General features: G+C 58.5%; 54 protein-coding genes (2 of these 54 cut by a window edge). 30 read left to right on the forward strand and 24 right to left on the reverse strand.

The genetic code is table 11. The annotated features are described in order from the left end of the window. The 7 genes from AC2D8V_RS17315 to AC2D8V_RS17345 form a co-directional block, all read left to right on the forward strand. Window positions 1–850, forward strand: the 3' portion of a protein-coding gene (locus AC2D8V_RS17315; RefSeq protein WP_484734846.1) for an RsmB/NOP family class I SAM-dependent RNA methyltransferase. 422 nt of this gene lie to the left of the window's left edge; only the last 850 of its 1272 coding nucleotides appear in the window; the start codon falls outside the window, past its left edge; its stop codon occupies window positions 848–850. 102 nt (window positions 851–952) lie between these two features. Further along, window positions 953–2698, forward strand: a complete 1746-nt coding sequence (locus AC2D8V_RS17320; RefSeq protein ID WP_484734847.1) for a heparinase II/III family protein — start codon at window positions 953–955, stop codon at window positions 2696–2698. A gap of 19 nt (window positions 2699–2717) precedes the next feature. Continuing rightward, window positions 2718–4304 carry a bifunctional phosphoribosylaminoimidazolecarboxamide formyltransferase/IMP cyclohydrolase gene (gene purH, locus AC2D8V_RS17325; RefSeq protein WP_484734848.1) on the forward strand — a complete coding sequence of 529 codons (1587 nt, stop codon included), beginning with the start codon at window positions 2718–2720 and terminating at the stop codon, window positions 4302–4304. A 13-nt stretch (window positions 4305–4317) separates the two neighbouring features. After that, window positions 4318–4803: a signal peptidase II gene (gene lspA, locus AC2D8V_RS17330; RefSeq protein ID WP_484734849.1), complete on the forward strand. Its 486-nt coding sequence runs from the start codon at window positions 4318–4320 to the stop codon at window positions 4801–4803. A 51-nt stretch (window positions 4804–4854) separates the two neighbouring features. Continuing rightward, complete coding sequence (locus AC2D8V_RS17335; protein WP_484734850.1) at window positions 4855–5355, forward strand: DUF3035 domain-containing protein; 501 nt, start codon at window positions 4855–4857, stop codon at window positions 5353–5355. Between the two features lie 111 nt (window positions 5356–5466). Then, window positions 5467–6801 carry a M16 family metallopeptidase gene (locus AC2D8V_RS17340; RefSeq protein ID WP_484734851.1) on the forward strand — a complete coding sequence of 445 codons (1335 nt, stop codon included), beginning with the start codon at window positions 5467–5469 and terminating at the stop codon, window positions 6799–6801. Further along, entirely contained in the window at window positions 6798–8117 is a 1320-nt protein-coding gene (locus AC2D8V_RS17345; RefSeq protein ID WP_484734852.1) for a M16 family metallopeptidase, read from the forward strand. Before AC2D8V_RS17340 ends, AC2D8V_RS17345 begins: the two co-directional genes overlap by 4 nt. 91 nt (window positions 8118–8208) lie before the next feature. Here the strand turns inward: AC2D8V_RS17345 and AC2D8V_RS17350 are convergent, their stop codons facing one another. Together AC2D8V_RS17350 and deoC are read right to left on the reverse strand one after the other, a co-directional pair. Further along, entirely contained in the window at window positions 8209–10557 is a 2349-nt protein-coding gene (locus AC2D8V_RS17350) for an aldehyde dehydrogenase family protein (protein WP_484734853.1), read from the reverse strand. Window positions 10558–10587: 30 nt separating this feature from the next. Beyond that, entirely contained in the window at window positions 10588–11595 is a 1008-nt protein-coding gene (gene deoC, locus AC2D8V_RS17355) for a deoxyribose-phosphate aldolase (protein ID WP_484734854.1), read from the reverse strand. A gap of 240 nt (window positions 11596–11835) precedes the next feature. On the opposite strand from deoC, the gene AC2D8V_RS17360 reads away from it, so the two are divergent. Genes AC2D8V_RS17360 through AC2D8V_RS17375 form a run of 4 tightly spaced genes read left to right on the forward strand, consistent with a single transcriptional unit; the run spans window position 11836 to window position 15766 of the window. Beyond that, window positions 11836–12825 (forward strand): metal ABC transporter solute-binding protein, Zn/Mn family, encoded by a 990-nt coding sequence (locus AC2D8V_RS17360; protein ID WP_484734855.1) that lies wholly within the window; start codon window positions 11836–11838, stop codon window positions 12823–12825. 1 nt (window position 12826) lies between these two features. Continuing rightward, window positions 12827–13633: a metal ABC transporter ATP-binding protein gene (locus AC2D8V_RS17365; protein WP_484734856.1), complete on the forward strand. Its 807-nt coding sequence runs from the start codon at window positions 12827–12829 to the stop codon at window positions 13631–13633. 1 nt (window position 13634) lies between these two features. After that, entirely contained in the window at window positions 13635–14840 is a 1206-nt protein-coding gene (locus tag AC2D8V_RS17370; RefSeq protein ID WP_484734857.1) for a metal ABC transporter permease, read from the forward strand. Continuing rightward, window positions 14837–15766, forward strand: a complete 930-nt coding sequence (locus tag AC2D8V_RS17375; RefSeq protein WP_484734858.1) for a metal ABC transporter permease — start codon at window positions 14837–14839, stop codon at window positions 15764–15766. Before AC2D8V_RS17370 ends, AC2D8V_RS17375 begins: the two co-directional genes overlap by 4 nt. Here the strand turns inward: AC2D8V_RS17375 and uraH are convergent. Beyond that, entirely contained in the window at window positions 15763–16122 is a 360-nt protein-coding gene (gene uraH / locus AC2D8V_RS17380) for a hydroxyisourate hydrolase (protein ID WP_484734859.1), read from the reverse strand. The genes AC2D8V_RS17375 and uraH overlap by 4 nt on opposite strands. A gap of 108 nt (window positions 16123–16230) precedes the next feature. On the opposite strand from uraH, the gene puuE reads away from it, so the two are divergent. From puuE to AC2D8V_RS17415, 7 genes are all read left to right on the forward strand, one after another. Continuing rightward, complete coding sequence (puuE, locus tag AC2D8V_RS17385; RefSeq protein ID WP_484734860.1) at window positions 16231–17643, forward strand: allantoinase PuuE; 1413 nt, start codon at window positions 16231–16233, stop codon at window positions 17641–17643. Then, a complete protein-coding gene (locus AC2D8V_RS17390) occupies window positions 17640–18449 on the forward strand; it encodes a bifunctional allantoicase/(S)-ureidoglycine aminohydrolase (RefSeq protein ID WP_484734861.1) in 810 nt (269 codons plus the stop codon). Before puuE ends, AC2D8V_RS17390 begins: the two co-directional genes overlap by 4 nt. Beyond that, entirely contained in the window at window positions 18446–18934 is a 489-nt protein-coding gene (locus AC2D8V_RS17395; protein ID WP_484734862.1) for an ureidoglycolate lyase, read from the forward strand. The genes AC2D8V_RS17390 and AC2D8V_RS17395 overlap by 4 nt, the downstream gene beginning before the upstream one ends. Window positions 18935–18973: 39 nt before the next feature. Further along, window positions 18974–20293: a uracil-xanthine permease family protein gene (locus AC2D8V_RS17400; protein ID WP_484734863.1), complete on the forward strand. Its 1320-nt coding sequence runs from the start codon at window positions 18974–18976 to the stop codon at window positions 20291–20293. A 96-nt stretch (window positions 20294–20389) separates the two neighbouring features. Next, entirely contained in the window at window positions 20390–21613 is a 1224-nt protein-coding gene (locus tag AC2D8V_RS17405; protein WP_484734864.1) for a urate hydroxylase PuuD, read from the forward strand. 63 nt (window positions 21614–21676) lie between these two features. Further along, window positions 21677–23527 carry a DNA mismatch repair endonuclease MutL gene (mutL, locus tag AC2D8V_RS17410; protein ID WP_484734865.1) on the forward strand — a complete coding sequence of 617 codons (1851 nt, stop codon included), beginning with the start codon at window positions 21677–21679 and terminating at the stop codon, window positions 23525–23527. Next, window positions 23524–24747: a DNA recombination protein RmuC gene (locus AC2D8V_RS17415; protein ID WP_484734866.1), complete on the forward strand. Its 1224-nt coding sequence runs from the start codon at window positions 23524–23526 to the stop codon at window positions 24745–24747. The genes mutL and AC2D8V_RS17415 overlap by 4 nt, the downstream gene beginning before the upstream one ends. A 4-nt stretch (window positions 24748–24751) precedes the next feature. Here AC2D8V_RS17415 and uxuA read toward each other — a convergent pair whose 3' ends face one another. The 14 genes from uxuA to AC2D8V_RS17485 all read right to left on the reverse strand — a co-directional run bounded on the left by uxuA (window position 24752) and on the right by AC2D8V_RS17485 (window position 39698). Continuing rightward, a complete protein-coding gene (gene uxuA / locus AC2D8V_RS17420; protein WP_484734867.1) occupies window positions 24752–25936 on the reverse strand; it encodes a mannonate dehydratase in 1185 nt (394 codons plus the stop codon). Continuing rightward, window positions 25933–26988, reverse strand: coding sequence for a Gfo/Idh/MocA family protein (locus AC2D8V_RS17425; RefSeq protein ID WP_484734868.1), 1056 nt, complete (start codon window positions 26986–26988; stop codon window positions 25933–25935). The genes uxuA and AC2D8V_RS17425 overlap by 4 nt, the downstream gene beginning before the upstream one ends. After that, a complete protein-coding gene (locus AC2D8V_RS17430) occupies window positions 26985–27992 on the reverse strand; it encodes a Gfo/Idh/MocA family protein (RefSeq protein WP_484734869.1) in 1008 nt (335 codons plus the stop codon). The genes AC2D8V_RS17425 and AC2D8V_RS17430 overlap by 4 nt, the downstream gene beginning before the upstream one ends. Further along, window positions 27989–29020, reverse strand: a complete 1032-nt coding sequence (locus AC2D8V_RS17435) for a Gfo/Idh/MocA family protein (RefSeq protein ID WP_484734870.1) — start codon at window positions 29018–29020, stop codon at window positions 27989–27991. Before AC2D8V_RS17435 ends, AC2D8V_RS17430 begins: the two co-directional genes overlap by 4 nt. Continuing rightward, window positions 29020–29901 carry a sugar kinase gene (locus tag AC2D8V_RS17440; RefSeq protein WP_484734871.1) on the reverse strand — a complete coding sequence of 294 codons (882 nt, stop codon included), beginning with the start codon at window positions 29899–29901 and terminating at the stop codon, window positions 29020–29022. Before AC2D8V_RS17440 ends, AC2D8V_RS17435 begins: the two co-directional genes overlap by 1 nt. Beyond that, a complete protein-coding gene (locus AC2D8V_RS17445; protein WP_484734872.1) occupies window positions 29898–30782 on the reverse strand; it encodes a DMT family transporter in 885 nt (294 codons plus the stop codon). The genes AC2D8V_RS17440 and AC2D8V_RS17445 overlap by 4 nt, the downstream gene beginning before the upstream one ends. Further along, on the reverse strand, window positions 30783–31670 hold the full coding sequence (locus tag AC2D8V_RS17450) for an NAD(P)-dependent oxidoreductase (RefSeq protein WP_484734873.1): 888 nt from the start codon (window positions 31668–31670) through the stop codon (window positions 30783–30785). A gap of 11 nt (window positions 31671–31681) precedes the next feature. Then, a complete protein-coding gene (locus AC2D8V_RS17455) occupies window positions 31682–32569 on the reverse strand; it encodes a phytanoyl-CoA dioxygenase family protein (protein WP_484734874.1) in 888 nt (295 codons plus the stop codon). Then, window positions 32547–33569 (reverse strand): Gfo/Idh/MocA family protein, encoded by a 1023-nt coding sequence (locus AC2D8V_RS17460; RefSeq protein WP_484734875.1) that lies wholly within the window; start codon window positions 33567–33569, stop codon window positions 32547–32549. Before AC2D8V_RS17460 ends, AC2D8V_RS17455 begins: the two co-directional genes overlap by 23 nt. Beyond that, window positions 33566–35074, reverse strand: a complete 1509-nt coding sequence (locus AC2D8V_RS17465) for a UxaA family hydrolase (RefSeq protein ID WP_484734876.1) — start codon at window positions 35072–35074, stop codon at window positions 33566–33568. The genes AC2D8V_RS17460 and AC2D8V_RS17465 overlap by 4 nt, the downstream gene beginning before the upstream one ends. Window positions 35075–35084: 10 nt before the next feature. Then, a complete protein-coding gene (locus AC2D8V_RS17470; protein ID WP_484734877.1) occupies window positions 35085–36032 on the reverse strand; it encodes a phytanoyl-CoA dioxygenase family protein in 948 nt (315 codons plus the stop codon). An 18-nt stretch (window positions 36033–36050) separates the two neighbouring features. Then, a complete protein-coding gene (locus AC2D8V_RS17475; RefSeq protein WP_484734878.1) occupies window positions 36051–37673 on the reverse strand; it encodes a TRAP transporter large permease in 1623 nt (540 codons plus the stop codon). Further along, a complete protein-coding gene (locus AC2D8V_RS17480) occupies window positions 37673–38578 on the reverse strand; it encodes a TRAP transporter small permease subunit (RefSeq protein ID WP_484734879.1) in 906 nt (301 codons plus the stop codon). The genes AC2D8V_RS17475 and AC2D8V_RS17480 overlap by 1 nt, the downstream gene beginning before the upstream one ends. Window positions 38579–38675: 97 nt before the next feature. Continuing rightward, window positions 38676–39698: a TRAP transporter substrate-binding protein gene (locus AC2D8V_RS17485; protein ID WP_484734880.1), complete on the reverse strand. Its 1023-nt coding sequence runs from the start codon at window positions 39696–39698 to the stop codon at window positions 38676–38678. 190 nt (window positions 39699–39888) lie between these two features. Here AC2D8V_RS17485 and AC2D8V_RS17490 point away from each other — a divergent pair, with 190 nt between their 5' ends. Further along, window positions 39889–40569 carry a GntR family transcriptional regulator gene (locus AC2D8V_RS17490; protein ID WP_484734881.1) on the forward strand — a complete coding sequence of 227 codons (681 nt, stop codon included), beginning with the start codon at window positions 39889–39891 and terminating at the stop codon, window positions 40567–40569. On the opposite strand, the gene denD is transcribed toward AC2D8V_RS17490, so the two are convergent. Both denD and AC2D8V_RS17500 read right to left on the reverse strand, forming a co-directional pair. After that, window positions 40533–41513, reverse strand: coding sequence for a D-erythronate dehydrogenase (gene denD, locus AC2D8V_RS17495; protein WP_484734882.1), 981 nt, complete (start codon window positions 41511–41513; stop codon window positions 40533–40535). The genes AC2D8V_RS17490 and denD overlap by 37 nt on opposite strands. A 1-nt stretch (window position 41514) precedes the next feature. Further along, window positions 41515–42441: an NAD(P)-dependent oxidoreductase gene (locus AC2D8V_RS17500; protein WP_484734883.1), complete on the reverse strand. Its 927-nt coding sequence runs from the start codon at window positions 42439–42441 to the stop codon at window positions 41515–41517. A 154-nt stretch (window positions 42442–42595) separates the two neighbouring features. Between AC2D8V_RS17500 and AC2D8V_RS17505 the strand changes: the two genes are divergently transcribed. Genes AC2D8V_RS17505 through AC2D8V_RS17525 form a run of 5 tightly spaced genes read left to right on the forward strand, consistent with a single transcriptional unit; the run spans window position 42596 to window position 48102 of the window. After that, window positions 42596–43357, forward strand: a complete 762-nt coding sequence (locus tag AC2D8V_RS17505; protein WP_484734884.1) for an SDR family oxidoreductase — start codon at window positions 42596–42598, stop codon at window positions 43355–43357. A 45-nt stretch (window positions 43358–43402) separates the two neighbouring features. After that, window positions 43403–45193 carry an IlvD/Edd family dehydratase gene (locus AC2D8V_RS17510; protein ID WP_484734885.1) on the forward strand — a complete coding sequence of 597 codons (1791 nt, stop codon included), beginning with the start codon at window positions 43403–43405 and terminating at the stop codon, window positions 45191–45193. Window positions 45194–45228: 35 nt separating this feature from the next. Beyond that, window positions 45229–46077: a fumarylacetoacetate hydrolase family protein gene (locus tag AC2D8V_RS17515; protein WP_484734886.1), complete on the forward strand. Its 849-nt coding sequence runs from the start codon at window positions 45229–45231 to the stop codon at window positions 46075–46077. Then, entirely contained in the window at window positions 46077–47006 is a 930-nt protein-coding gene (locus tag AC2D8V_RS17520) for a 2-hydroxyacid dehydrogenase (RefSeq protein ID WP_484734887.1), read from the forward strand. Before AC2D8V_RS17515 ends, AC2D8V_RS17520 begins: the two co-directional genes overlap by 1 nt. Window position 47007: 1 nt before the next feature. Next, entirely contained in the window at window positions 47008–48102 is a 1095-nt protein-coding gene (locus AC2D8V_RS17525; protein ID WP_484734888.1) for a mandelate racemase/muconate lactonizing enzyme family protein, read from the forward strand. Between the two features lie 4 nt (window positions 48103–48106). Here the strand turns inward: AC2D8V_RS17525 and AC2D8V_RS17530 are convergent, their stop codons facing one another. Next, window positions 48107–48760, reverse strand: a complete 654-nt coding sequence (locus AC2D8V_RS17530; RefSeq protein WP_484734889.1) for a ChrR family anti-sigma-E factor — start codon at window positions 48758–48760, stop codon at window positions 48107–48109. Window positions 48761–48767: 7 nt separating this feature from the next. Next, window positions 48768–49316 carry a sigma-70 family RNA polymerase sigma factor gene (locus AC2D8V_RS17535; RefSeq protein WP_484734890.1) on the reverse strand — a complete coding sequence of 183 codons (549 nt, stop codon included), beginning with the start codon at window positions 49314–49316 and terminating at the stop codon, window positions 48768–48770. Between the two features lie 230 nt (window positions 49317–49546). On the opposite strand from AC2D8V_RS17535, the gene AC2D8V_RS17540 reads away from it, so the two are divergent. From AC2D8V_RS17540 to AC2D8V_RS17560, 5 genes are read left to right on the forward strand one after another with little or no spacing between them, the layout of a single operon-like run. Then, window positions 49547–50875 carry an NAD(P)/FAD-dependent oxidoreductase gene (locus AC2D8V_RS17540; RefSeq protein WP_484734891.1) on the forward strand — a complete coding sequence of 443 codons (1329 nt, stop codon included), beginning with the start codon at window positions 49547–49549 and terminating at the stop codon, window positions 50873–50875. Then, window positions 50872–51633, forward strand: a complete 762-nt coding sequence (locus AC2D8V_RS17545; RefSeq protein ID WP_484734892.1) for a DUF1365 domain-containing protein — start codon at window positions 50872–50874, stop codon at window positions 51631–51633. Before AC2D8V_RS17540 ends, AC2D8V_RS17545 begins: the two co-directional genes overlap by 4 nt. Beyond that, on the forward strand, window positions 51633–52862 hold the full coding sequence (locus AC2D8V_RS17550; protein ID WP_484734893.1) for an MFS transporter: 1230 nt from the start codon (window positions 51633–51635) through the stop codon (window positions 52860–52862). The genes AC2D8V_RS17545 and AC2D8V_RS17550 overlap by 1 nt, the downstream gene beginning before the upstream one ends. Window positions 52863–52865: 3 nt before the next feature. Next, window positions 52866–53426 carry a DUF3833 domain-containing protein gene (locus tag AC2D8V_RS17555; RefSeq protein ID WP_484734894.1) on the forward strand — a complete coding sequence of 187 codons (561 nt, stop codon included), beginning with the start codon at window positions 52866–52868 and terminating at the stop codon, window positions 53424–53426. Further along, window positions 53426–54157, forward strand: a complete 732-nt coding sequence (locus tag AC2D8V_RS17560) for an SDR family NAD(P)-dependent oxidoreductase (RefSeq protein WP_484734895.1) — start codon at window positions 53426–53428, stop codon at window positions 54155–54157. Before AC2D8V_RS17555 ends, AC2D8V_RS17560 begins: the two co-directional genes overlap by 1 nt. 14 nt (window positions 54158–54171) lie before the next feature. On the opposite strand, the gene AC2D8V_RS17565 is transcribed toward AC2D8V_RS17560, so the two are convergent. From AC2D8V_RS17565 to AC2D8V_RS17575, 3 genes are read right to left on the reverse strand one after another with little or no spacing between them, the layout of a single operon-like run. Beyond that, window positions 54172–55224 (reverse strand): saccharopine dehydrogenase, encoded by a 1053-nt coding sequence (locus AC2D8V_RS17565; RefSeq protein WP_484734896.1) that lies wholly within the window; start codon window positions 55222–55224, stop codon window positions 54172–54174. After that, the gene (locus tag AC2D8V_RS17570; protein WP_484734897.1) at window positions 55221–55841 is read right to left on the reverse strand and encodes a glutathione S-transferase family protein; all 621 of its coding nucleotides are present in this window, start codon (window positions 55839–55841) and stop codon (window positions 55221–55223) included. The genes AC2D8V_RS17565 and AC2D8V_RS17570 overlap by 4 nt, the downstream gene beginning before the upstream one ends. Window positions 55842–55854: 13 nt before the next feature. Further along, entirely contained in the window at window positions 55855–56508 is a 654-nt protein-coding gene (locus AC2D8V_RS17575; RefSeq protein WP_484734898.1) for a histidine phosphatase family protein, read from the reverse strand. A 231-nt stretch (window positions 56509–56739) separates the two neighbouring features. Here AC2D8V_RS17575 and fdhF point away from each other — a divergent pair, with 231 nt between their 5' ends. Next, window positions 56740–57301, forward strand: partial view of a formate dehydrogenase subunit alpha gene (gene fdhF, locus AC2D8V_RS17580; protein ID WP_484734899.1) — the beginning only. It continues 2204 nt past the right edge of the window; only the first 562 of its 2766 coding nucleotides appear in the window; it begins with the start codon at window positions 56740–56742; its stop codon lies beyond the right edge, outside the window.

Genomic DNA, 57301 nt, shown 5'->3' on the forward strand with positions numbered 1-57301 from the left:
CAAGTGGCTGCGATCACCGCTGGTGCAGGCGTGGGGCGCGCAAGGGGTCGCGGCAATGGAACTCGCGCATTTTGCGGGGGCGCCTCTCGACCTGACGGCGCGCGACGACCCAGAGCGGGTGGCCCAGATAACAGGGGGGGTCGTGTTGCCTACCGGGTCGGTGCGCGTTTTGGATGCGGGGCAGGTATCGGCGATGCCGGGATATGAGACCGGGGCGTGGTGGGTACAGGATGCGGCGGCTGCTTTGCCCGTACGGCTTTTGGCGCCGCGACGCGGGGAGGCCGTGCTTGATCTTTGCGCGGCGCCGGGCGGCAAGACCCTGCAGTTGGCGGCAGCGGGAGCGCATGTCACGGCAGTGGACGATTCGGAGGCCCGCATGGGTCGGGTACGTGAAAACCTGCACCGTGTCGGTTTGGCGGCAGAGCTCAACGTGGCGGATGTGCGCGCGGTGACCGGCCAGTTCGATGCTGTTTTGCTGGATGCGCCCTGTTCGGCCACGGGGACGATCCGCCGCCATCCCGATCTGCCCTTTGCCAAGGACGGGTCGGAGTTTTCGGGCCTGATCGATTTGCAGGCACAGATGCTGGATCACGCCTGGGCGCAGTTGAAACCGGGTGGGCGGATGGTTTTCTGCACCTGTTCACTGTTGCCGGACGAAGGTGAAGTACAAATCGAAGAGGCTTTGGCGCGCCATGGTGATATGCAGGTCGACCGCACAGCGTGTGATCGTCCGGGTGTCGACCCGGCATGGCACAGCGAGGAAGGCGGTTTGCGGCTGCGTCCCGATTTCTGGGCCGATCACGGCGGGCTTGACGGTTTTTACATGGCTTGCCTGCGAAAGGCCGTGTGAACCGCGCGCGGCAGTCTTGCGCAAAACATCGGTGACTCGAGTCGGTTCGTTGGTTATCATGCCGTGAAAGCGCCGCCAGAGCGCGCCCAGGCAGAGAACAACATGTCCCACAGCTCCAGTCTTGCTGCCCAAAAGGTGCATTTACTGAACCGCTGGCACGCCGTGCGTGCGGGGCGGATGAGTGCGCGGGCAGTCGGGTTTGTCTCTTCGCCCGAGCCGCGGACCATTGGCAGTTTCGCCAAGGGTCGACAGTTGCTTGCGGGCAATTTCCTGTTTGCAGGTCACCTGCTGGAACAAAAGGGCGCGATGATCTGGGAATTGCCGCCGCCCAACGGGGATTTTGAGCAGGAAATACACGGGTTTTCATGGCTCGACGATCTGGCGTCGGTGGGGGATATGGCGGCGCGTGACGCGGCGCAGGCGTGGCTTTGGGGGTGGATCGAGCGCTACGGACGCGGGCGCGGGCCCGGCTGGACGCCTGATCTGACCGGCCGACGGCTGATCCGCTGGATCAACCACGCAATTTTTCTGCTGCGCGGCTGCGACAAGGAACAGAGCGACGTATTTTATCGCAGCCTGTATCGGCAGACGCATTTTCTGGCGCGCCGCTGGCAGGGGGCTGCGGGCGGCCTGCCGCGATTCGAGGCGCTTACCGGGCTGATCTATGCCGGTTTGTCGCTGGAGGGGATGCAGGAAATGGCGATGCCAGCGGTAAAGGCGCTGGCCAAGGAGTGCACAACGCAGATCGACCAGCAGGGTGGTCTGCCGACGCGCAACCCTGAAGATCTGCTCGAAGTCTTTACGCTGCTGACTTGGGCCGCAGCAGCCCTGTCAGAAGGCGGCTACACACCACCCGCCCAGCACATTGATGCGATCGACCGGATCGCGCCGACACTGCGCACTTTGCGCCACTCGGACGGGGGGCTGGCGCGGTTTCACGGCGGTGGGCGCGGGATTGAGGGCTGGCTGGATCACGCGCTGGCGCAGGCGCGGGTCAAGACGCGGCAACCCGACGGATTGTCGATGGGCTTTGCCCGCCTGTCCGCCGGACGCACCAGCGTCATCATCGACGCTTCGGTGCCGCCGTCCGGTCGGGCGTCCTTTAACGCACATGCGTCAACGCTGGCGTTCGAGGTTACCTCGGGCCGTCGGCCGCTGATCGTGAACTGCGGCTCTGGCCGGTCGTTCGGCCCGGACTGGCGGCGCGCAGGGCGCGCGACGCCTTCGCATTCCACCCTGTCACTGGATGGCTATTCGAGTGCACGGCTTGGACCTGTGGACCGCAGCACCGGACGCGAGCAGTTGATAGAAGGGCCCACACATGTGCCCATCGAGATCGCCCACGCCACGGACGGCTTTCAGTTTCAGGGCGGTCACGACGGATTTGTGCCCACCCACGGGCTGACCCACGCGCGGACCCTTGAGATGACATTCGACGGGCGCGGCATCGCGGGCGAGGACATGTTGCTGGCCATGGATGATGCACAAAAGCGCCGCTTTGACCGCGCCGTAGACGCAACCAAGCTTGCGGGAATTTCCTTTGACATCAGGTTTCATCTGCACCCCGAGGTCGATGCGACCATCGATCTGGGGGGTGCTGCGATTTCCATGGCGCTCAAGAGCGGTGAAATCTGGGTTTTTCGCCATGATGGCGGGCAAAACCTGCGACTTGAGCCTTCGGTGTACCTTGAAACCGGCAGATTGAAGCCGCGCGCAGGAAATCAGATTGTCCTTTCCGGTCGGGCTATGTCATACGCCACGCGTATCCGCTGGTCTCTTTCCAAGGCGCAGGACACTGCGATCGGTGTAAGGGATCTGAGCCAGGATGCACTGTTGCTCACTGAATAGCCTGCCAAAGGACAAAATGATGACCGATCTCGCCCCGCTGCGCCGCGCGCTTCTTTCCGTTTCAGACAAGACCGGGCTGGTTGATTTCGGCAAGGCGCTGGCCGCGCGTGGCATTGAACTGTTGTCGACGGGGGGAACAGCGCGTGCGTTGCGCGATGCCGGTCTTGAGGTCAGGGACGTCTCGGACGTGACGGGCTTTCCCGAAATGATGGACGGGCGCGTCAAGACGCTGCATCCGGTTGTCCATGGCGGGTTGCTGGCCTTGCGCGATAACGATGACCATGTGGCCGCGATGGCAGAGCACGGCATCGGCCCCATCGACATGGTTGTGGTGAACCTCTACCCGTTTGAGGAAACCGTCGCCAAGGGCGCGGCCTATGATGAAGTGATCGAAAACATCGATATTGGTGGGCCGGCAATGATACGCTCTGCGGCCAAGAACCACGGGTTTGTCACGGTGGTCACGGATGTCGAGGATTACGACGCAGTGCTTGGCGAGCTTGAAGCCAACGCTGGAAAGACCAGCTATGCCTTGCGCCAGCGGCTTGCCCAGACGGCCTATGCCCGAACGGCGGCCTATGACACTGCGGTCAGCACCTGGATGGCCTCTGCCGTTGGCGGCACACCACGCCGCCGCAGCTTTGCCGGCAGTTTGGCGCAGAGCCTGCGTTATGGCGAGAACCCGCACCAGCAAGCGGCCTTTTACACCGACGGGTCGGCGCGGCCCGGCGTGGCCACTGCCCGGCAGCATCAGGGCAAGGAACTGAGCTACAACAACATAAACGATACGGACGCGGCGTTCGAGTTGGTCAGCGAATTTGACCCAGCGCAGGGACCAGCCTGCGCGATCATCAAACACGCCAACCCGTGCGGCGTGGCGCGGGGCGACACGTTGAAAGAGGCCTATGCGCGCGCGTTCGATTGCGATCGCACATCGGCTTTTGGCGGTATTATTGCGCTTAACCAGCCGCTAGATGCGGCCACAGCCGAAGAGATCACCGGCATTTTCACCGAAGTGGTCATCGCACCGGGTGCCGATGACGGCGCACGCGCTGTTTTTGCAAAAAAGAAGAACCTGCGGCTGCTGACCACCGATGGGCTTGCTGACCCCGCAGCGGCAGCGCTGGCGGTGCGTCAGGTATCGGGGGGGTATCTGGTGCAGGACAAGGATGTGGGGCGCGTGTCGCTTGACGACCTGAAGGTCGTCACCAAGCGCGCGCCGTCGGAACAGGAGATGTCCGATATGCTGTTTGCCTGGACCGTGGCGAAGCATGTCAAATCCAATGCGATCATTTACGTCAAGGATGGCGCTACGGTCGGCGTGGGTGCGGGGCAGATGAGCCGTGTTGACAGTACCCGGATTGCCGCGCGCAAGGCGCAGGACATGGCAGAGGCAATGGAACTGCCTGCGCCGCTGACGCAAGGCTCTGTTGTTGCTTCGGATGCCTTCTTTCCTTTTGCAGACGGCTTGATCACGGCGGCCGAGGCGGGTGCGACGGCGCTTATCCAACCCGGTGGCTCAATGCGTGATGACGAGGTGATTGCGGCGGCTGACGCGGCAGGGCTGGCGATGGTCTTTACCGGCATGCGCCATTTCCGGCATTAAGGAGCGCTGGCTGATGCGTTGGCTCACTTGGGCAGCCCTTATCTCTTTCGTGATTGATCAGGCTTCGAAATACATGGTGATCCATGTGATGGAGCTGTGGCGGCTGCGCGCCATTGATGTGCTGCCGCCGCTGCTGAATTTTCGCTATGGCGAAAACCGTGGCATCAATTTCGGTCTCTTCGATGGCGGCTCTGAGGCCAGCCGGTGGATTTTGGTCGCCGTGGCGCTGGTTATTTCCGTGGGCGTACTGATCTGGGCATCACGCACGGCTATGAGCCGGTCGGCCCATGTCGCGGCGGGGCTGCTTGTCGGCGGCGCGATTGCGAACGTGCTTGACCGACTTGTGTATGGATACGTGCTTGATTTCCTCAATGTTTCCTGTTGCGGCATCGAAAACCCTTTCGTGTTCAACCTTGCGGATGTCTTTATCTTTGCAGGCGCAATCGGGCTGGTGTTTCTTGCACCCGACGGCAAGGCGTCAGCGAAAAAAGGACAGTGACATTACCCCGCGCTCTGGCGTATGAACAAGGCAGTCTTGAGGAGAGGTAGGATGCGCAGGGTATCGGTTGTCATAGTGGTCGCGCTGGTGGTCAGCGGATGCACCAACCAGGGTTTGCGGCAACTGCAATCCAATTCTGAAGGCCCGGACGAGTTTCTCGTAGACCCCAAGCTGGAGCTGGAGATTCCCGAGGATATGGCCGCTTTGCCGCCGCCGACACCGGGTCAGGCCAACCGCACAGATCCAGACACCTACGGCGACTTTATCACAGCACTTGGGGGCAGCGCCGGCAGTGCTACCGCTGCCATCCCGTCCAGCGACGGTGCGCTGGTTACTGCCGCGAGTCGGTTTGGCGTCACGCAGGATATCCGTGCCACGCTGGCAGCAGAGGACGCGGATTTCCGCCGTGGCCAACAGCGGTTTACCCAGTTCAAGATCTTTCCCGAAGATGTCTACAACCGCGCCTACAGGCGGCAGGCGCTTGATGCGCAAGCCGAGGCGGAAGCATGGCGTCGGGCGGGGGCGGATACCCCGAGCTTTCCGCCGCGCTGATACCGCCACAGTGCCGCAGCCGCTCACATTCCTGACAGCATGACTTGAACCGCGCCGGATGCAGCGTACCTTGCGAGGCAAGAACCGGACACGTTTGTAAAGGAACACCTGATGCTTCGAGGTTTGGCTACCGCCGCCCTTCTGGCGGTTTTTCCCGCAGTGTCGCACGCCTATGACGAGGCAGTGACGACCTTTGAACTGGACAATGGCATGCAGGTCGTTGTGGTCGAAGACCACCGCGCGCCGGTTGTCCAGCATATGGTTTGGTATCGGGCGGGATCCGCGGATGAACCGGTGGGCTCTTCCGGTGTCGCGCATTTTCTCGAACACCTTCTGTTCAAGGCGACAGATACGCTTGAAGACGGGGAGTTGTCCGCGACAGTGGCGCGCAACGGCGGGCGCGACAATGCGTTCACCTCCTATGACTACACGGCCTATTTTCAGCGCGTCGCGGCGGACCGTCTGGAGCTTATGATGAAGATGGAGGCGGACAGGATGCGCAATATCCGCCTGACCGAGGAGAACATCAGGACCGAAAGGGATGTTATTCTTGAAGAGCGCAATCAGCGGACGGACAACAGCCCCGGCGCGCTGTTTGGCGAGCAGATCATGGCCGCGCAGTTCCTGAATCACCGCTACGGGGTGCCGATCATCGGTTGGCGGCACGAGATGGAAACGCTGGACATGCAAGATGCGCTGTCGTTTTACGATATCTACTATTCGCCCAACAACGCCATTCTGGTGGTGAGCGGAGACGTGACACCGGAAGAGGTGCGCACACTGGCCGAGAAGTATTACGGCGTCATCCCTGCGAACCTGGATTTGCCAGAGCGCATCCGGTCTCAGGAGCCGCCGCAAACAGCGGAGCGGCGTCTGACGTTTCGGGATGCGCGTGTGGCCCAGCCGTTCGTGCGCCGCTCTTACCTCGCGCCGGAGCGTGACCCCGGTAATCAGGAGGACGCAGCCGCGCTGATCTTTCTACGCGAAATCCTTGGCGGCGGCACCACGTCTTTTCTGGCGGAAGAGTTGCAGTTCGACAGCAAGATCGCGACATATGTCGCGTCCTTCTACCGCGGTGTGTCGCTGGATGACACGACGTTCAACCTGATCGTCGTGCCGCAAGAAGGGGTGAGCCTGCAGGAGGCTGAAGACGCGATGGATGCTGCCTTGGCCAAGTTTATGGAAACAGGCGTTGATCCTGATCAGGTGGCGCGCATCAAGTTCAGACTGCGCGCGCAGCAGGTCTATGCCCGCGATGATGTCGACAGCATTGGAAACAGGTACGGCCAGGGGCTGACCACCGGACTAACGGTGGAAGACATTCAGGCGTGGCCCGATGTGCTTCAGGCTGTAACAGAAGAGGACATAATGCGCGTAGCGCGGGACGTTTTGGACCGCCGGTCGTCGGTGACGGGCTGGCTGATGCGTGAGGAGGTAACCCAATGATCAGAGCCTTTGTCGCGGTTCTCACCGCATTATTTCTGACGCTGCCGGCAGCCGCCGCGGTGGACATCAAAGAGGTTAAAACGCCCGGTGGTCTGACCGCCTGGCTGGTGGAAGACCATTCCATTCCGTTCATGGCGCTGGAGATCAGGTTTCGCGGTGGTGCGTCACTGGATGCGCCGGGAAAACGTGGCGCGATCAATCTGATGACCGGATTGCTTGAAGAAGGTGCCGGTGATCTGGATGCGCGCGCCTTTGCACGCGAAGTCGAAGGGTTGGCTGCGTCGATATCCTTTGATGTCGGGGATGACGCGCTGTCGATCTCGGCGCGCTTTTTGACCGAGAACCGGTCCGAAGCGGCGGCGCTGCTGCGCGCGGCCATCAATGCGCCGCGCTTCGATCAAGACGCGATTGATCGGGTGCGCGGGCAGGTGCTGACCGGGATTTCTTCTGATGCAAAGAATCCCGATGAGTTGGCCAGCCGCGCATTGGATCAGATTGCCTTTCCGGATCACCCCTATGCCACGTCGTTGAAAGGCACTGCGGAGAGTGTGGCGGGGCTGACCCGCGATGATCTGATCGACGCGCACCGGTCCGTGCTGGCGCGGGATCGTATTTATATCGGTGCGGTCGGTGATATCACGCCGGATGATCTGGCGGTGTTGCTTGATGATTTGCTGGGAGCCCTGCCGGCCGAAGGCGCGCCGATGCCGCCGCCTGCCGAGGTGGATATCCCCGGCGGTGTGACCGTGATTCCGTTTGAAACGCCGCAATCGGTTGCTCGGTTCGTTCAGCGCGGTATCAAGCAGGACGACCCGGATTATTTCAGTGCAGTCGTCCTTAATCACGCGCTGGGCGGCGGGTCTTTTGAGAGCCGTCTGATGGATGAGGTACGCCGCAAGCGCGGCCTGACGTATGGTGTCTATTCGTATCTGGCGCCGCGCGATCTGGGCGAAGTCTATGTGGGATCAGTGAGTTCTTCAAACGACCGCATTGCCGAGGCAATCGATGTGATCCGCGCAGAATGGGCCAAGGCCGCAGCAGAAGGTCTGACAGCCGAAGAAGTCGAAAACGCCAAGACCTATCTGACCGGCGCCTACCCGCTTCGGTTTGATGGCAACGGGCCCATCGCCAATATCATGGTCGGGATGCAAATGCTCGGGTTGCCCATTGATTACATTCCGACGCGCAACGAACGTGTGGAGGCTGTGACGCCCGAAGATGTCAAACGCGTGGCGCAAGAGCTGCTTGATCCCGACAACTTGCATTTCGTCGTTGTCGGCACACCCGAGGGGTTGGAAAGCACACCGGCCAACTAAGGCGGCAGACGGGGAAGGGGGCGCTGCCCCCGGCTCTTTCAGAGCCTCCCCCGGAGTTTATCCGGCAAAGTGAAAGAGCACCCGCAAGCTATTATTCGCCGTAGGGCACCCAGATGTTTTTGATCTCTGTGGCAGCCTGAAGAAAGGCGTGCCCCTGGCCTTCGGCGCCGGACCAGTCGCGGGCCAGCCCGTTGTTGACCCATGTGCGTTTGAGGTTGGCGGCGGAAGCTTTTTCAATTCCGGCGCAGAGCGCTGGCCTGCCGAAGCTCCAGACTGCATCGACATCCATGTGCCCTGCCAGATGATCTGCCACGTCCTTATGTGGCCCTGTCAGGATGTTCACCACGCCTGCCGGCACATCAGAAGTTTCGAGTGTCTGGATGAAGTCTGTCGCCGCCAGCGGGAAGGCTTCTGACGCGGCAAGAATGACGCGGTTGCCCATGGCGATGGCGGGTGCCATGCAAGAGATCAGGCCCAGAAGCGGGGCTTCGTCCGGGCAGATCGCGCCGATGACGCCCACGGGTTCTTTCATGGCCAGCGCCACGCCGCGGATCGGGACGCCGTGCACCTGCCCGTCGTATTTGTCAGCCCATGCCGCATAGGTGAACAGCCGTTTGAGGCTGGCCTCGACTTCTGCGGCCCCACTTTTGCCGCCCTGCATCTCGTCGAGCCGCGCGGCAAACGCGTCGCTGCGTGCTGCGAGGTTTTCGGCGATGTAGTAGAGGATTTGCGCGCGCAGGTGGCCGGTCGTTCTGGACCAACCCTTGGCGGCCTGTGCTGCCTCGACCGCGTTGCGGACGTCTTTGCGATTGGCAAGTGATACGTGGCCCGCAAGCGCGCCTGATTGTGCGTAGACGGGGGCCGAGTATCCGCCGTCGGGGCGTGCCTGTTTGCCGCCGATGTAAAGCTTGGCGGTTCTGTCGATCGGATCGGCGGGTGCGGCGGACCCATGCGGCCCCGCCGGTTTGGGCGATTTCAGCGGCTTGGGCTTGCTGGCGGATTTGGTATAGGCGCTCAGCCCTTCCCAGCCGCCTTCGCGGCCAAAGCCGCTTTCGCGTACGCCGCCGAACCCGGCTGCGGCATCCATCATGTTTGTGCCGTTGACCCAGACAATACCGGTGGCAAGTTTTGGCGCGATATCAAGCGCGAGGTTGATGTTTTCGCTCCAGACACTTGCGGCGAGCCCGTAGCGGGAATTATTGGCCAGTTGAACTGCTTCGGCCGGCGTTCGGAAAGTCGTGGCCACGAGCACCGGACCAAAGATTTCTTCTTGCATGAGGGTGTCGGCAGGATGCAGCCCGGTGATCAGCGTGGGGGCATAAAAGCAGCCGGTTTCGGGAAGTCTGGTTGCTGCCACGTGGGTCTGACCAGCGGTGTTGGAGGCGACCAGATCGGTGATGGTCTGCAACTGCGCCGGATCGACGATGGCGCCGACGTCGATGCTCTTGTCGAGGGGATCGCCCACGCGCAGCTTGTCCATGCGTGCACGCAGCTTGGCGTAGAACCTGTCGGCCACCGGTTCGTGCACCAAAAGGCGTGACCCGGCGCAGCACACCTGCCCCTGATTGAACCAGATTGCGTCAACCAGACCTTCAACCGCGCTGTCGAGGTCGGCGTCGTCAAAGACAATGTAAGGGGATTTGCCGCCAAGTTCGAGCGTCAGCGCCTTGCCGCTGCCGGCGGTCGCTTCGCGAATGCGGCGGCCTACGGCGGTCGAGCCGGTAAAGGCAACTTTGTCGACCTTGGCGTTTACTACCATTTCGCCCACGGCACCGTCCCCCGTGACGATGTTGACGACACCGCGCGGCAGCCCCGCCTGTTGGCAGATTTCCGCAAAGAGCAGCGCGGTCAGCGGGGTGTATTCGGCAGGCTTGAGGACGACTGTATTGCCCATGGCGAGTGCTGGTGCCAGTTTCCACGCCAGCATCAGCAGCGGGAAGTTCCAAGGGATCACCTGACCGCACACACCCAGCGCGGAACGACCCGGCAATTCGTCTTCCATCAGCTGGGCCATGCCCGCGTGATAGTAGAAGTGCCGTTGCGCCAGTGGCACGTCGATGTCGCGCGCCTCCCGGATGGGTTTGCCATTGTCCAGCACCTCCAGCACGGCAAAAAGGCGGCTGTGCTTTTGCAGAAGACGCGCCAGCGCGTAGAGATACCGCGCCCGCCCGTGACCGCCGAGACCTTCCCACTTGGGTTGCGCCTTGCGTGCGGCGGCAACCGCGGCGTCCACGTCTTTTTGGCGTGCCTGTGATATCTGCGCCAGTTTCTCACCCGTTGCCGGGTTTACGCTGTCGAACGTCTTGCCTGCGTCGGTAAACGCGCCGTTGATGAAATGACCAAATCTGGGCCCCGCCTGTTTGATCCATGCGCGGGCTTCGGCATCACTTTCCGGGGCCGGTCCATAGTCCATGCTTTCAAAGATTTCGGATACGGTCATGTTGCGGTCTTTCTGCAGGTTTGCTGGCGGTCAGCTTGTGGCGTGGCGGTAGCCGGCGGAGTACCGACCCGTGACGTGGTGTTCGAGTTGGCGTTCGATGTCGTTCAGCAGCGAAGAGGCGCCAAAGCGGAACAGATCGGGGCGTAACCAGCGGTCGCCCAACTCTTCTTTCATCATGGCGAGGTAGGTGATCGCGTCTTTGGCCTTTGAGATACCGCCAGCGGGTTTGTACCCGACACGGAACCCTGTGCGGTCATGATAGTCGCGGATGGCGCGGATCATGACCAACGTAACCGGAAGCGTGGCGTTCACTGTTTCCTTGCCGGTTGAGGTTTTGATAAAATCCGCCCCGGCCATCATGCAGACCATCGAGGCGCGGGCCACATTGCGCAGCGAGCCGAGTTCACCCGTGGCAAGGATCGCCTTGACGTGCGCGTCGCCACAGGCACGCCGGAAGGCCTGCATTTCTTCGTAAAGTGCTTGCCAATTGCCGGTAAGTACGTGGCGGCGGGAGATGACGATGTCGATCTCCTTGGCTCCGGCTTTTACGCTTTCTTCGATTTCTGCGATGCGCAGATGCAACGGCGCGAGACCGGCTGGAAAACCGGTGCTTACCGCCGCGACCGGGATGCCGGTACCGCTGAGCGCACGGACGGCGGCGGGGATCATCTCGTGGTAGACGCATACCGCGCCTGTCGTCAGTTCAGGCACGCCCAGAGCGTTTAGCGTGGGCTGCGCTACGGGCTGTCTGGCCTTGGCGCACAGCCGGGCGACGCGGTTTTCGGTGTCATCACCTGAAAGCGTCGTCAAATCTATGCAGGATACGGCGCGAAGCAGCCACGCCGCCTGGTGGTCTTTCTTGACGGATCTGCGCCCGGGCAGGGTTGCAGCGCGTCTCTCAATTGCCGAGGTGTTGGCCTGCATGCCGAGCACCCAGTCGAGATCAAGCGCCATGCCGGGATTGCGCGGTTCGGTGACCTGCGGCAGATGCGCAGCGGGCGCGGACTTGGCTGTGGCAGAGGATGTCTTGGCGTTCATAGTGGAAATTCCTGATCGGGCAGGGTGTCAAATTCGCATGAGGTAAGCGCCTATGCAAGCAACGTCGCGCAGCGTCACGCGGGAATCAGCCGCAGTTTTGCGACGTCTGCTAGCGCTGCTTGAGTGTCGGGCTGTTTAAATTGCGGGCAATTCAGGGGCAAAAGCCAAAAATGTCACCTGCTTTTGCGAATTATTCGCATTTTCATTGACTAATTGCGAATGGCTCTCATATTCAATAGCATGAAAAACGTTTCCAGCAGTTTCACAATTTCCCGCCGGCAGGCCCTATTGGGGCTGACGGCTGCAGCCTTTGCTGGTGCCACGGCGCAAGTGGCGCGCGCGAGCGCCCCTTTGTCGGTGGTCGCGACTACCGGAATGATCGCAGACGCTGCACGCATCGTCGGCGGCGATTATGTTACTGTCCAAGGCCTGATGGGAGCGGGGGTAGATCCGCACGCCTATCGGCAAACGCGCAGCGATATTGTGGCGATGACGCGGGCTGATCTGGTCTTGTGGCACGGTTTGTATCTTGAAGCGCAAATGGAAAACTTTTTTGCCGATCTGGGGCGCAAGCGTCAGGTGGTATCGGTCGCCGAAGACCTTCCGCGTGATCTGTTGCTGGCCCATGAGGATTATGACGGCCGCTATGATCCGCACGTCTGGATGGACCCCAAGTTGTGGGCCCGCGTGGTCAACCGCATCCGCGATGCGCTGACCGAGGTGCGCCCCGATGCCTGTGGCCAGTTTGCGGCAAATGCCGCTGGCTATCTCGAAGAGTTGAACGCGCTGGACAGCTATTCGCAAAGCGTTCTGGGAGATCTGCGGGTGGATCAGCGCGTGTTGCTGACAGCCCATGACGCGTTCGGGTATTTCGGCGCAGCCTACGACTTTGAAGTGCTGGGTGTGCAGGGGATCTCTACCGAAAGCGAAGCCGGGCTGAACAGGATCACTGAACTGGTCAATATGCTTGTTGCGCGCGACATACGTGCCGTTTTTGTCGAAACTTCGGTGTCTGACCGCAATATGCGTGCGTTGATCGAGGGCGCGGCGGCGCAGGGCCACGAGGTGGTTATCGGCGGATCGCTGTACAGCGACGCAATGGGTGCCGACGGCACCTACGAAGGCACTTATCTGGGCATGATCGATCATAATGTGACGACCATCGCGCGCGCATTGGGCGCCCAAGCGCCTCAGGGCGGGCGATTGGGCAAGTTGGGGGTCAACAGTTGATATGAGTGTGACACTCGCCACCGCTGATGGCGCCACGGCGCAGACCGACCAATCGGTGTTGCCGGCGCTAAAGGTTTCGGGTCTGACGGTTTCATACGGCCAGAAACCCGCTGTATTCTCCGTCGACATGACTGTGCCCACTGGAACGATGACCGCCATTATCGGGCCAAACGGCGCGGGCAAGTCTACACTGCTTAAGGCGAGCCTCGGGATACTCAAGCCGCTTGCAGGTCAGATCAGTATATTTGGCGGACCACTGGCGGCAGGGCGTGATCGCATCGCCTATGTACCGCAACGCGCCTCGGTCGATTGGGATTTCCCGACCCGCGTCATAGACGTGGTTCTGATGGGGCTTTACCCCAAGCTTGGCCTGCTTGGTCGCGTGCGCGGACATCACCGCGCGTTGGCGACGCAATGTCTTGAGCGGGTGGGCATGGAGGATTTTGCCCTGCGCCAGATCGGTCAGCTTTCAGGCGGACAACAACAACGCGTTTTCCTTGCCCGTGCGCTCGCACAGGGTGCTGAAATCTACTTGTTGGACGAGCCCTTTGCAGGCGTTGATGCGGCCACTGAAAAGGCAATAATCGCGGTGCTGCAATCGCTGCGAGACGCCGGAAAAACGGTTGTGGTTGTACACCACGACCTGTCGACCGTACGTGACTACTTTGACCGGGTCATGCTGATCAACACCCGTAAAGTGGCCGAAGGAGCGGTCGGCGAGGTCTTTACCACTGACAACCTGCAAGCTGCCTACGGTGGCCGTTTGGCCACAGCGCAAATGGATCAGTTGAACGGCACTTTGGGCTGACATGTTTATCGAAGCGCTGCTTTTGCAACAAGGGTACAACGCGACCCTGGTAACGCTGGGCGCGCTGCTGTTGGGTATGGCGGCGGGGGTAGGTGGTACTTTTCTATTCCTGCGCAAACGCGCCTTGGTCAGCGATGCGATTTCGCATGCTACGCTGCCGGGGGTCGGTATCGCTTTCATGGTCATGGTCGCCTTTGGCGGGGATGGGCGCAATCTGTTGGGGCTGATGGCGGGGGCGGCTGTCTCGTCTGCCTGCGGTTTGTTGATCATCGGTTGGTTGACGCGGCGGACGCGGCTGGCAGAAGACGCTGCCATAGGAGCTGTATTGTCGGTATTCTTCGGGTTCGGCGTGGTACTGCTGACGGTCATTCAATCGCTGAATGCGGGCCGTCAGGCAGGTCTGGAGGGGTTTCTGCTTGGCTCGACCGCCGGGATGTTACGCGCCGATGCGCTGGCAGTGGCGTTGTCTGCTGCGCTGACACTGGCGCTGGTGCTGTTGCTGCGGCGTCCGCTGACGCTGGCCAGTTTTGATCCGGAGTATGCGACGGCAACCGGGCTGAACGTCGCGCGCACCGATCTTGCGATGATGGGCATTGTACTGGCGGTCGCGGTGGTCGGGCTCAAGATCGTGGGCCTGATTCTGATCGTGGCACTGCTGATCATCCCACCTGTTACCGCGCGGTTCTGGACCGACCGGACCGATCGCGTCGTATTGCTGTCGGGTGTGTTCGGAGGCGTGTCCGCCTATATCGGCGCGGCTTGGTCTGCCTCGGTGCCCGACCTGCCGACTGGCCCGATCATTGTGCTGGTCAGCTTTGGCTTTTTTGTCATCTCGCTGCTGCTTGCCCCGCGTCGGGGTGTCTTGGCGGCCTATCTGGGTCACCGCGCGTTTCAGCGACGGGTACATGTGCGTCAGGGGTTGCTTGCACTGGCACAGGGCCAGCCGATCTATGAAAAGCTCACCATTCGGTTGCTGCGACGCGAAGGTTGGGCGCGCAAAGACGGTGTGGCCACGGATGCCGGACGGGGACGGGCAGCGCGTGCCTTGCTGGATGAAACCCGGTGGCAACTGGTCCGCCGTGATCCGTCTTTTGAGGCCGCAGCGGCGCATTACGACGGGTTGACGCCGATCGAAACGGTTCTGACACCGGATCAGATTGCCGAGATCGATACCAGATTACCCGCACCAAACGGGGTGACTTCATGAGTGGTGCCGAGTTTGTACCTCTGTCACTGGTCCCGATGGTGATCGGTGTCTGCGTCTGTGTGGCCTGCGCCTTGCCGGGCAATTTTCTGGTGTTGCGGCGTCAGGCACTGATTGGCGATGCCATCAGCCACGTGGTGCTGCCCGGGATTGTCGTGGCGTTTCTGATCACCGGTACCGTTGCAACCGGACCGATGCTTCTGGGGGCTGCGGGTGCCTCGATACTGGCGGTCGCTGCGATTGAGGCTGTGCGACGGCTGGGCCGGATCGAACCCGGCGCGGCGATGGGTGTTGTCTTTACGGCAATGTTCGCGGCCGGGGTTTTGCTGTTAGAGCAATCAGACACATCTTCTGTCCATCTGGATGTCGAACATGCGCTATTCGGCAATTTGGAAAGTCTCATCTGGCTCGATGCAACAGGGTGGGTGTCGTTGCTTGACCCACAAGCACTGGCCGGCGTACCGGTCGAGTTGCCCCGCATGGCGATCACGCTGGTTGTTGTTATTGCGTTTATCGTGGTGTTTTGGGGCCCGCTGAAAATTTCCACTTTTGACGAGGGGTTTGCCCGCACAGTCGGGATCGCCACCCAACCCCTCAGTCTGGGTCTCGTGATTGTCTCGGCAATCGCGGCGGTGGCGGCTTTTGATGCGGTCGGCAGCATCATCGTGATCGCCATGTTTATCTGTCCGCCCGCCGCGGCAAGGCTGGTGACAAACCGCCTAGAGCATCAGGTATTGTGGTCGGTTGTTTTTGCCGGGTTGTCTGGCGTTGTCGGCTATGTGCTTGCCGGTTACGGGCCGATTTGGATGGGCTTTGGCTCTTCGGTCTCTGCCGCGGGGATGATCGCAACCGTTTCAGGGATCATTCTGGGGCTTGCAGCGGTCTTTGGGCCGTGCACCACACGCGCCGGACGCGCGGCTGATCCTTAACTTCCCCGGTACGTCGAATATCCAAACGGCGAAACAAGCAACGGAACGTGGTAGTGGCTGCTTTCGTCTGAGATGCCAAACCGTATCGGGATGATATCGAGGAAGCGCGGGTCTTCGGCCGGGACTCCGATACGGTTAAAGTATGCGCCCGCTTCGAATACCAACTCGTACATGCCGGCAGCGAACTGCGCCTGCGGCAGCATCGGGCTGTCTGTGCGCCCATCGGCATTGGTTGTCATTTGCGCCAGTTGCTTGGGCGCGTCCCCTGCGATGCGGTACAGTGTAACGGTCATGCCCGCTGCCGGGGTGCCGCGGGCGGTGTCGAGCACATGGGTCGTAAGATATCCCTCGGGCATAAACGTCTCCTGATTGACCTTGGCGAGCAACCTGCCTGTGTCGCTTACGAATTGCAACGCGTGCCGGAAAGGGACTAATAACGCGAAGGCTTCAAAAAAGGGCGCAACGTGAAACGGTATCCGCGAGATTTTACTGGCTATGGCGCGACGCCGCCAGATGCAGCCTGGCCCGACGGGGCCCGGATCGCTGTTCAGTTCGTGTTGAATTACGAGGAAGGTGGCGAAAACTGCTTGTTGCACGGAGATGTGGCATCCGAAGCGTTCCTGTCAGAGATTGTGGGCGCACAGCCATGGCCCGGGCAGCGGCACTGGAACATGGAATCAATCTACGACTACGGCGCGCGCGCCGGGTTCTGGCGGGTGCACCGTCTTTTTACCAAAGCGCGCATCCCGGTCACCATTTATGGCGTGGCGTCGGCGCTGGCCCGGGCACCGGAACAGGTCGAAGCGATGCAGTCGGCTGGTTGGGAAATCGCCAGCCACGGGCTGAAGTGGATCGACTACAAAGATCATACGCCTGAGGCTGAGGCCGCTGACATGGCCGAGGCGATCCGATTGCATACCGAAGTGACTGGCGCCGCACCACGTGGCTGGTACACAGGCCGTTGTTCCGAGAATACAGTCGCGCTGGCCGCGGCGACGGGGCAATTTGACTATATTTCGGACACCTATGATGATGATCTGCCCTATTGGATGGTGATCGATGGCCGCGATCAACTCATCATTCCCTATACGCTGGATTGCAATGACATGCGGTTTGCAACGCCGCAGGGGTTCAATTCCGGGGATCAGTTCTTTGCGTATCTGCGTGACACCTTTGATACGCTCTATGCCGAGGGCACGTCGGGTGCGGCAAAGATGATGTCGATTGGATTGCATTGCAGGCTGATTGGCCGTCCGGGTCGCATCGAGGCGTTGCGCCGTTTTGTTGACTATATCGGCGCATTCGAAGGGGTCTGGTGCCCACGTCGCATCGATATTGCCGACCACTGGCGCAAGACCCTTCCGCCAAAAGAACGATTGCGCCCGTCCCAAATGGACGAGGCGCTGTTTATCGAGCGTTTTGGCGGGATCTTCGAGCATTCCGCGTGGGTAGCCGAACGCGCCTATCGATTGGAACTGGGGCCTGCCCATGACAGCGCAGCGGGTATGCATTCGGCGCTTTCGCGCATGTTCCGGTCGGCTGATCGCGAGGCGCGCCTTGGCGTTCTGCGGGCGCACCCCGACCTTGCGGGTAAATTGGCGGCGGCCAAGCGTCTGACCGCAGAGAGCACTCAAGAGCAGGCCAGTGCAGGTCTTGATGCGCTGACAGACGACGAGCGCGCAGCGTTCGAACAGCTCAACTCAGCTTATACAGCGAAACACGGGTTTCCTTTCATCATCGCGGTCAAAGATCATGACAAAGCGGGCATTCTGCGCGCCTTTTCCCGCCGTCTGGAAAATGACAGTGACACCGAATTTGACGAAGCCTGCCGTCAGGTCGAGCGTATCGCGCGCCTCCGGTTGGAGGAGCTGTTATGAAATATGCTTTCCCGCCCGGTGGTTTGCCCGATCAAAAGCAAGACCCCATGGGCACGGCGGTCTTCACCGAAGCCTACGCCGTGATACCCGCGAGCACGCAGCGCGACATCGTGACGAGCTTTTTGCCGGGATGGCAAGGCGCGCGTGTCTGGATCCTTGCGCGGCCTATGAGCGGATTTGCAGAGTCTTTCGCGCAATACGCGGTCGAGCTTGAACCAGAAGGGGGCAGCGCCGCTCCCGAGCCGGACAAAGATGCGCAGGCGGCGATCTTCATAGCATCAGGCCATGCGCGGCTGACGCTGGGACAGGATATCATTGAGCTGCGTCCCGGCAGCTTTGTCTATATCCCGCCAAGTGCGGTCTGGACGATATGGAACACAGACGATGTCCCGTGCCAGTTTCACTGGATCAGAAAGAAATTTGACTATGCGGTCGATGTCAACATTCCCGAGGCCTTGGTGCTGCATGAAGAAGACGTACCTGCGGCATCAATGCCTGACTGCGCCGGAGTTTGGGCAACGCAACGGTTTCTGGATCCGCTGGACATCCGGTACGACTTTCATGTCAATATCGTGAATTTCAAGCCTGGCGGACGTATCCCTTTTGCAGAGACCCACGTGATGGAACACGGGCTTTATGTGCTTCAGGGTACTGCGGAGTATTTGCTGAACAAAGACTGGGTAAGTGTGGGGCCCGGAGATTTCATGTGGCTGCGCGCGTTCTGCCCTCAGGCTTGCATTGCAACTGGTAAAGAACCTTTCCGCTACTTGCTTTACAAAGACGTGAACCGTCACGTGCCGCTATGAGCATTTCGATCAAAGCACGTCCGCTGACCGCTGATGGGTTTTCCGAATTCGGCGATGTTCTCGACTGCACGGGGCCACCGGACAAGATGATTAATGCCGGTTTGTGTGGTCGTTTTCACGATCGGGCCCGCCTTGATTTTGGGGTGGATGGCCGTGCCGGGATCAGCCTTTTTCAAGCCCAGCCGCGCAGTTTGCCCTATACCTGCGACCTGTTGGAGCGCCACCCCGACGGCAGCCAGGCGTTTATTCCCATGAGCGACGCGCCCTTTCTTGTGATCGTAGCGCCTGACATAGATGGCAGACCCGGCACGCCATCGGCCTTCCTGACCGCGCCGTATCAAGGGATCAATCTGCTGAAGGGAACCTGGCACGGCGTTTTGACGCCGCTTTCCGCCCCCGGATTGTTCACGGTAGTGGATCGTATTGGCCCGACAGCCAATCTCGAAGAGGTTTTTCTTGATCCGGCCGTCGTCGTGACCTCATAAAAAGATACAAAAACCAAAAACACACACAGGGACACTCTGATGACTGATACACTTTCCGCTGGCTACAGCGATCCCGACAGCACGCCGCCACTGGCTCAAGCGGTCCCGCTGGGTCTGCAGCACGTGCTGGCGATGTTTGCCTCCAACGTCACACCGTCAATTATCGTGGCCGGGGCCGCAGGTCTTGCCTTTGGCGGACCCGAGCAGGTCTACCTGATCCAGATGGCCATGTTGTTTGCAGGCGTCGCTACGCTGTTTCAGACTGTTGGGCTTGGGCCCATCGGTGCCAGGCTGCCTATCATGCAAGGCACCAGTTTTGCATTTGTGGGGGTACTGGCAGGCATCGCCGCGACCCAGGGTCTGAGCGTGGCGCTCAGTGCCTGCATCATTGGCGGCGTCATCCATTTCATTCTGGGCAGTTTCATCAAACACCTGCGCTGGTTGTTCCCACCGCTGGTGACCGGCCTTGTGATCCTCGCCATCGGTCTCTACCTCATTCCGGTGGCCATCAAATACGCGGCGGGCGGGGCTGCGCCGTTTCAGATGGAAGCAGAGAGCTTTGGCTCGCTCATGCACTGGTCTGTTGCGCTTTCGGTGGTCATCGTAGCGCTTGTGCTGAAATTCTTTACCAAAGGGACCCTGTCGAACGCGGCCATCCTCGTGGGCCTGATCGTAGGATACCTGCTGGCACTGGTGCTCGGCATGGTCAATTTCGCGCCGGTTGCGAATGCGTCTTGGATCACCACAATCACGCCACTGCCCTACGGGTTCGAATTCTCGCTGGGTGCGACCGTCGCCGTGACGCTGGTCTCCATCGTGTCGGCGATTGAAACGGTGGGCGATGCCTCTGCAACGACAAAAGCAGGCGCTGGGCGTGAAGCCACGGATGAAGAGATCGCTGGCGCAACCTATGCAGACGGTCTTGGCACCGCGGTCGCCGGTGTATTTGGCGGCCTGCCCAATACGTCTTTCAGTCAGAACGTAGGTATTGTCGGCATGACCGGCATCATGAGCCGCCACGTCGTGACGATCGGTGCGCTTGTCCTGATCCTCTGTGGGCTGATGCCCAAGATTGGCGCGGTCATCGCCTCAATGCCGTTGCCTGTACTGGGCGGCGGCGTCATCGTGATGTTCGGCATGGTCGCCGCAGCAGGTCTTAACGTCCTGACCGAAGTCAACATGAACCGGCGCAATATGGTGATCATTGCGGTCTCGCTTGCGGCAGGCCTCGGCCTCAATCTGGTGCCGACAGCGGTGCAATACCTGCCAGGTGTGGTAAAAACGCTGGCGACTTCAGCGGTTGCGCCAACGGCGCTGGTTGCAATCGTGCTCAATCTGGTACTGCCCGAAGAGATCTGAGCGCTCTTTCACTTTGCCAGATAAACTCCCGCCGGAGGCTCCGGCGGGGGCCACATTTTCCAGCCCGGCATATCGGGCGTAAACGGAGCCAGAGCGATGTATGATCTTGCCGCCTTTGCTGCCTGGGTGGAATTTGGCGTGCGCTGGCTGCATGTCATTACAGCTATCGCTTGGATTGGATCATCTTTCTACTTCATTGCGCTCGATCTGGGACTGCACCGCGACCGCAATCTTGCCTCAGGTGCGGATGGCGAAGAGTGGCAGGTGCACGGGGGCGGCTTCTACCACATCCAGAAATATCTTGTTGCGCCTGACAATATGCCAGACGGGCTGATCTGGCATAAGTGGCAAAGCTACTGGACGTGGATCAGTGGTTTTATCCTGCTGGTGCTCGTTTACTATCTCGGTGCCGAGTTTTACCTGATCGATCCGGTCGTCCGCGATCTTGCGACCTGGCAGGCGGTCGGCTTGTCGCTTGCGTCGCTCGCCTTCGGCTGGTTGGTCTACAACACGCTGTGCCGCGTCTTTGTTGAAGCGGATCAGACGCTGCTGATGATAGCGCTCTTTTGCGTTCTGGTCGCGATGTCTTACTTTTATGCGTCTGTCTTTTCCGGTCGGGCCGCCATGCTGCATCTGGGGGCATTCACAGCCACGATCATGAGCGCAAATGTCTTCATGATCATTATCCCCAACCAAAAGATCGTCGTGGACGACCTGATGGCGGGGCGTACACCGGATGCAAAATACGGCAAGATCGCCAAACAACGCAGTACACACAACAACTACCTGACCCTGCCCGTCATCTTTCTGATGCTCAGCAACCACTATCCGCTGGCTTTTGCCACAGAGCACACGTGGATCATCGCGAGCCTCGTGTTCCTCATGGGGGTCACGATCCGCCACTATTTCAATTCAATGCACGCCCGTCAGGGTCAGCCGCATTGGACATGGGGGCTGACCGCACTCATTTTCCTTGTCATTGTCTGGATATCAACCGCTCCGATGGTCACAGATGAGGCGCCGCAAGAGGCGCAGGGGGCGGCTGTGCTTTTCGCGCAAGCACCGGAATATGACGCGGTGCACGAGATCGTCGTCAGCCGGTGTTCGATGTGCCACGCGTCAGAGCCTGTCTGGGAAGGGCTGCTTTGGCCACCCAAAGGCGTGATGCTGGAAACCGAATACCAGATCACGCGCCACGCTCGCGCCATATATCTTCAGGCCGGTGTCAGCCACGCGATGCCGCCGGCCAATCTGTCCTATATGGAGCCGGATGAGCGCGCACAGATCGTGGCGTGGTACAGGGCCGCGACAGGCGGCTGAGACTGCCAGACAGACCGGAAATCCTGTTTTAGAATCGCCACAATCCATGCTAGGTATAGCGGTATGGCTCAGGTAGACCCCAATATAAGCGAAAAACGTCCGGAAATCCGACAGTTGGATGAGGGGGCGATCAACCGCATCGCGGCAGGTGAGGTGGTGGAGCGCCCGGCCTCGGCCGTGAAGGAATTGGTGGAGAATGCCATCGACGCCGGCGCGCGTCGCATTGCCATAGATATTGCAGATGGTGGCAAGACGCTGATCCGCGTTCAGGATGACGGCTGCGGGATGACAGAAGATGACCTGCCGCTTGCCCTGTCTCGCCACGCAACGTCCAAAATTGACGGGTCCGACCTGCTGGCCATCCACACGTTCGGATTTCGCGGCGAGGCTTTGCCGTCGCTTGGTGCGGTTGGGCGTCTGACGATCCTGTCACGCGCCGAGGGGCACGGTGCGGTCGAAGTGAGCGTGCAGGGCGGGCGGACAGGTGCCATTCAACCTGCCGCTGGAAATATCGGCACGACGGTCACTCTACGTGATCTTTTCTACGCCACACCTGCGCGACTGAAATTCCTTCGGACAGATCGTGCCGAAATGCAGGCCATAGGTGATGTTGTCAGGCGTTTGGCCATGGCAGAGCCCTTTGTGCAGTTTTTACTGCGCGATGTATCTGGCGAGGGTGCGCCACGCGAAGTGTTCAGGGCTGATGCAGAACAGGGCGACCTGTTTGACGCCTTGCACGGGCGGCTTGCGCGTGTTCTGGGGCGTGAATTTGCAGAAAACGCGTTGCCTATCGATGCTGAGCGGGAAGGTTTGCACCTGACCGGTTTCGCGGCACTGCCAACCTATTCACGCGGATCAGCCGTCGCACAGTACCTTTTCGTCAACGGCCGCCCTGTTCGAGACAAGCTGCTGGTTGGCGCGCTGCGCGGGGCATATTTCGACTTTCTCAGCCGTGACCGGCATCCGGCTGCTGCCCTGTTTCTCGACTGTGATCCGAAACTGGTTGACGTCAACGTGCACCCGGCAAAATCCGAAGTGCGCTTTCGTGATCCGGGGATTGCCCGAGGTCTGATCGTATCGGCGCTGCGGCACGCATTGGCAGAGGCCGGCCACCGTGCCTCGTCTACTGTCGCCCAGGCAACTTTGGGCGCCATTACACCTGAACCAACCGGCGCGCGGGTATATCAGATGGACCGGCCTTCACTGGGACCGAGACAAGCCTCCTACGCGGCGCAGGCCCCCGTTTTTGAAGAGACTGCACAGCCGTGGGGTCGTGTTGATGACACGCCGCCTTTGCACGAACCGGCAGATCAGTCCGCCGAAGATGTAACAGCTTTTCCGCTTGGCGCGGCGCGTGGTCAGGTTCATGAAAACTATATCATCGCGCAAACGGCCGACGGAGTGGTTATCGTGGACCAGCACGCAGCACATGAACGTCTTGTATATGAGAAACTCAAACGCCAAATGGCCGAAAACGGCGTTGCCAGACAAGCGCTGCTGATTCCGGAGATTATCGAGCTTTCCGAAGCCGATTGCGCGTCGCTCATGGGCGTAGCAGATGCTCTCGAAGAATTTGGTTTAGTCATTGAACAATTCGGCGGCAACGCTGTTGCGGTGCGCGAGACACCTGCCATTCTGGGCACTGTGGACGCGAAAGCGATCCTTCTGGATGTCCTTGATGAACTGGCCGATATGGACAGTTCAAACATGCTGCAAGCCCGCATTGAAGCGATCCTCAGCCGGATTGCCTGTCACGGGTCGGTGCGGTCCGGCCGTTGGATGCGTGGCGAAGAGATGAATGCGCTTTTGCGAGAAATGGAGGCAACGCCGCACTCAGGACAGTGTAATCACGGACGCCCCACTTACGTGGAACTTAAACTTGCCGATATCGAGCGGCTGTTTGGACGCACATGATTGAAATTGCAGGGCAAACGCTTTCTTTTGATGACCCTTTGATAGTCATCGCGCTGGGGTTGATTGGCACCATTCTGTTGCTGCTTGTCATTACACTGCTGGTATCCTCGCGCGCCGCGCGCAGAACCGAGCCTTTGGCACAGCAACTTGGTGTCATGGGACAGAGCATTCAGCAATTGGCCGCAGGTCAGGAACAGTTGCGCGGCGGTGTTCAGGCGGTTTCCGATACGCAGGTGACTGCGCAGGCGCAGGTCATCCAGACGGTGGAGGCGCGCCTTGCACACGTGCAACAGCAAATGCAGGATCGACTGGCTGATAACGCAATGCGATCGCAGCGCGCCCTGACCGACATGCAGGAACGCATGAAAGAAAGTCTGCATGGATCAAGCAAACAAACCACGACATCCTTGACCCAATTGCAGGAACGCCTGTCAGCTATCGACAAGGCGCAGGACAACATCACCAAACTGTCAGGCGATGTGCTGTCGCTGCAGGATATCCTGAGCAACAAGCAGACACGAGGCGCATTCGGTGAGATTCAGTTGCGCGATATCGTTTCCAAAGCCTTGCCGAACGACAGCTATGCCCTGCAGCACACGTTATCCAATGGCAAGCGCGCCGACTGTCTGATCCACCTGCCGCAACCGCCCGGCCCGATTGTCATCGACAGCAAGTTTCCGCTGGAAGCTTATGAGGCGCTTCGTCGTGCTGAAACAGATTGGGAGCTGAAGGACGCCGTTGCCAAGATGAAAACGGCTGTCACCAAACACATCGCTGATATCTCTGACAAATATATCATCGACGGCGAAACAGCGGATGGTGCGCTGATGTTCCTGCCCTCTGAAGCTGTTTATGCCGAACTGCATGCCAATTTTCCGGAACTGGTCCGCAAGGGGTTTGATGCACGGGTATGGATCGTTTCGCCGACCACGTGCATGGCCACGCTCAATACAATGCGCGCCATTCTAAAAGATGCGAGAATGCGCGAACAGGCCGGTGCAATTCGCAAAACGTTGTCGCAGCTTCATCGCGATGTCGAACTAATCGTTGAGCGTGCCGGAAAGCTGGAAACGCATTTCCGTCAGGCGCGGGCAGACCTCGACGGAATTGGTACAGCGGCAGAGCGCGCTGGCAAGCGTGCGGCCAAGCTGGACAACTTTGATTTTGAAGAGGTGGACGAAACCGAACAGCAGCCCCTCCTGACACGCCCGGCAGAATAGCGCTTCACGCCTGACAGGCCGACATGATGCCACGCAATTCAGCAAGCCCGCGCATGCGTCCAACCAGCGGGTAACCCGGCATGGAAGCAGTGTCCAAGTCGGTCAGTAGTTCCTGACCGTGATCCGGTCGCATCGGAATCTGCCAGTCACGACGACCTTCGACCCGCCGCCTGTCTTGTTCTGCCATCAAAGCGCGGACTGTGGCCACCATGTCGGTGTCCCCTTCCAGATGCGCGGCTTCGAAAAAGTCGGGGCGCGCAGGATCAATCCCGTCCAGTCGTTTGGTATTTCTCAGATGAGCAAAATGGATTTTGGGGCCTAACCGGTCGATAAACGCCACCGGGTCAAAGGATTCCGAAACACCCAGCGATCCGGTGCACAACGTAGCGCCATTGGCTGGTGTATCTATTGCTTCAAGTGTTCTTGCATAATCGTCCAACGAGGACATGACGCGCGGCAGACCCAGCAACGGAAACGGCGGGTCATCCGGGTGACAGCACATCCGAATGCCGACTTGTTCGGCCACCGGCAGCACTTCTGCAAGAAAGTCGATCAGGTTTGCAGATAGCTGCCGGGCATCAATCCTATCATAGGTAGCAAGCCGCGATTGCACGTCAGACAAGGTCCAATTGTCATTTGCTCCGGGTAGGCCTGCAATGATGTTGTTTTGCAAGGCACGGCGAGCCGTGTCTGACAAACCGTCAAACCGGTCTTTGGCCCGTTCTTGGTGTTCAGGACTGTAGTCGTCTGCCGCGCCGGACCGTTTCAGTATGAAAAGGTCGAAAACGGCGAAATCGAGCAGCGAAAAGAGCATCGCATTTCCACCGTGTGATTGTGGCGCTCTGAGGTCTGTCCGGGTCCAGTCCAGGATCGGCATAAAGTTATAGCAAACCGTCTGTATGCCGAGGGCTGCGAGGTTTCTGAGGCTTTGCCGGTAGTTCTCTAGGTGTGTGCTGTAGTCTTGCCCTTTGGTCTTGATCGTTTCGGAGACTGGGAGGCTTTCAACCACGTCCCATGAAAAACCCGCTGCCGCCAATACATCCATACGCTCCTGTATGGACTGCGAAGGCCAGACCTCGCCGGGAGGTTGGTCGTGCAAAGCAGTGACGATACCTTCGACACCGGCCTGATGCAGGCTCTTCAGGGGAATGATGTCTTTTGGCCCAAACCAGCGCCAACATTGCTTCATGGTTGCCAACTTTCATACAAAGGATGGGCGGAGGATAAGGGTAGGCTGACTCTTTCTCCGGTTCTGGCGGCGTGGTAAATCGCAGTCACCAACTCAATGGATGCGCGTCCGTCCGTCAAAGATACGTGTGAGCTCTTTTCCCCGTTTTGGTGATTAGCGATTTCTGTCAGAAACCCTTCAAAACCAACGGGTTCTACCGGAGCTTCTGCAACCGCTACATCAATCTGGTCTTGCATCGCAGGGTCGCGGGCAGTGAACTGCCACGTCCCAGTTCCCGGTGCATAGGGTGTCGTGTCGGACGTCGCGGTCAGGTGTTCGAACACAAAGCGGAGCCGTGTTTCGTCCCTCGCAGCCCCAAGTGTTATGCTGCTGCTCGCAATACCGCCGTTGGCTAGGGCAAAGCTGATGGCGGCGCAGTCTTCTGTTTCAATGGGATTAATTCTTGTTGCGACCATCGCGGACAAGCTTGCGACGGGCCCCATGAAGTGTGTCATGAGATCGTGATTGTGGATTGCATGCCCCAAAACGGCGCCGCCGCGTTCCCCCGCCCAAGTGCCGCGCCACGGGATGGCGTAGTATTCTGCCCCGCGCGACCAGTGCGTTTCAAGCGCGGCAACTTGTGGCACCCCTGTCAAACCCTGTGCCACCAGATAACGAAGTTGCGATAGAGCGGGCCCCCATCTGTACTGGAACACCGGATAAATCGTCTTACCCGCTCGATCACTGGCGCTGACCAGTGTTTCGGCATCGGCTAGCGACGTGCACAAGGGCTTTTCGCAGATGACATTTTTGCCGGCGCTCAGCGCCTCAAGGGTGATGGGTACGTGCAAGTGGGGAGGCAGGCACACGTCAATGAGGTCAACCTGAGGATCTGACAGCGCCACCTGCATATCGGCCGCGACCGTGATCTTGTGGTCGTTGACAACTTCATTCGCGCGGACGATGTCCAGGTCGATCAGGTATAATACATTGAAAATATGCGGTAATTTCAAGTAAGCTGCGAGATGCTCTCGACCTATACCGGCACCCAGAATAGCAACGTTGAGGGTCACCGCACGCGCCCTTCCGCCATTGCCTGCGCAGTCAGGGCTAGCTCCATCACTTTGAAGCAATGGTTCTGGGTCATCGCAGATTCCGTACGGTTACGTATGTCATTTGCGAGGTTGGCAAAATATGGCAAACCGGAGTTCCCGGCATCGATCTTTTCGCATCGGTTCCCGTTGACAAGGATTAGATGATCCGTACCCGGTGACCCACCGACATCAACGTATTTGCGCAATTCGATGTAACCCTCTGTACCGAGTATTGTGAGTCGTCCGTCGCCCCAAGTCGGTAACGCGTCAGGTGTAAACCAGTCGACACGGATGTAGCCTGTGCCAGTGTCGCCGCGCAGCGTGATTTCGCCAAAGTCTTGCAACCCCGGATCATTCTGGGAGGCGTAATTTGCCACGAATGCATGGGTCACTTCCGCGGAGGACGCGCCGGTGAAATGCAAGAACTGGTCAATCTGATGTGATGCGATATCTGTCAGAATGCCACCATATTGCGCGCGGTCAAAAAACCACTCCGGACGGGTCGCGCGGTTAAGTCTGTGCGGACCAAGGCCGACGGTATGCACAACTTGACCAATCGCTCCGGCCTGCACCAACTCGGTTGCACGTGTCACAGCCGGGACTTCAAATCGTTCGGAAAAGTTAATTGACCATATCCGTCCGGTTTCAGCGACAGCTTTCTTTATCGCATCCAATTGCCCAAAGCTGGTACAGCCTGGTTTGTCGGTCATGACATCCATACCCCAGCGTATGGCTTTTTCTGCGATGCTCGCACGATCGCTTGGAATGCAGGATACCAAGGCTAAGTCGGCGTCGGATTGAAGTGCCTCATCGAGTGTCGCAAACCGGTCGATATCCGGAAAGCGTTTGACAAATCCGGCGAGTGTGCCGGGCGTCCCTTCTGTCCAGTATCCCAAACAGATCGCACCCGTTTTGAGCATGTTCTCTGTCATGCCATAGATGTGACGGTGATCAAGGCCGAGGGCGATAAACTTTAGGGTCATTGGCGAACCGGCTCTCTTTGTCCCGAGCTATTGCTGCGCTCCATCGCGCCGATCACGTGTTGCGCTGCAATCACGCTGGCGCCCGCTGCAATAAGGGGGGTGCCATTTTTCAGGTGATCGACAAAGTTTTCAAGGATTGTCTGATGCCATGCATGGGTAAAGGCCATCGGATCTGCCCCGGCGCCGGTGGCGGCCGACGCCCCGATGGTTTGTGTGCGTCCATCCATATGAGAAAGTGTCAGAACGCCGGATTCGAGATGCGCGCTGGCCAGCGTCCCTTGGAGTGAAACCGATTCCGGATGTCCCGGGTATGCGGTCGTCGTGGCGACAACGGACCCGACGGCCCCGTTGTTGGTTGTAAACAGGGCACCTGCCCAGTCCTCAGCCTCCATCTTGTGCTGTGAGGTCGTCGTCATCAGTGACTGTACCGTGCTGAATGGTCCCAGACACCACAGCGCAAGGTCAAGGGTGTGAATGGCCTGATTGATCATCACGCCCCCGCCATCCCGGGCGTAAGTGCCACGCCCCGGCGCATCGTAGTAAGCCTGATCGCGCCACCATGGCACCCTGATTTCTGCGCTGACGATCTTTCCCAACTGTCCGTTGTCGACGGCCTTTTTCAACGCAACCGACGCGCCGCGCGCGCGGTGCTGAAGGCATACTGCGAGAGGCACTTCGGCGGATGCGCAAAGATCCACCAGCTGTTCCGACGCCTGCGCCGTCCGTTCGATGGGTTTTTCCATCAATATCGGGATCTTGGCCTCAGCAAAGGCGCTGACAAGGTCCACGCGCGCATCGGGTGGTGTGGCAATGATGACAAAGTCTATATTGGCTTTGGCAATGATTTCCGCAGCTGAGCCAAACACCGAGACCGGATCGCCCAGCATGGCCTGAGCTTTCTGCGCGAAGGCAGACGCTTTTTGTGTCGAGCGCCCCATGACGCCAGCCAATGTGACGTCTATTGCGTCTTTTATGGCTGCAAGGTGGGTGTCGGCAACCATGCCCAGCCCGATGAGAGCGGTACGCATCACGCAACCTCGCGCGGGATAATGGCACCACGATACTGCACCACGCGGGCGGCACAGGTGTGCCCTTGCATCAGGGCTTCAGCCTGAGTTTTTCCAGTCAGAATTCCTGCCAGATAGCCCCCGTTAAAGCTATCTCCTGCGGCGGTCGTATCTATCACATGCGGTGCAGCGTTATAGGATTGCGCGACCGGCGCGCCAAGTGAGAGCGGGCCAACCTCGCCACGTTTCAAAGCGCCGGTGTTCCCGCCGTTTTCGAAGCGTTGCGTAACCGCCTGCGCGCTTTCTTCGAACAAGTCCATTTCATCGTCTATCGAGGGCAGTGCGATATCGGCCCGCGCCCAAAGCGCCTGTGTTACCTGGCGCGCGGCATTGGCATTCTCCCACAGGCGCGGGCGATAATTGCTGTCATATGCAAATCTTGTGCTGTGATTCGCGAGCCAGTGTAAAAGCGCCAGGCGGACCTCGTGCGGCAGAATGGCAATCGAGATACCGGAGAAGTAGATCAGGTCGTAGGCGGCAAGGCAGTCAAAATTCGTGCCGCCATCGGTCTGGAACAAGTCGCGCGCCGCAGCCGCGCTGCGCCAGTAGGTGAAGGATCGTTCACCCGTCTCAGATGTCGTAATGGCATATAGCCCGGGTGATTTGCCGGAGATCCGTCGGATGGCGCCGGTGCCGATACCCTGTTGTTGGATAAAGTCTTCGATCTGGTCGGAAAACGGGTCATCACCGAGGCATGTGATGTAATCTACGGTTACCTCGGGTGCTTCGCGTTTGAGGTATATCGCCGTGTTCAGTGTATCGCCTGCCACCCCGACATCTGCCGTGCTTCCGCGCAATGACAATTCGATCATCGCTTCTCCGATGCAAGCGACCCGGATCATATGCGTTGTTCCCTTTTCCAGATGATGAGACCCGATATGATGATGATCGTGGCGCCAAGAACGGTGAGTTCGTCTGGCAGGTGATTGAACACCAGCCAGCTGAGACCCGCGATGTAAATCATGAAAGAGTAGGTGTAGGGCATCAAAGTGTTTGCCGGGGCAAACCGGTGCGCGTTTGTCAACAGTTGATGCCCTGCCCAACCGCCAGCGCCAAGACCAACCAGCAGCGTTGTTTGCAGGGGGGTCTCAGGTGGAACCCAACTCCACACAGCGAACGGCAGTATTACGGCGGTGCCAAGAGCGCCTAGGTACAACTGCTGTGTGTCCGTGGCGACAACGCCGGCCAATCTACGCGTCATCAACGAGTAGAGTGCAAGGGCAGTCGCGTTATAGACCGGCAAAAGCATTGCGGGGTGGAAGGTTTCGCCAAAGGGCCGGATCACGACAAGCACGCCGACAAAGCCCAGAAGGATCGCACCCCAGCGCCATACTCCGATTTTTTCTTTCAGCACCGTCATGGACAAAAAACAAACAATGATCGGGCTTGAGAACATAATTGCCGAAATGATGGTCAAAGGCAGGAAGTTCAACGCGTAGAAATTGCCCAGTGTAGCGGATACCAAGAGGAATGCCCGACTGACGACCTCGGCAAGGTGATCGGTGCGAAACCGATCCGACGATGTCCCGTTTTTTGCAATCACACCAACGGCGATAACCAAGTGAACCGCATAGCGCATGAACGCCAGTTGAAAGGCCGGGAACCCGGCCAGAACCAACCATTTTGCCGATGTGTCGACGCCCGCAAACAAAAACCAGGCACCCAGCATCAGTATGATGCCGACGCCGGGCCTGTCCTCGATGGATTGGGCGGCGACTGCCACCTACTTGCCGAATTTTGCCGCGTAAAAGTCAACCATCTGACTGACCATATCGTCTGCGCGCCCGCTATCGCGCGCTTCGGTCAGGGCCGATAGTGCACATTTTGACATGATACTTTCCACGCCTGCGTCATCGGCCATTTTTGAATAGTATCCGACGTCTTTTGCGGCGTTTTTGATGGCGAAGGCCAACAAGTTGGGGTCTCCATCGACGCCGTAGCCCTTCACGAAATCCATCATTCCACTGTGTAGCGGTCCGGCTGCCATGACGTCGTACATCTGTGTGCGATCAACCCCTGCGACATCAGCCATGGCAAATGCCTCGGCCATCGCGTTGGCAACCGTCATCCCGAAGAAGTTGTTGATGAGCTTGATGGTATGCCCAGAGCCCAAGGCGCCTAGGTGAAAGACGTTTTCGCCCAGATCTTGTAGGACCGGTTCGACCTTTTCGAAGGCCGTACGGTCGCCCGAGCACATGATGTTCAGCAATCCGTCTTTGGCGTGACTGGGTGTTCGGCCCAAAGGCGCATCCAGATAGGTGCCGCCGGCGGCTGCGGTTTCTTCGCCCAACATGCGCGTGGAAGCCGGCAGGGATGTACCGAAATCGATCACCACGCCGCCCGGCTTCAGGCCCGCCAAAACACCGGTGTCGCCGCGCATCCGGCTTTCCACATGATCTGATGTGCCCATACACAGCATTACGATATCGCTGGCGGCGGCGAGTTCCTTTGCGCTGCCAGCTTCTGTTGCGCCGCGTGCGATAGCTGCGTCAAGGTGGGTCCGGTCCTGATTGCCCAGAATGGTAAGCCCATAACCCTGATCCAGCAGACGTTGCACCATAGCGCCGCCCATCAGCCCGAGCCCAATAAATCCAATGGTTGGTTGTGTCATCTAAGCGTCTCCTATTTCACTGTACTGAAGGCACGTTTTTTCATGCCTTTTTGAATCTCGTAGATCGAAATCGGCACATCCGGCTGTGGTTGCGGGATGCGCACGGGAATGTCTTTAAGGCGGGGATTTTTTGTGGTTTCGCCGCACAGCATGCGGGTGTCATAGTCTTTGATACCGTCCCAGCGGGTCATTGATCCCATGATCGGGAATGCATCTGCTGCCATCATTTCGTAAAACAGGATGCGTCGCGCTCTGTCAGACGTATTGAGCGCCGAGCCGTGAACGATGCGCCCGTGGTGGATGCTGATTGAGCCTGCAGGCCCGGTCAGTTCAACCGCATCCGCCGGGTTGAGGCCGTTTTCTTCCGGCAGCATTGCACCGGCAAAAACACCATCCACGTGGTGATCGTATACCGGACCCTTATGGCTTCCCGGATAGACCATCAGTGGGCCGTTTTCGTGCGCCATATCATCGATCAGCACGCCGATTGCCAGAATGTCGTCATTGGTATGAGGATAAAACGCATAGTCCTGATGCCATTCGACCGCGGCACCGTAGCCTGCCGATTTCATGTTCAGTTTGGTGGTGTGCAAACGCAGGTCTGGTCCGATCAGGTCGCGCGCCGGCCCCAAGACATGATCCGAGTACATGAGTTCTCGGACAACTTCTGAAATTGTATGGGGCAATTTTACCCGACGCAGGCGAGGTTCTTCTTTCGTATGGCTGTCTTCGAGGTCAAGCCGGTCGTTTGATGCGGTCATGTCTGCTGCTTCGATCTCGAAACGGGCGATTTCAGACCTGATTTTCTCGATCCAATCGTCTGGTATCTGCTTTTCGAGGACCAGATAGCCATTCTTGTCGTAAGCGTCGATTTGATCAGGCGATAGCACTTCGGGCATTTCCCTCTCCTGTGTGTTGTGCCTGCAGTTGTTTTTCAATTTCCAAAGCGACACCAAGCGTTCGTGTCGCGTCTGCCACGTCGATCATTGGTTTTGCGCCGTCCATAACCTCGATGAAGTGATCAAGCTGGGCGTCCAGAGGAGGTTTGCCGGTCACGGCGGAGTTGAGCGGTACCTGCTGCGCCGGTTGACCCCAGTCAACACCGTTCCAGAGCGTCATGGACGGAAAGCTGATCGCACCGGTGGTGCCGGCGATCCACATCATGTCTTGGCCTGTTGTGCCGATGTTGGGGTTCTCACCTGTACCGGCTTCGAAACCCCAGGGCGACGGGGTTGTGTCTGCAAATGCGATGGTGCCGGTCGCGCCATCTGCAAACGACAGGGCGACGGCCCCGGATTCGATACGATCAGATCCGCGCAAGCCACGGCCCCGCACTGCACTGACATCAACGATGTCACCCAGCACAAAGCGCAGGATATCGATGTCATGCACGAGATTGATCATGACCGGGCTGCCACCAGAGGTGCGCCAATTGCCTTGAAAGTAGGGGTCAGGCTTGCGCATCGCCCAGATCAGACTCGCTGTAACCGGTGTTCCGATGCCACCATCCGCGATGAGCGATTTCAGTTGCTGAACGGACGCGTGATACCGTCGGTGGTGGCCCACAAGAGAGCCGACGCCAGTACGGTCCACCGTGCGCGAAAGTGCCAGTGCCGCTTCCAGATCATCTGTTACCGGCTTTTCGATCAGCAAGTGCCATCCACGTTCGGCGGCGTACTCAGCCTGCGCGCCGTGCAGATGCGTCGGTGTGGCGAGAATAACGCCGTCTACCGGAACATCCACGTCGTCCAAGTCCCGGTATCGCGCCACGCCGTTTGGCGTTTGAACGTCCGGGTCCGGATCTACAAGTCCTGCGGCGATGCACCCGGGGTGCGCGGTGACAGCCGCGAGATGTCGCGCGCCAATCAGTCCACCGCCTGCAACAAGTATCCGTTTCACATGACTGCCCCGATTTGCCACGGAACGAATTCATAGTCTCCCAGACCCTGCGCTTCGGATTTGCTTGGCGTTCCTGATGCAACCTGCAAGAACAACTCAAATATCTCGCGCCCTTTTTCCTCGACTGTCACGCCATCGGTCAGGATGCTCCCTGCATCGATGTCCATGTCTTCATGCATGCGATTGGCCATCGCAGAATTGGTCGCGACCTTGATGGTCGGGCTGGGCTTTGAGCCAAAGGCAGACCCGCGTCCGGTCGTAAAACACACAAGATTGCACCCGCCTGCAATTTGACCAGTTACCGACGCCGGGTCATAGCCGGGGCTGTCCATGAAAGTGAAACCGCTCGCAGTGACAGGTTCTGCATATTTATAGACGCCCATCAGCGGTGACGTGCCGCCCTTGGCTGCAGCACCGAGCGATTTCTCGAGTATCGTGGTCAGGCCGCCTGCCTTGTTTCCGGGCGAGGGGTTGTTGTCCATAGAACCGCGGTTGCGGGCGGTGTAATCTTCCCACCAGCGGATCAGGCCGACCAGCTTTTCACCGGTTTTCCTGTCTATCGCGCGGCGTGTCAAAAGATGCTCGGCACCATAGATTTCGGGGGTTTCTGCCAGTACGCCAGTTCCGCCCTGAGCTGCGAGCAGATCACACGCATATCCCAAAGCCGGGTTGGCCGTAATCCCCGACCAGGCATCAGAACCGCCGCATTGCAAAGCAACTTTCAACGCCGAAGCAGGACATGGCGTGCGCCTGTTCTCATTGGCGATGGGCAACATCGCTTCGATCTTGCGAATGCCCAACTCGACAGTTTTTCGCAGCCCGGCAACGGATTGGATGTTCATCACCTGAAAAGTTGTACTCTGCTTAAGCCCGTAGGCTTCCAGCAGCCAGTCGATCTGGTTCATTTCACATCCGAGGCCGACCATGAGCACCCCGGCGTGGTTGGGATGGCGTGCGTAACCCCACATGACGCGCTGGAGAGCTTCAAAACCTTCACCGTCTCCGGCCATGCCGCATCCGGTACCGTGCACAAAGGCAACGACGCCGTCCACATTTGGAAAGGCAGCGAGCCTTTCCGGCGTAAAGTGCTCTGCGATCATCCGTGCCGCGGTTGCAGAGCAGTTAACCGATGTGACAATTGCGATGTAATTGCGGGTTCCGACCGAACCATTTGCGCGCCGGTATCCCATGAAACTGCGCCTGTCCGCCTCCGCCACATCGGAAACGGGGCGCAAATCTGTGGCGTAGTCATAATCGGCATCGGTGTTGCGAAACTCGACGTTGTGCGTATGCACATGGTCGCCTGCCGCAATGTCCGCTTCTGCATAGCCAATGATTTGTGCGTATTTGCGGATCGGTTCACCGCGCGGAATGTCCTGTGTCGCGATTTTGTGCCCCGACGGGATCAGCGCACGCGTGTACGTGCCTGCCACGTCATGGCCGACTTCAAGCGCGCGCGTAGCGGTGACGACATTGTCGATTGGATCAAGGCGAACAGTATCCATCTTGGTTCCTTCAGGCGCAGAATGGCGCGTCACTTTGCCAGCGGTGGATCGGGATGTGCGTTTGCGCAGCAAGAGCGGCGCGCGCGTCTTCCCACATCTGAAGCCACTTGCGCCAGTCGGTCAGCATTTGCCCCGGATCGACCGCACTACGCGCGACAAACTCCGGGAAATGTGCGCGGCCCGTGGGCTGACCCGTAACATTATAGCGCAGGTCAAAGGACCACCGGAAATCAGATGTGCTGTTGGGCAGGGAGGCATGTGGTGTCAGCGGATGCAGCAGAACGATGCCGCCAGCTGTGACCGGTAGCGGCACAGCCTGATCGATATCGACGAAACCATCAGCGATCGCTGTCTGTTTTTTGGGACAGTGAGGAAGCATTCGGTCATTCTGGCGCGGCACCACCTGAAGGCACCCGTTGTCGATGGTCGCATCCGTCATTGCGACCCAAACCGTGATCATTTCGGTTTGATCCGCTTCTTGCAGACCGACGCCACGGTCCTGGTGCCAGTCGGTTTGGGTGATATGCGCCCGTACTTCGTCCTGCGCCAGCGAAGGCGCGGGCGGTTTGATCCTGACGTGTTGGATCGGGTTGGAAGTAATCTCTGGTCCGATCAGGCTCTGGACGATGTCGAGGATCTCGTCACAGCGCACCAGATCAAACACCGCCGGCCCAAAGTGCATCGGCGTCTCTTCGGTGATCTCGTCTCCGGGCAGGCTGATGTCCATTGGTTGAAACCAGTCGCACCCAGCCTCATAGCTGACGCGCAGCTTGTCCCAAAAGCTTAGACTGGCCGGATCTTGTGAGACAAGCCCCTCAGACCACCACCGCGCGTAAAGTGCATCCATCAGATCGCTGTACTCTTGCGCCACGGCATCGACCGTGATTGCAGGCACAACATCCGGAACGACCAGATAGCCGTCTTTGTTAAAGCTGTCGATCTGGGCTTGTGTCAGCACGTTATGATCCTTTCGCCGCTAGAGCAGAATGGAAACGATAGGCGGCCAGATCAGCAAAACGGACAACGCGCAAAGCTGAATGCCGATGAAAGGCAGGAAGCCGCGGAAGATATCGGTCAGCGAAATATGAGGAGGCGCCACCGACTTCAGGTAGAAAGCAGCTGGTCCAAAGGGCGGTGACAAAAAGCTTACCTGCATGTTCATACAGAAAACCACGCCGAACCAGATCGCCACATGGCGCGGGTTCAACTCGCCCAAAAGCCCGATTTCTTCGATGGGCAGCCGCTGAACGATAGGCAGGAACACAGGGATGATCAGCAAGACGATTCCGACCCAATCCATGAACGCCCCCATAAAGAGCAGGATCAGCATCATCATCAGGATGATCCCCATGGTCGGTAATTCCGAACCGACGATAAAGTCCGCGACATATGTTGGGCCGCCGGCAATCGTATAGGCCCCCGCCAGTGCCGTGGCACCAATGGTCACCCAGATGATTGTTCCCGTAGACTTCAAGGTGCGCATCAGGCTGTCCCAGACCAGTTCGAAACTGGCCTCACCACGGAAGATGGCGATGATGAGAACGGCGAGTGCGCCCATGCCTGCCGCTTCGGTGATGCCGGTGATGCCGCCGTAGATAGACCCCATGACAACACCGATGACGACGATGGGGGCCACGAGGCCCTTGCCGAGTTTCCAGCCCAAGGCAGTCCGCGCGCGTCCCAGCACAACGAACATCATCACGAAGGCAAAGGCGACCAAGCCGCCAAACCAGGGCAGATAATCCGCGGTACCATAGGCAAAGGCGTCGCCGGTATTGGTCAAGTTTTGTCCGCTCAGCTCAAAGAACAGAGCGCGCAGGAAAAGCGCCGTAGAAAAGCCAGCCAGCAGGACGCACAGGAAAGCTGCGAACAGTTTGGCTTTCTCGAAGCCTTGTGGCTCACCCTCAACGGGTTCGGGCAGCGGTGCGTGGTCCGGGTTCATCTGCGTACGGATGATGATGTATATGATGATAAAGCTGGCCAGCATGAACCCTGGCAGGAACGAGGCAGTAAAGAGAGCCTTGATCGATGTTTCGGTAATCAGGCCGTAGATAATCAGGACAATCGATGGCGGGATCATTGTGCCGAGCGAGCCCGAAGCACAGATCGTGCCGATTGCGAGGTTCTGGTTATAGCCGAGCCGCAGCATCTGCGGCAGGGCGATTAGACCAAGCAAAACAACCTCGCCGCCGATGATGCCGGACATCGCAGCCATGATTACCGCCATGATCGACGTGACGATGGCGATCCCGCCGCGTGTGCGGTTCAGCCAGACGTTCAGCGAAGAGTACATGTCCTTGGCGACACCCGAGCGTTCGAGCAGGGCCGCCATAAAGATAAACAGCGGAATGGATATGAGGACATAGTCTGTTAAGAGTCCGTATATTCGCTGAGCGAGGATATTCAGTGGCCCCGATCCGGGGCGTCCGGTCAGTATACCTTCCCCGAACGTCCACGGCGCAGTCATCAACTGTGGTTCGAATTTCATTACGAGTACAGCAACCGCAAGAATCGCGGAGGCAAAGCCAAGGGGCATGCCAATTGCCAGCAGCAGAACAAGCCCCAGCATGAGGACCAGCGAAATTGTTCCGATATCCATCAGCTGTTCCTCGGCGTTGTTTGTTGGATTGAGCCACGGGTCACGTCTTGATCCCCTACGCCTTCTGAGCCGACAGCGGCCTTGAGTTTTTCCAGTTCATCCTGATCGATGTCATCGGCAGCGGTGTGTATCACCGGCTCCGCATTCCAGTCCGATATCAAGTTGATCACCGCCTGAACCGCAACCAGCGCCACGACCAGCAACACCATCGGCTTGAGCGTCGCGGGGATGGGCGGGTCAAAAGCTGTCCCGAAGGTTTCCCAACGATAGAATTTGTCAAAGGCTTCGCCGTAGCCGCCATAAAACAGAAAGAAAGAGAACATCACGATCAGAAACGTCGAGATCACGTCGCACGTACGCTGTAGTCCGCGCGGCAGCATGTCGTAGATCAAGAAGATGCGAATGTGGCTGCGCTGCTGCATGGCGTAAAGGCCAGCGCAAAGAAACACAAAGCCGGCAAGCCACAAGGACATCTCATTTGCCCAAAGAGTAGGAGCTTCAAAAATATAGCGGAGGATGACTTCGTAGATCATGACGCTGCACAGCACCACGATCAGCATCATAGTGACCCGTCCGATGAAAACGGCCAACCGGTCGAGCGCCCGCCAGCTTTCAAATTCCATAGGGGCACGCCGCACGGTGCGGACACCGATAAAACCAAAAACCGGAATCAGCAAAAGCGCAGCCCAGTCCATGGCATCAGCATATCCGCCAAACAACCCGCCAAGGTCGGGGGTGACGTCGACCCTTAAGAACAGAGCGCTGAGTTTGTCAAACTGCGACGGGTCCTTTGGTGGGAACCAGCTTAGTGTGAATGCTGGCATGTGCCAGATGATCCACCCTGCGCATAAGATAAAGGCAAGTGGGATGAGCCACTCAATCAAGCTTCCGGATTTTTCGTTCATCGTGTCCCCCGCTAATCAGGCCGCGAGACGATGAAAGCCCGGGCTTTAGACGGAAAGACCCCGCCAAAAATAAGGCGGGGTCTCGTTTGTTGATGGCTTATTGCTTGAGGCCGAGTTGCTCAAGATATGCGAGGTGCGAATCGACCAGTGCTTTTGCTTCTGGTGTGTCCGCAAACTCTGGCCATGTGGCCTGTGCCGCTGCGCGGAACTTGGCAAGCTCTTCTGGTGCCCACTGAGACAAGGTTACGCCTTGCTCACGCAGTTGAGCGGCCGCTTCGGCGTTCTTCTTCTCGAACGTCAGCGCGGTACGCAGCGCCAGTGCCTCCATTGCTACCTTCATGATCTTCTGGTGGTGTGCAGGCATCGCGTCAAACACGGCCTTGTTGCACGCCAGGTGGTCAGATGGCATCGAGTGGAAGCCGGGGAAGTTTGCATACTTAACGATGTCATACAGACCCAGACCGACGTTGTTTGCCAGACCGGAAGCGTCCGCACCGTCGATGATGCCTGTTTCCAGAGCTGTAAAGATCTCGGTGAAGTCCATCACGATGGGCGATGCGCCCAGTTTTTCAAAGATCTTGGTTTCCATGCCGGGGGGCGAACGGAATTTCCAGTCTTTGAAGTCTTCGACCTTTGCAATCGGCTTGGATGAGGCAAAGCTCTCCTGACCGTATACCCACCAGCCAATCAGCTCCATACCGTACTTGTTGTACAGAGGTGCCGCAGCTTCCTTGCCGCCACCGAAATACAGCCAGCTCAGCTGTTGGTATGGCGTGTCATAGCCGCCCATGATGTCGCCTACGAACTGGAATGCAGAGTTCTTACCAGTCTGATAGCCACCACCGGTCATGTCACAGTCAAGAATGCCTGTGGATGCCGCATCGAACGTTTCAACGGATTTAACAACCGACGAGGAATAGAACATTTCCACGTTGATTTCGCCGTTCGACATGTCGGTGATGTCTTGCACGTACTGTGCCGCCAACTGACCCGAGACGGTTTCAGGCGCGTAGTGCGTTTGAATCCGCAGGGTTGTCGTTTGAGCAGAAGCGGTAAACGCTGTTGTTGCTGCCAGCGCAGCAACGGCGGCGACTGATGCCGCCTTCTTCATGATTTTCATATTGTCCTCCCAGACGTTGAGCGCGCTGTTTGTCAGAGACCTTGCGGCCTCGTTTTCTTTGTACGCTGACGAAACGTTAGGCGGCACATTCCTTCGGCGCAACAAAAAATTGTTTTTTTAGAAAATTTCGAGATTTTTGTAGATTACCGAAATTTTGCTGTTAGTCTGCCCGAATGGTTTCGGGGCATCCATGACGCAAGACACCGACATCTTTAAAGATCTGCAGCACAGATTGATCTCAAACGGGTTCGATCACGGTGCCAAGCTGCGCGCAGAGCAAATAAAGCACGATTACGGCTGTTCTGCCAGCACCGTTCGCGAAGCGCTTTTTCGTCTTTCTACACAACGGCTTGTAGATTTTCAGGAGCAACGGGGGTTCCGTGTTCCGAACAAGTCTCCCGAGCTTTTGGCCGAACTCACGCACTTGCGGATTCTCTTGGAAGGCGAGGGCACTGCGATGTCGATCAGTCGCGGAGGCGTCGCCTGGGAGGCCCGGTTGACGGCAGTACACCATCAGTTGAGCCATATCGAAAAACGAATCAACACATCGGATGATCCATCCGAATATGTCGACATCTGGTTCAAGGCAGAGCGGGAATTTCATGAAACCCTGATCTCTTCATGCGGGTCTCAAACGCTGAAAGACACGCATCAGCAGATATTCTTCCGGTTTCGTCAGCAGCTCATGGTTGCGGATCGCGAATTTACGTTCATCTCGGATAACATCCAACAGCACTACCAGATCATGGTGGCAGCGCTGGCCGGTGACAAAAAGCTGACCAAACAAAAAATCCACGACCACCTTGCACGCCATCTGGATCCGGCAAACCGCACTCAGGAACCGGTGTTGGGCAAGTCCTCGGTAATGTAGGTCTGCACAATTTCGTCAAAGCTGCTTTCAGCCTGAAATCCCAGAGCAATTGCCCTTTGCGGGTCGAAATCCCGCGGCCAGCCGTCAACAATCTTCATGATAGCCGGGTCCGGCAAAGGTTTGATCAAGTCGACTGCATCTTGTCCGGCTGCTCTGCGCAAGGCTTCGATTTGCTCGGCCACTGTGCAACTTACACCGGGCAGGCTGAGTGCGCGACGCCCCTGCAGCCTGTCGGTATTCAGCGTGGCGGCATGGGTGAGAAATTGCGCGGCCGCGCGCGGCGAAGCGTGCCAATGCCGTACCGTATCTGGCACCGGCAGAATCGCCTCTATGCCGTTCAGCGGTTCGCGGATGATCCCTGAAAAGAACGACGACGCCGCCAGATTGGCTTTGCCGGGGCGCACACAAATCGTTGGCAGGCGAATCGATATCCCGTCGATGAACCCTTTTCGGCTAAAGTCCGTGATCATCAATTCACAGATCGCTTTCTGCGCGCCGTAGCTCGTCTGCGGCGCCGAGAGAAACTCGTCACCGATCTTGTCGGGGTAGGGGGCGCCAAAAACTGCGATGGACGACGTAAAAACCAGTTTTGGTACATACTCTCCGCCAGACGCCATGTTCTGAGCGCGCAACGCTTCGAGAAACCGCCACATCGACATCATGTTCACCGACCAGCCAAGGTCAAAGTTTGTCTCGGATTCGCCAGAGACGATTGCGGCGAGGTGAAAGATGATGTCAAACCTGTCTGCCGCAAGGGCGTCAATTTTGGCCTGATCCGTCAGGTTGCCGGTGATCTGTTTGCCTGGCGCGCTATTGGCAGGGAATCCCATGTCGAAAAGCGTGACCTCAAGGTCGCCATGCCCTTCCAACCCGTGGCCGGCCAGCCTGTGTGCCAGTTTCTGGCCGACCATGCCGCCGCCACCGATGACGAGTACCTTTGTCATATTAAAATCCGTTTCTTGCCTTGAGTTCCAGATAAAGTCCGGAGTGATCTTTTTCCGCGCCGTCCATTGCGTCGATGAAATGCTGGAAGCGGTCACGCACCGATTGCGTGGCGGGCAGCTCGAGGTTCAGCTCCGCTGCTTCGTCCAGCGTGTTGTTGAGGTCTTTCACCTGAAATTTGGTCAAACCACCCGGTTCGAAATCGCCTTCGGTCATTCGTTTTCCATGCTGCTGCAATATGGTGCTATCCGCGAATCCGCCTTTTAGGGCGCGGCGCACCGCAGCAGGATCGGCGCCGCCTTGGGAGACAAGCAGCATCGCCTCGGCCACGGCCGAAATGGTTACGGCCACGATGGTTTGGTTTGCCAGTTTCGAAAGCTGACCTGCGCCGGAAGGTCCGACATGCACGGGATTGCCCATTGCGCCAAGCACTTCCTCGGCGGCGGCAAAAGTTTCTGCTTCGCCGCCCGCCATGATGGCAAGCGTCGCGGCTTGAGCACCCTTCGTTCCGCCCGATACGGGGGCGTCAATATGCGCAACACCCATTTCTGCCAGCAAGGCCGATTGCTCGCGCGCATGCGCAGGCTTGGCGCTCGACATGTCGAGCCAGATCATGCCGGGCTTCAACGCGGCACGGACATCTGGATCCGATAAGAGGGCCTCGGTTGCAAATCCGTCCGAGAGCATTGTGATGATGAACTCGGCATCCGCGATGGCCTCTGCGGGCGAAGTCGCCAGTATGGCCCCGTCGCGCACCAATGGCTCGGCACGCGCCGCACTGCGATTCCACACAGTAAGCTTGTGGCCAGCCCGCAAAAGATTTTGTGACATTGGAAAGCCCATCAGCCCGGTGCCGATGAGGGTAATCTTGCGGGGGGATGACATGGTGTCGACGCTCCGTTCTTTCGCTTGGGTTAAAGCAGTAGCCATTCTGCTCTGCTTGTCCTACGCTAACTGAAAGCCGCGCCCGGGCCAGCCCGTCGGTGTGTTTTTTGTTGAAATCTGCACTGATTTTGCGTGAAGCCCGCGGCTCCGGTTCCACCGGACCAGCGGATGTGAGAGGTGCAAGAACTGGGGGGAAATCTTGCAAGGTCAGAGGCTTAAAGGAAAAAGGGCGCTGGTGACAGCCGCTGGTCAGGGCATTGGTCGCGCTTCGGCGCTGGCAATGGCCGCGCAGGGTGCCCAGGTATTTGCAACCGATATCGACGCGACCGCGCTATCTTCGATTCGGGGTGCGAATCACGAAAATATCGAGATTTTCGAACTTGATGTGCTCAGTGACGACAGTGTCGCCGAGGGTGTCACGCGCGCCCAGCCGGATGTGCTTTTCAACTGTGCCGGCTTTGTTCATCATGGCACCATTCTGGACACAACGGCGCAGGAATGGGACTTTGCATTCGATCTGAATGTCCGCTCGATGCTGCGTACCATTCAGGCGGCATTGCCAGGCATGCTGTCGCGCGGATCGGGCTCGATCATCAATATGTCGTCGGCGGTGTCGAGTGTCATCGGAGCGCCAAATCGGTTCACGTATGGAGCGACCAAGGCGGCAGTCATCGGCCTGACGAAATCCATTGCGGTGGATTACATCGCACAAGGCATCCGGTGTAACGCGATTTGCCCCGGGACCGTGGAAAGCCCCAGTTGGCATGCGCGGGTCGAGGCCCTTGGCGAGAAGCTGGGCAGCAAAGAACAAGCGATGCAACAATTCGTGGCGCGGCAGCCGATGGGACGTGTTGCGGCGCCCGAAGAGATTGCGGCGCTCGTTGTCTATCTTGCCAGCGATGAAAGCGCCTTTACCACCGGTCATCCACATATCATCGACGGCGGGTGGTCTGGCCAGTGACGGAAGCCTCCGGCGGGAGTTTATTTTGCAAAGTGAAAGAGCACTATGATCAAGAAGTCTGACCTACGTTCGCGCAAATGGTTCATGAATCCCGACAATCAGGAGATGACCGCTCTGTATCTCGAGCGTTACCTGAACTACGGGCTGACCCGCGCAGAGTTGCAATCGGGCAAGCCAATCATCGGGATAGCGCAAACGGGCAGCGATCTGAGCCCGTGCAACCGTCATCACATTGAACTGGCCAAACGGGTGCGCGACGGTATCATTGCCGCCGGTGGCACCTGCATTGAAATACCGGTGCATCCTATACAGGAGACTGGCAAGCGCCCGACCGCGATGCTTGACCGCAATCTTGCGTATTTGTCGCTTGTCGAGACGCTCTTTGGCTATCCGCTGGATGGGGTTGTGCTGAACATCGGGTGCGACAAGACCACACCGGCACTTTTGATGGCTGCTGCGACTGTGAACATCCCTGCGATTGCGCTGTCGGTGGGCCCCATGCTGAACGGCTGGTTCAAAGGGGAGCGGACAGGGTCGGGGACGATCGTCTGGAAGGCACGCGAGATGCACGCTGCCGGTGAGATCGATGACGATGGGTTCATGGAACTTGTCGCGTCTTCGGCTCCTTCGGTCGGGTATTGCAACACCATGGGCACAGCCACGACCATGAATTCTCTGGCCGAGGCGCTGGGCATGCAGTTGCCGGGCGCTGCTGCAATTCCGGCCCCCTATCGTGAGCGCGGGCAGATCAGCTATGAGACCGGCCGCCGGATTGTCGACATGGTTTGGGAAGACCTCCGCCCGTCGGATATCATGACGCGTGAGGCCTTCGAGAATGCGATCGTCGTAAACTCGGCGATCGGCGGATCGACCAACGCGCCCATTCATCTCAACGCGATTGCGCGTCATCTTGGCGTGCCACTCGACAACGACGACTGGCAAGCGCATGGGCATGACGTACCGCTGCTGGTCAATTTGCAGCCCGCTGGGGAATACCTTGGCGAAGATTACCAGCATGCAGGCGGTGTCCCGGCTGTTGTCGGCGAATTGCTGGCAGCAGACCTGTTGCCGCACCCTGGCGCCTTGACTGCAAACGGTAAAACGATGTCAGAGAACTGTGGGGCGCTGCGCAGTGCCGACGAGAGGGTCATCAAGCCGGTCACTGCTCCGTTGAAGCCGCAGGCAGGGTTCATAAACCTGACGGGTAATTTGTTTGATAGTGCGATTATGAAAACCAGCGTTATCAGCGACAATTTCCGGTCGAAGTACCTGTCAAACCCAGATGACCTGAATGCTTTTGAAGGCCGCGCTGTGGTGTTTGACGGGCCCGAGGACTTTCATCATCGCATTGATGACCCGGCTGAGGGCATAGACGAGGATTGCGTCCTGTTTATGCGCGGCGCTGGCCCAAAGGGATATCCCGGTGGTGCCGAGGTGGTGAACATGCGGCCCCCTGCGTACCTTTTGAAGAAGGGCGTCGAGGCGCTGCCTTGCGTGGGCGACGGGCGGCAATCGGGCACCTCGGGAAGCCCGTCGATCCTGAATGCATCGCCGGAAGCAGCTGCCGGTGGCGGGCTGGCGCTGCTGCAAAACGGCGACAGGGTGCGGATCGATTTGAACAAATGCACAGCGGACATGCTTGTTCCGCTGGATGAGCTTGCCGAGCGCGCACGACGTTTCGAGGCAGAAGGCGGGTATGACGCGCCAGAGAGCCAGTCGCCTTGGCAGCAGTACTTCCGCGAGAAAGTGGGCCGTTTCGATCAGGGTATGATCCTTGAAGATGCCGACAAGTATCAGGACATCTCGCGCCGGTTCATGCCGCGCGATAATCACTAAGCGCGGCTGCGTGCCGCCGGTTTTAAGGAGAGACCATGAAACTTGTACGCTACGGCGCTGCCGGATCAGAAAAACCGGGCCTGATGGATGCAGATGGCGTTTTGCGCGACCTGTCGGATCACGTTGCCGATATTGATGGCAGCACTCTTTCGGATGCTGCGCTTGACCGGTTGCGGGCGCTTGACCCGGCCGGGCTGCCGCAGCTGGATGGCGTGCCACGCATCGGGCCGTGTGTAGGCAGCATAGGCAAATACATGTGCATCGGCTTGAACTACCGGGACCATGCGGAAGAACAAGGGCTGCCTATTCCAGAGCACCCCATTCTGTTCATGAAAGCGAATTCCGCAATCGTTGGGCCAAACGATGATGTGGTTTTGCCGCGCGGATCAAAGCGCGGTGATTGGGAAGTGGAGCTTGGCGTCGTCATCGGCAAGCAGGGCAAGTACATCAGCAAGGAAGACGCGCTTGACTATGTCGCCGGCTACTGCGTGTGCAATGACGTGTCCGAGCGTCACTTTCAGATGCAGCTTACCGGCACGTGGACCAAGGGCAAGTCTTGCGACACCTTCGGGCCGACCGGTCCGTGGCTCGTGACAAGGGACGAAGTGCCTGACCCGCAGGCTCTGGCGATGTCTCTGTCTGTCAATGGCAAGCAGATGCAGACCGGAAACACGGCGACAATGATTTTTTCGGTAGCGGAAATTATCGAACATCTCAGCCATTTGTTCACGTTGTATCCGGGCGATGTCATCAGTACTGGTACGCCTCCAGGCGTTGGTGACGGGATCAAACCCGATCCGGTGTACCTCAAGGCCGGCGATGTCATGGAGCTAAGTATTGAAGGATTGGGCAGCCAACGGCAAAACGTGAAAGAGGATGTGTAATGACGGACCTGTTGCAAATCGGCGGGATTACCGATGTGATGAAAGAGCGGCTGGAGCAGGCATTCACGATACACAAGGTTGCCGATGGTGCGTATCCGGCCGACAAGATCACGCATGTGGCGACCAACGGTCACGATGGGGTGCCGCCTGACGTCATGGCCGGATTGCCAAATCTAAAAATGATCAGTTGTTACGGTGTGGGATACGACGCGATTGACGTCCAAGCCGCAAAGGCGCGCGGCATCATGGTCACACATACGCCAAACGTGCTCAACGCCGAAGTTGCGACAACAGCTGTGATGCTGATGATGGCGTGCTATCGCGAACTGTTGCGCGATGACGCGTGGGTCAGATCAGGTGACTGGGAAGCCAAGGGCAACGCGCCGCTCACACGGTCTGTAGATAATCAAACCGTGGGCATCCTTGGTCTGGGCCGGATCGGACAGGCAATCGCTGATAAACTTGCGCCCTTCAATGCAAAGATCGTCTATCATTCTCGCTCTCCCAAGGATGTCAGCTACACCTATTATGACAGCCTTGTGGAAATGGCGCGCGATATCGATTGCCTGATTTGTATCACGCCGGGAGGCCCTGCAACCAACAAGCTGGTCAACCGCGAAGTGCTGGATGCGCTGGGTCCGCAGGGAACCCTGATCAACGTGAGCCGCGGGTCTGTTGTGGATGAGACAGCGTTGATCTCTGCTTTGCAAGACGGACGGCTGGGCTGGGCTGGTTTGGACGTGTTTGAGGCGGAGCCGAAAGTCCCCCAAGCGTTGCGTGAACTCGCAAATGTCGTACTGCTGCCGCACGTTGGCAGCGCCACTATCGAAACGCGGGCTGCAATGGGTGCGCTGACGGTGGACAACCTGCTGCAGCATCTCAACAGTGGCACAGTCATCAGTGCTGTGCCGGAATGCGCGGATATGTGACATGAGCAGGATCGCCTCGGTACGCGCAAGACTGTTCAATGTGCCACTGGATGAAGTACTTGTAGACGCCAAACATGGGACTCACACGCATTTCCATCTTATGACCGTCACGGTGACCTTGGAGGATGGCCGCGAAGGGACCGGGTATACCTACAACGGCGGGCGCGGGGGGCACGCGACTGTTGCGCTGATCACGCACGATCTGGCGCCGTTTCTGGTTGGACATGAGGCGGAAGAGGTCGAAGCGCTATACGAGGCGATGCAGTGGCATATGCACTATGTCGGGCGCGGTGGTATCCTGAGTTTCGCAGTATCTGCTGTCGATATCGCCCTTTGGGATCTGCGCGCAAAGGCCAAAGGACAACCCTTGTGGCAAATGGCGGGTGCGGCAGGCAAGACCTGCAAGGCCTACGGCGGCGGGATCGACCTTGCCTTTCCGCTGCCAAAGCTGCTGAGCCATGTTCAGGGATATCTGGATGCGGGTCTCAACGCTGTAAAGATCAAGATTGGCCAGCCTGACATGGCGGACGATATTGCACGTATCAAAGCGGTCCGTCAGCAAATTGGTCCGGATGCGGCATTCATGATCGATGCCAACTACTCTCTCAGTGTTGATCAGGCGATCAAGCTCGCGCGCGCTGTGTCAGATCAGAATATCCTTTGGTTCGAAGAGCCGATTATTCCCGATGATTATGCAGGCTACGCCCGCATTGCAGAGGCAACCGGCATGTCAGTTGCCCAAGGGGAAAATCTGCACACGATCCATGAATTCGAGATGGCCGTCGCTCAGAGCGGGTTGTCCTTCATCCAGCCCGACGCATCGAATTGCGGAGGTATCACGGGATGGCTGCAAGTTGCAGAACTAACACGTGGCACCAATATCGCGGTGTGCAGCCACGGGATGCAGGAGTTGCACGTCAGCCTTGTGTCCGCGCAAGAGCACGGCGGGTGGCTCGAGGTTCACAGTTTTCCGATCGACCGTTATACGACACGGCCTTTGGTCGTCGAGGATGCGCGCGCTGTGGCGCCCGATGTGCCAGGTACGGGCGTGACCTTTGATTGGCCACGCCTCGAACCGTTCGAGATACGTCTTTGACAGATTAGATGCGCAAGAAGCGTTGCGCGATCTTGGGGATCAGACTGTCGAACTGCAACGGCGCGTCGGTGACCGCGAGGCAAATGCAATCCTCGTGAATGTCCGCGACCGGCGTATGGTGCATGTCACTGTCCGCGATCTCTACGTCTCCGCGCGCGAAATAGTCATCTTCGTCTTGAAATGCGCCTTTCAAAACCATGGTCATCTCAGTCCCGTGGTGGCCGTGATCGGGCATAGCCATACCGGCCGGTATAAGCAAAAGGCGGGCGGTCGCGTCCTTTGACGTTGGGAGGATAGCCTGCTTGACGCCCATGCCGACAGGTTTCCATTTAATCGCGTCGAGATCACCACCCACATAATTCTGGAGCGGTTGCGGCAACACGCCACCGTCTACAGTGATCTGCTTTTCCTCTTGCGGCGCGCCACCTTCGATCAGGGCAAGCGTTGCCGCGAGGCAGTCTTCGGACAGGTCTGCCCGGGTGTCGCGATCCAGCAATTCGCCGCCGACCACCTCAAAGCTTTCACTGCGGGCGCGACATTCATCGCAAAGCGACACATGCGACGCGACGATCAAGTTAAATGCCTCTGGCAAGGTGCCTGCGGCATAGGCCATCAGCACGGCATCGTTCAGGTGATGTTTTATCGATTTACCACTCATCTTTTTATCACTTCATTGCGTGGCGCAGTCGTTCCAGCGCCAGTCGTATCCTAGATTTGATCGTGCCAAGCGGCAGACCGGTTTCAGCGGCGATTTCGCTATGGGTCAAATCCCCAAAGAACGCCTTTTCTATCAATTCCCGTTGGGCCAGGGGCAGTGCCTCGATGGCGCTTCCCAGCAATTCCGTTTCTTGTTGCAGGCTAAGAACTTCTGCCTGATCTGGTTCTTCTTCAGGACCCCAGCCGAGGTCCTCTGGTTCGGGTCTGCGCTGTCGGCGCAGCAAGTCTATCTTTCGGTTCCGAGCGATCGTGAAAATCCATGTCGCCACGGATGCCCGCGATGGGTCGAATTGATGCGACTTGTGCCACAAGGCTGCCATCACATCCTGCGTGCACTCTTCCGCAAGCGTCGCGTCAGCGCCGGATTTCATCAAAAACCCTTTCACACGCGGAGCGAAATGATCGAACAACTCTGTAAAAGCTGCCCGGTCTTTCTGGTCTCTGATGCGAACCATGTGGCCTACCCACATCATTCGCTTCTTTGCATCACTTGCCATCGCTCGAGCTGGCCTCGAATCGTTCATAAATACGTCGCGCGACAGGGCTACAACGGCTGTTTGCGTTGCACCTTCGTACTGTCGCTCTAAGTTGACACTTGCACACATGTACTAGCTACGCCATCAGACTGCGATTGGATCATAAAAAGTTTGTTTAATTGCATTTGCATCCAACAAGGCACGAGCACCGTAGAAAAGACTAAACGAAAACAGGACTCAGAAAGTAATTCATGCCATTTGAAGCTTTGGCGCTGGACGGACTTCCAGCTTACGCCGCGCCCGAACATGCAGCACGCGTTGCAATAATCGGCGGTGGAATCAGCGGGATGGGCGCTGCACATATGCTCGCGAAAACCCATCATGTGACCCTGTTTGAGGCAGAGGCGCGGTTGGGCGGGCACGCCCGAACTAAAATGGCGGGCAAGAACGGCGATCAACCGGTCGACACGGGTTTTATTGTTTTTAACAAGCAAAACTATCCGTACATGACCGCGCTGTTCGAACAGCTATCGGTACCTGTGACCGAATCCAACATGAGCTTTGGTGCCTCGATTGATGGCGGGCGGCTGGAGTATGCGTTGACATCGCTTGATGCGCTCTTTGCCCAAAGACGCAATGCGCTGTCTCCGGGTTTCTTGCGGATGGTGCGGGATATTTTCCTGTTTAACCGCGACGCGGTGAAGGTGGCGCAGGACGAAACGCTGACTATTGCCGAGTTTCTGAAGGTGTTGGGAACCGGTGACTGGTTCCGCGACCATTATCTGCTGCCTCTGTCTGGCGCGATCTGGTCGACGCCGACGGAAAAGATCCTCGAGTTTCCTGCCTACGCGATGATCCGCTTCTTTGAGAACCACGCCCTGCTCAACGCCTACGGCCAGCATCAGTGGTACACGGTTGATTGTGGGTCCATCCAGTATGTTCAGCGGCTGGAAGCAGCGTTGGCAGGCTTTGGTGTCGATCTGCGCACAGGGGCTGCAGTGCAGTCGGTGCGTCGCGCAGCGGGCAAGGTTTTTGTGCGGCCTTGGGGCGGCGAAGAGGAGATGTTCGACCATGTTATCTTTGCCACACACTCAGACGACAGTCTGAGCTTGCTGGCGGATGCGCGGGCGGACGAAGCAGCGGCGCTGGGCGCCATCGCCTATCAGCCCAACGATATCGTGCTGCATGCAGATGAAAGCCTGATGCCGAAAAACCGCAAAACATGGGCAAGCTGGGTGTATACCGAGGACCGTAATGCACAGTCAGAGCGCATTGACCTGACTTACTGGATGAACTCGCTTCAGCCGATCCCGCAGGATGATCCACATTTCGTAACGCTGAATACAAAGCGGCACATCCGTGAGGATTTGATTTACGATACAGTAACACTGCGCCATCCGGTCTATGATCTTGGTGCGTTGGAGGCGCAAAAGCAGGTTGCTGCCTTTAACGGTCAGCAGAACACCTGGTTCTGCGGGGCATGGATGAAAAACGGTTTTCATGAGGACGGGCTGTCCAGTGCGGTGGATGTTGTGCGCAGTTTGCGCGCGACCGAGATTGCGGAGATTGCCGCTGAATGACGCAAACCGTGGATCATATCGCGGGTCAAACCTATCACGGGCGAAAGGGCGCGGTCAGTAACGCGTTCCGCTACTCCGTTGATTATGTGTTGCTTGATGCGGAGTCGGATGATCTGGCGACGCCTGCGCTTTTTGCACGCAACCGCAGGGGCCTGACGTCCCTATGGGATACTGATCACGGGGGCGCGCCGGGGAAGGGCAGCGGGGCTGCTTGGGTGCGCGCGGTGCTGCAGGAACACCAGATTAGAGATGTCGCCAAAATCGAACTTTTGGCGCAACCGCGTGTGCTGGGGCATGTGTTCAATCCGGTCAGCTTCTGGCTGTGTCGTCGTCCTGATGCGGCGTTGGTCTGTGTGATTGCCGAGGTTTCAAATACTTTCGGAGAGCGCCACAGCTATCTCTGCGCCCACGCCGATCGGCGACCGATCGCGCCCAGCGACACGTTGCAGGCGACAAAGATTTTCTACGTATCGCCATTTCAGCCGGTGTCCGGCGGGTACACGTTCAGGTTTGACATAAACGACGAACGCATCGGGATCTGGATTGACTACGCGCAGGCGAAAGGCGGGTTGATCGCAACGCTCACGGGCAAGCGCAAGCCGCTTAGCAACGCAGGTATCGTAAAGTCGATGTGGCGCAGACCCTTTGGCGCGCGTCGTGTATTGGCACTAATTCACTGGCAGGCGCTTAAGCTTTGGATCAAGGGCGCGATCTACCGGACACGCCCCCCCGCTCCCTCCGAGGAGGTGTCACGGTAATGAGTACCTCAAACCGCCTGCCAGCTTATTCACTTTTTGCCGCGCTTCTCGCTGCCGCCGGTTTGCCGATCTACATCCACGCGCCCAAATTTTACGATGACAATTATGGCGTGTCACTCACGGCGCTTGCATCGGTGCTTTTTGTTCTGCGATTGCTGGATGTCGTGCAGGATCCATTGCTGGGGCGTTTGGCGGAAAAGACCCGTGATCACCGTGGTACGGTCGTTGCCATCGGGTGCGTTATCCTCGCCGGCGCTATGCTGGCGCTTTTTGCGGTGCCGCCGATGCTGCCGCCGCTCTGGTGGTTTGCTCTCACACTGACACTTGTCTTTTCGTCATTCAGCTTTCTGACAATAAATTTTTACGCTCAGGGCGTCGCGAAAGCGGGCGCCATGACGGGCCAAGGCCACCTGCGTCTCGCGCGCTGGCGCGAAGGCGGTGCTTTGGCCGGAGTATGCGTAGCCGCGGTGGCGCCGGTCGCCCTTGGTGCTGCGACCCAGGCACCCTTTGCCGGCTTTGCCGTGGGCTTCGCCGTGCTGGCCCTTGCCGCATGGGTGGCCATGCGTCCGGAGTGGAGTACGCGCGGTATGGGCGCATCTACCGGTATTCGCACAGTTGTTGAGGATCGCCTTGCGCGTCGGCTTTTGCTGATTGCGCTGGTGAATGCCGCACCTGTCGCGGTCAGTTCGACACTGTTTTTGTACTTTGTCGAAAGCCGTTTGCAAGCGCCCGGCTTTGAAGGGCCGCTTTTGCTGGTGTTTTTCCTTTCTGCCGCCGTGGCCGCACCGCTGTGGGGGGCACTGGCCGAAAAGTACGGGACGCGCCCGGTCCTGCTTGTGGCGATGGTACTGGCTATTCTGTCGTTTGCGATGGCACTGACGCTGGGGCCGGGTGACTGGCTTCTTTTTGGCGTTATTTGTCTGGCTTCAGGCGCAACGCTGGGCGCCGATCTGACGCTGTTGCCTGCCATCTTCGCGGAACGTATGGCAAAAATTTCACCTTCGGCAGCCGAAGGGTTCGGGTTGTGGTCTTTTGTCTCCAAGCTCACGCTGGCATTTGCCGCGGTCACTTTGCTGCCAATGCTGGAACGGGCCGGCTTTCAGAGCGGTGCGACCAATAATCCCGTTGAAGCGTTGGAACTGCTTACCATTTTGTACGCCGCTGTGCCTTGCGGGCTCAAGCTCATCGCGATTGCGCTGCTACTTTCAACTGACCTGAAGGAGACCTGAGTTATGGAGGTTTGGTTCTATATTTTCTTGGGCCTTGTCCTTGCTTTGGCGCTTGTATGGCTACGGTCTGTTGTGTGGGATTTCCGGGCGCAGAAACCGGAAGATTACGAAGATGATACGCACCCGTTTGATATCCGGCAGCATCTGAACGGGCCGATTTTGTGCGAAGGCGTGATCTATGGCCCGCTGGGGCGTGTGAGTAGCCGGTTTGTCGCTGATTTTGATGCGTCGTGGGACGGTGACAACGGCGTAATGAAAGAGCGTTTTGTCTATGACGATGGCAGCATTCAGGATCGTGAATGGCATCTGACCCTTGGCGAGAACGGCGCGATCACGGCGCAAGCGCCGGATGTGGTCGGCAAAGGTGTAGGCCGCCAGATGGGGGGCACCGTGTTGCTGCGATATGACATTCGCCTGCCTGAAACGTCGGGTGGCCATGTGCTCAACACTGTTGACTGGATGTACCTGACGCCGAACGGGACGATCATGAACAGGTCGCAGTTCCGCAAATTCGGCATAAAAGTTGCCGAACTTGTGGCGACCATGCGGCCCAAGGAGGCCTGATGCGACAGTGGCAAGGCAAAAAGTACTGGCTGGTCGGGGCCAGCGACGGCTTGGGTGCTGCACTGGCCCGTCGCATGAGCGCCGCGGGCGCCCATGTGATCGTCTCCGCACGCTCGGAGGACAAGCTGCGTGATCTCGTAGACAGCCTGCCCAACAAAGGTTCGTATCAGACAGTTGATGTGTCAGACGATCAAAGCGTGACAAAAGCGGCCGCGGCCGTTGGCCAGCTTGACGGGGTCGTGTTTCTGGCTGGCGTATACTGGCCCTTCGGCGCGGACGAATGGGATGCGGATCAGGCCACCGCGATGGCCGATATCAACTTTACCGGCCTTGTCCGGGTCATGGGGCGCATCGTGCCGCAATTTGTTTCGCGCGACGACGGGCACATCGTCATCACCAGCAGCCTGACCGCTTTTCGTGGTCTGCCAGGTTCAATCGGGTATACGGCGTCCAAGGCAGCGACCTTGTCGCTTGCGGAGTGCATGTATGCCGATTTGCGCCGCACGGGTGTGGAGGTACAGGTCGCCAACCCGGGTTTCATCAAAACCCAGCTTACCGAAAAGAACGACTTTCATATGCCGTTTATCATGGAGCCCGACGAGGCGGCAGAAGCGATGTTTGCGCATATGAACAGCCGCAGCTTTAAAAAGAGCTTTCCGTGGCTGTTTTCCCTTGTTTTCCGCGGCAGTCAGTTTCTGCCTGACTGGCTTTACTACCGAATATTCTCCTGAATATTACACCGGCCTCACAGTCTGGCGATGTGATCCTCGTAGAGCGCGCGCGCACGTTGCCAGACGGGGCCGTTCACGTGCAACGTCAGCAGGGTTGGCAGCAGTTGTTCGGCAAAGTCCTCGCTGCTTTCTCTGGGCAGCATCGAGGGCAGATTGTCGATGGCCGTCACGTCGAGTACGGGGGTCTCGGCGACGCGTAATGCTGGCGCCTCCCACGTCGTGGTCCGGTCGTATACCCTGACCGGAGAGAAATCGCTGTCCGGATCGCAAGCGATGTCGCCAATAACACTCAGCCTGCGGGGGCGTGATGGTGTGTCTGCGGGTACAAAAACCGGTGTGCCGGGACGCGCCAGAATACAGTTGAAGAACATGTCATGTGCCAGCACCTCGCTAAAGGGGCCACCCGAGGCCGTCTCTGCCATGTCCCAGCGGGTGCAGGCCACGCCCATCGCGGTGCACAGATCAGCCGCGCCCGAGCCGACCCGCCCCAGCGCACCGATGATCAGCGCAGTGGGGCGGTGCGTGCCCGTCGCCATCAGGTCGGTCTGCAGATCGGCGAGCAGGTGGGTCGAACTGTCGTAGCTTGAAACAGATCCGCACATTTTGCCCTGCTGTTGCGCGGCCCAGCATTTGAGCGCCACCGCCGCGCCGGCATAGCCCGCCCAATAACCAAAGGCAGCCACCCGTCGCCCGTTGGCATCGGTGAGGTACTCGAGATCCAGCAAAGTGCCGCCGCCAGCCTTGAAACGGTGAAGAAGGCGCAGACCTGCGGGCTGGCCCTTGAACGCGTGGCCGAACATGATGTGCTGATGCCTGAGAGGGGTGTCTTCTTCGGGAAGTTCCTTGAGCCCGAAAATGATGGCATCCTGCGGTGCGTCGGGCCAGCTGTTTTCCGGTGCCATCTCGCAGCCCGCAGCGCGGTAATCGGCATCCGGAATAACGCGCGTGGGGCTGTGTTCTACCGTGACGGTGATCCCCGCATCCGTCAGACGGCGCGCCCCCTCGGGTGTCAGACCCGTGCGCGTTTCGTTGTCGCGTTGCTCGGCGCGGACCCAAAGATGTGTCATGCCGGCAGCATACCTGCGGCGATGACTTTCCCGACGGAAGGCCGTGCGCGCATGGTGTCCAGAAAGGCGGAAAGCCTGGGAAAGGCCGAAACGTCGACACCGTCCCCTTCAAGCCAGTTGCACACCACGAAGGTATAGGGATCCGCCAGCGAGAAAGCCGCGTCCAGAACGAAGCGTCCGCGCAGGCATTCCTCCTCGACGTATCGGGCGCTGGCGGTCATGGTTTGCGGGACCTTGGCGGTCATATCCGCATGGCTCTGTGCGGCGTCGGCCCAGCGGCTGCCGCGCATCTTATGGGCGTGGTTCACATGCATCGTTGATGCCATATAGTACATCACGCTGCGCATATGTGCGGCAGCCAGAGCGTCTGCTGGCACAAGGCCAGCCTCGGGCGCAATCTGGGCAATATACTCAAGCAAGGCGCCTGTTTCGGTGAGGATTTGCCCGTGGGTTTCGAGCGATGGGACACGGCCTTTTGAATTTATGGCCAGATACTCCGGTTTGGTCTGGTCAGCGTCTGCAAAGCTCAGGCGGGTGGATTCGAAGGCAATACCGGCTTCATGCAGAGCAATGGCAACGGCCACTGATATCGTGCCGGGAGCGTAATAGAGGCGCATCAAGTCTTCCTTTTCAGACGTGGGTTTGCGCGTGATGGCGCGTAGGGTCTTCGAGATGTGGAATGGCGTTGAACATCGTCGGAGACAGCCGGCCGCCGATCGGGAACAGCCGGTGTTGGGAGGTGTTGTAGATCGCCAACGCGAGCTGCGCCATGCCTTGAATGTCAAGCCGCAGCACCTGCCGCATCGCGCAGGAGATCAGCCCGCCCGACGTCACTACCAGCGCTGGCCCGTCGCCTTGTGCAATTTCTGAAAGAACGTCGGTGATCCGCTGTTCGAAAGCGTCGAATGTTTCGGGTGCCCCTGCGATCTCGCCACGTTGCCAAGCCGCAAAAAGCATCGGCAGGTGGCTGGTAAAAGCTGCCTGATCGGTGGGAAATGGGACGCCTTGCTCTTTTTCCAGGGCGCGCGCCAGTGTCATGTATTCCAACTCGTTCAGGCGCGCATCGCGCACCGGTTCGAGATCTATGCCCATTGCGTCAGCGGTCTGGATGTGGCGGGTCAGCGTGCCGGTATACAGCCGCGCATGATGCTGGCCATGCGCCTGCAAATGCGCTCCGAGCCATGCGGACTGCTGGCGGCCCAGATCGGAAAGCCGGTCATAGCTGGCTTCGTCGGTGGCGCCGGAGTTGGCCTGCCCGTGCCGAATGAGTGTGATATGGGACATGCGAGCCTTTGTTTGTTGTTCCGCACAACTAGGTCAGGGCGGGGCTCTTTGAAAGGGTGGGATGCCTCCGGCGGGAGTTTTTTTGGCAAAGTGAAAGAGCGCCGATAGTGATCGGCGGGTGCGCATTGGAAACAGCAGTGGCGCAAATCCGGCCTGACGTGTCGGGATTGGGACTCCAGCCGGGGACGAATGTTTTCTATAGTTTCCGCGAGATCTCAGGAGTGCGCGACAATGGGCGAGCGGATTACATTCACGCTGGACGGGCAGCAGGTTACTGCCGAGCCGGGCATGACCATTTGGGAAGTGGCCAACGGCCGTGGTCTGGTGATCCCGCATTTGTGCCACAAGCCTGCACCGGGCTACCGGCCCGATGGCAACTGTCGGGCCTGCATGGTGGAGATCGAAGGCGAGCGCACGCTTGCTGCCTCTTGTATTCGCGCGCCGCAGGACGGCATGGTCGTGACCACCAATTCGGCCCGAGCCGAAAACGCGCGCAAGATGGTGGTCGAGATGCTGGTTGCCGATCAGCCTGCGCAGGATGCGGCACATGACAAGTCCAGCCACTTGTGGGACATGGCGGCCATGAATGGCGTGACGGAGAGCCGCTTCCCCAAGCTGGAAGAGGGCCGTATCCCGTTGCTCGATGACAGCCATGTCGCCATGAGTGTCAATCTCGACGCCTGTATCCAGTGCGGGCTGTGCGTTCGCGCGTGCCGCGAGGTGCAGGTCAACGATGTCATCGGCATGTCGGGCAGGGGGCACGACAGTTACCCGACGTTCGACATGGCCGACC

Source organism: Roseobacter sp. YIN89, assembly GCF_057219365.1.

Coding starts and splice junctions, on each gene's coding strand:
- AC2D8V_RS17320 (WP_484734847.1), top strand. CDS start 953: ATGTCCCACAGCTCCAGTCTTGCTGCCCAAAAGGTGCATTTACTGAAC.
- purH (WP_484734848.1), top strand. CDS start 2,718: ATGACCGATCTCGCCCCGCTGCGCCGCGCGCTTCTTTCCGTTTCAGAC.
- lspA (WP_484734849.1), top strand. CDS start 4,318: ATGCGTTGGCTCACTTGGGCAGCCCTTATCTCTTTCGTGATTGATCAG.
- AC2D8V_RS17335 (WP_484734850.1), top strand. CDS start 4,855: ATGCGCAGGGTATCGGTTGTCATAGTGGTCGCGCTGGTGGTCAGCGGA.
- AC2D8V_RS17340 (WP_484734851.1), top strand. CDS start 5,467: ATGCTTCGAGGTTTGGCTACCGCCGCCCTTCTGGCGGTTTTTCCCGCA.
- AC2D8V_RS17345 (WP_484734852.1), top strand. CDS start 6,798: ATGATCAGAGCCTTTGTCGCGGTTCTCACCGCATTATTTCTGACGCTG.
- AC2D8V_RS17350 (WP_484734853.1), bottom strand. CDS start 10,557: ATGACCGTATCCGAAATCTTTGAAAGCATGGACTATGGACCGGCCCCG.
- deoC (WP_484734854.1), bottom strand. CDS start 11,595: ATGAACGCCAAGACATCCTCTGCCACAGCCAAGTCCGCGCCCGCTGCG.
- AC2D8V_RS17360 (WP_484734855.1), top strand. CDS start 11,836: ATGAAAAACGTTTCCAGCAGTTTCACAATTTCCCGCCGGCAGGCCCTA.
- AC2D8V_RS17365 (WP_484734856.1), top strand. CDS start 12,827: ATGAGTGTGACACTCGCCACCGCTGATGGCGCCACGGCGCAGACCGAC.
- AC2D8V_RS17370 (WP_484734857.1), top strand. CDS start 13,635: ATGTTTATCGAAGCGCTGCTTTTGCAACAAGGGTACAACGCGACCCTG.
- AC2D8V_RS17375 (WP_484734858.1), top strand. CDS start 14,837: ATGAGTGGTGCCGAGTTTGTACCTCTGTCACTGGTCCCGATGGTGATC.
- uraH (WP_484734859.1), bottom strand. CDS start 16,122: ATGCCCGAGGGATATCTTACGACCCATGTGCTCGACACCGCCCGCGGC.
- AC2D8V_RS17390 (WP_484734861.1), top strand. CDS start 17,640: ATGAAATATGCTTTCCCGCCCGGTGGTTTGCCCGATCAAAAGCAAGAC.
- AC2D8V_RS17395 (WP_484734862.1), top strand. CDS start 18,446: ATGAGCATTTCGATCAAAGCACGTCCGCTGACCGCTGATGGGTTTTCC.
- AC2D8V_RS17400 (WP_484734863.1), top strand. CDS start 18,974: ATGACTGATACACTTTCCGCTGGCTACAGCGATCCCGACAGCACGCCG.
- AC2D8V_RS17405 (WP_484734864.1), top strand. CDS start 20,390: ATGTATGATCTTGCCGCCTTTGCTGCCTGGGTGGAATTTGGCGTGCGC.
- mutL (WP_484734865.1), top strand. CDS start 21,677: ATGGCTCAGGTAGACCCCAATATAAGCGAAAAACGTCCGGAAATCCGA.
- AC2D8V_RS17415 (WP_484734866.1), top strand. CDS start 23,524: ATGATTGAAATTGCAGGGCAAACGCTTTCTTTTGATGACCCTTTGATA.
- uxuA (WP_484734867.1), bottom strand. CDS start 25,936: ATGAAGCAATGTTGGCGCTGGTTTGGGCCAAAAGACATCATTCCCCTG.
- AC2D8V_RS17430 (WP_484734869.1), bottom strand. CDS start 27,992: ATGACCCTAAAGTTTATCGCCCTCGGCCTTGATCACCGTCACATCTAT.
- AC2D8V_RS17435 (WP_484734870.1), bottom strand. CDS start 29,020: ATGCGTACCGCTCTCATCGGGCTGGGCATGGTTGCCGACACCCACCTT.
- AC2D8V_RS17440 (WP_484734871.1), bottom strand. CDS start 29,901: ATGATCCGGGTCGCTTGCATCGGAGAAGCGATGATCGAATTGTCATTG.
- AC2D8V_RS17450 (WP_484734873.1), bottom strand. CDS start 31,670: ATGACACAACCAACCATTGGATTTATTGGGCTCGGGCTGATGGGCGGC.
- AC2D8V_RS17455 (WP_484734874.1), bottom strand. CDS start 32,569: ATGCCCGAAGTGCTATCGCCTGATCAAATCGACGCTTACGACAAGAAT.
- AC2D8V_RS17465 (WP_484734876.1), bottom strand. CDS start 35,074: ATGGATACTGTTCGCCTTGATCCAATCGACAATGTCGTCACCGCTACG.
- AC2D8V_RS17475 (WP_484734878.1), bottom strand. CDS start 37,673: ATGGATATCGGAACAATTTCGCTGGTCCTCATGCTGGGGCTTGTTCTG.
- AC2D8V_RS17480 (WP_484734879.1), bottom strand. CDS start 38,578: ATGAACGAAAAATCCGGAAGCTTGATTGAGTGGCTCATCCCACTTGCC.
- AC2D8V_RS17485 (WP_484734880.1), bottom strand. CDS start 39,698: ATGAAAATCATGAAGAAGGCGGCATCAGTCGCCGCCGTTGCTGCGCTG.
- AC2D8V_RS17490 (WP_484734881.1), top strand. CDS start 39,889: ATGACGCAAGACACCGACATCTTTAAAGATCTGCAGCACAGATTGATC.
- denD (WP_484734882.1), bottom strand. CDS start 41,513: ATGACAAAGGTACTCGTCATCGGTGGCGGCGGCATGGTCGGCCAGAAA.
- AC2D8V_RS17500 (WP_484734883.1), bottom strand. CDS start 42,441: ATGGCTACTGCTTTAACCCAAGCGAAAGAACGGAGCGTCGACACCATG.
- AC2D8V_RS17510 (WP_484734885.1), top strand. CDS start 43,403: ATGATCAAGAAGTCTGACCTACGTTCGCGCAAATGGTTCATGAATCCC.
- AC2D8V_RS17515 (WP_484734886.1), top strand. CDS start 45,229: ATGAAACTTGTACGCTACGGCGCTGCCGGATCAGAAAAACCGGGCCTG.
- AC2D8V_RS17520 (WP_484734887.1), top strand. CDS start 46,077: ATGACGGACCTGTTGCAAATCGGCGGGATTACCGATGTGATGAAAGAG.
- AC2D8V_RS17525 (WP_484734888.1), top strand. CDS start 47,008: ATGAGCAGGATCGCCTCGGTACGCGCAAGACTGTTCAATGTGCCACTG.
- AC2D8V_RS17530 (WP_484734889.1), bottom strand. CDS start 48,760: ATGAGTGGTAAATCGATAAAACATCACCTGAACGATGCCGTGCTGATG.
- AC2D8V_RS17535 (WP_484734890.1), bottom strand. CDS start 49,316: ATGGCAAGTGATGCAAAGAAGCGAATGATGTGGGTAGGCCACATGGTT.
- AC2D8V_RS17540 (WP_484734891.1), top strand. CDS start 49,547: ATGCCATTTGAAGCTTTGGCGCTGGACGGACTTCCAGCTTACGCCGCG.
- AC2D8V_RS17545 (WP_484734892.1), top strand. CDS start 50,872: ATGACGCAAACCGTGGATCATATCGCGGGTCAAACCTATCACGGGCGA.
- AC2D8V_RS17550 (WP_484734893.1), top strand. CDS start 51,633: ATGAGTACCTCAAACCGCCTGCCAGCTTATTCACTTTTTGCCGCGCTT.
- AC2D8V_RS17555 (WP_484734894.1), top strand. CDS start 52,866: ATGGAGGTTTGGTTCTATATTTTCTTGGGCCTTGTCCTTGCTTTGGCG.
- AC2D8V_RS17560 (WP_484734895.1), top strand. CDS start 53,426: ATGCGACAGTGGCAAGGCAAAAAGTACTGGCTGGTCGGGGCCAGCGAC.
- AC2D8V_RS17565 (WP_484734896.1), bottom strand. CDS start 55,224: ATGACACATCTTTGGGTCCGCGCCGAGCAACGCGACAACGAAACGCGC.
- AC2D8V_RS17570 (WP_484734897.1), bottom strand. CDS start 55,841: ATGCGCCTCTATTACGCTCCCGGCACGATATCAGTGGCCGTTGCCATT.
- AC2D8V_RS17575 (WP_484734898.1), bottom strand. CDS start 56,508: ATGTCCCATATCACACTCATTCGGCACGGGCAGGCCAACTCCGGCGCC.